This is a genomic window from Bacteroides eggerthii, assembly GCF_025146565.1.
Taxonomy (GTDB): Bacteria; Bacteroidota; Bacteroidia; order Bacteroidales; family Bacteroidaceae; genus Bacteroides; species Bacteroides eggerthii.
Genome location: NZ_CP102258.1, coordinates 922,743 through 980,413, shown reverse-complemented (window position 1 = coordinate 980,413; position 57,671 = coordinate 922,743). Strand labels below are relative to the sequence as shown.

34 protein-coding genes and 1 pseudogene (2 of these 35 cut by a window edge) are annotated in these 57,671 nt (G+C 44.9%); 24 read left to right on the top strand and 11 right to left on the bottom strand.

The genetic code is table 11. The features are described from left to right. Both NQ546_RS03995 and NQ546_RS03990 read right to left on the bottom strand, forming a co-directional pair. A protein-coding gene (locus NQ546_RS03995) for a tRNA threonylcarbamoyladenosine dehydratase (RefSeq protein ID WP_004292139.1) crosses the window boundary here: on the bottom strand, window positions 1–387 show its 5' portion. It extends 324 nt beyond the left edge of the window; only the first 387 of its 711 coding nucleotides appear in the window; its start codon is at window positions 385–387; the stop codon falls past the left edge of the window. A gap of 55 nt (window positions 388–442) precedes the next feature. Next, entirely contained in the window at window positions 443–2,566 is a 2,124-nt protein-coding gene (locus NQ546_RS03990; protein ID WP_004292138.1) for a cation:proton antiporter, read from the bottom strand. 152 nt (window positions 2,567–2,718) lie between these two features. On the opposite strand from NQ546_RS03990, the gene NQ546_RS03985 reads away from it, so the two are divergent. After that, a complete protein-coding gene (locus NQ546_RS03985) occupies window positions 2,719–3,732 on the top strand; it encodes an aspartate-semialdehyde dehydrogenase (protein WP_004292137.1) in 1,014 nt (337 codons plus the stop codon). Window positions 3,733–3,851: 119 nt separating this feature from the next. Here the strand turns inward: NQ546_RS03985 and NQ546_RS03980 are convergent, their stop codons facing one another. The 4 genes from NQ546_RS03980 to NQ546_RS03965 form a co-directional block, all read right to left on the bottom strand. After that, window positions 3,852–5,321: a glycoside hydrolase family 10 protein gene (locus tag NQ546_RS03980; RefSeq protein WP_004292136.1), complete on the bottom strand. Its 1,470-nt coding sequence runs from the start codon at window positions 5,319–5,321 to the stop codon at window positions 3,852–3,854. A 98-nt stretch (window positions 5,322–5,419) separates the two neighbouring features. Continuing rightward, entirely contained in the window at window positions 5,420–6,844 is a 1,425-nt protein-coding gene (locus NQ546_RS03975) for a DUF4623 domain-containing protein (RefSeq protein WP_004292135.1), read from the bottom strand. A gap of 52 nt (window positions 6,845–6,896) precedes the next feature. Then, a complete protein-coding gene (locus NQ546_RS03970) occupies window positions 6,897–8,759 on the bottom strand; it encodes a RagB/SusD family nutrient uptake outer membrane protein (protein ID WP_004292134.1) in 1,863 nt (620 codons plus the stop codon). Window positions 8,760–8,771: 12 nt separating this feature from the next. Beyond that, entirely contained in the window at window positions 8,772–12,257 is a 3,486-nt protein-coding gene (locus tag NQ546_RS03965; RefSeq protein WP_004292133.1) for a SusC/RagA family TonB-linked outer membrane protein, read from the bottom strand. 423 nt (window positions 12,258–12,680) lie between these two features. Between NQ546_RS03965 and NQ546_RS03960 the strand changes: the two genes are divergently transcribed. From NQ546_RS03960 to NQ546_RS03880, 17 genes and pseudogenes are all read left to right on the top strand, one after another. After that, window positions 12,681–13,529: a hypothetical protein gene (locus tag NQ546_RS03960; RefSeq protein ID WP_004292394.1), complete on the top strand. Its 849-nt coding sequence runs from the start codon at window positions 12,681–12,683 to the stop codon at window positions 13,527–13,529. A 405-nt stretch (window positions 13,530–13,934) separates the two neighbouring features. Next, a complete protein-coding gene (locus NQ546_RS03955; RefSeq protein ID WP_004292132.1) occupies window positions 13,935–17,345 on the top strand; it encodes a SusC/RagA family TonB-linked outer membrane protein in 3,411 nt (1,136 codons plus the stop codon). A 22-nt stretch (window positions 17,346–17,367) separates the two neighbouring features. Continuing rightward, window positions 17,368–19,059, top strand: coding sequence for a RagB/SusD family nutrient uptake outer membrane protein (locus NQ546_RS03950; RefSeq protein WP_004292131.1), 1,692 nt, complete (start codon window positions 17,368–17,370; stop codon window positions 19,057–19,059). Window positions 19,060–19,295: 236 nt separating this feature from the next. After that, entirely contained in the window at window positions 19,296–20,462 is a 1,167-nt protein-coding gene (locus NQ546_RS03945) for an exo-beta-N-acetylmuramidase NamZ family protein (protein ID WP_004292129.1), read from the top strand. Between the two features lie 57 nt (window positions 20,463–20,519). Beyond that, complete coding sequence (locus tag NQ546_RS03940; protein WP_004292128.1) at window positions 20,520–21,974, top strand: sodium:solute symporter; 1,455 nt, start codon at window positions 20,520–20,522, stop codon at window positions 21,972–21,974. A 17-nt stretch (window positions 21,975–21,991) separates the two neighbouring features. Beyond that, window positions 21,992–25,081, top strand: coding sequence for a golvesin C-terminal-like domain-containing protein (locus tag NQ546_RS03935; RefSeq protein ID WP_039953495.1), 3,090 nt, complete (start codon window positions 21,992–21,994; stop codon window positions 25,079–25,081). Window positions 25,082–25,111: 30 nt separating this feature from the next. Continuing rightward, the gene (locus NQ546_RS03930; RefSeq protein WP_004292126.1) at window positions 25,112–26,992 is read left to right on the top strand and encodes an outer membrane protein assembly factor BamB family protein; all 1,881 of its coding nucleotides are present in this window, start codon (window positions 25,112–25,114) and stop codon (window positions 26,990–26,992) included. A gap of 32 nt (window positions 26,993–27,024) precedes the next feature. Beyond that, on the top strand, window positions 27,025–28,485 hold the full coding sequence (locus tag NQ546_RS03925; protein WP_004292125.1) for a glycosyltransferase family 2 protein: 1,461 nt from the start codon (window positions 27,025–27,027) through the stop codon (window positions 28,483–28,485). 9 nt (window positions 28,486–28,494) lie between these two features. Then, on the top strand, window positions 28,495–29,427 hold the full coding sequence (locus NQ546_RS03920; protein ID WP_004292124.1) for a DUF4922 domain-containing protein: 933 nt from the start codon (window positions 28,495–28,497) through the stop codon (window positions 29,425–29,427). Between the two features lie 28 nt (window positions 29,428–29,455). Then, window positions 29,456–30,787 carry a SpoIID/LytB domain-containing protein gene (locus NQ546_RS03915; RefSeq protein ID WP_004292123.1) on the top strand — a complete coding sequence of 444 codons (1,332 nt, stop codon included), beginning with the start codon at window positions 29,456–29,458 and terminating at the stop codon, window positions 30,785–30,787. A gap of 27 nt (window positions 30,788–30,814) precedes the next feature. After that, on the top strand, window positions 30,815–32,137 hold the full coding sequence (locus tag NQ546_RS03910; protein WP_004292122.1) for an MFS transporter: 1,323 nt from the start codon (window positions 30,815–30,817) through the stop codon (window positions 32,135–32,137). 51 nt (window positions 32,138–32,188) lie between these two features. Continuing rightward, window positions 32,189–33,430 carry an exo-beta-N-acetylmuramidase NamZ family protein gene (locus NQ546_RS03905; protein ID WP_039953554.1) on the top strand — a complete coding sequence of 414 codons (1,242 nt, stop codon included), beginning with the start codon at window positions 32,189–32,191 and terminating at the stop codon, window positions 33,428–33,430. 145 nt (window positions 33,431–33,575) lie between these two features. After that, entirely contained in the window at window positions 33,576–36,482 is a 2,907-nt protein-coding gene (locus NQ546_RS03900; protein ID WP_039953494.1) for an FAD-binding and (Fe-S)-binding domain-containing protein, read from the top strand. Between the two features lie 18 nt (window positions 36,483–36,500). Continuing rightward, window positions 36,501–37,691 (top strand): acyltransferase family protein, encoded by a 1,191-nt coding sequence (locus NQ546_RS03895; protein ID WP_004292119.1) that lies wholly within the window; start codon window positions 36,501–36,503, stop codon window positions 37,689–37,691. 91 nt (window positions 37,692–37,782) lie between these two features. Further along, entirely contained in the window at window positions 37,783–38,628 is an 846-nt protein-coding gene (locus NQ546_RS03890; RefSeq protein WP_004292118.1) for an ATPase, read from the top strand. Between the two features lie 52 nt (window positions 38,629–38,680). Beyond that, entirely contained in the window at window positions 38,681–39,496 is an 816-nt protein-coding gene (gene murQ, locus NQ546_RS03885) for an N-acetylmuramic acid 6-phosphate etherase (protein WP_004292117.1), read from the top strand. A 130-nt stretch (window positions 39,497–39,626) separates the two neighbouring features. After that, window positions 39,627–40,235: pseudogene (locus tag NQ546_RS03880) on the top strand (GDSL-type esterase/lipase family protein); the annotation flags it as partial. A gap of 92 nt (window positions 40,236–40,327) precedes the next feature. On the opposite strand, the gene NQ546_RS03875 reads toward NQ546_RS03880, so the two are convergent. Together NQ546_RS03875 and NQ546_RS03870 are read right to left on the bottom strand one after the other, a co-directional pair. Further along, a complete protein-coding gene (locus NQ546_RS03875) occupies window positions 40,328–40,999 on the bottom strand; it encodes an FKBP-type peptidyl-prolyl cis-trans isomerase (protein WP_004292115.1) in 672 nt (223 codons plus the stop codon). 91 nt (window positions 41,000–41,090) lie between these two features. Beyond that, window positions 41,091–42,632 (bottom strand): glycine--tRNA ligase, encoded by a 1,542-nt coding sequence (locus tag NQ546_RS03870; RefSeq protein ID WP_004292113.1) that lies wholly within the window; start codon window positions 42,630–42,632, stop codon window positions 41,091–41,093. Between the two features lie 324 nt (window positions 42,633–42,956). Between NQ546_RS03870 and NQ546_RS03865 the strand changes: the two genes are divergently transcribed. The 4 genes from NQ546_RS03865 to NQ546_RS17375 all read left to right on the top strand — a co-directional run bounded on the left by NQ546_RS03865 (window position 42,957) and on the right by NQ546_RS17375 (window position 46,937). Continuing rightward, window positions 42,957–43,493: a flavodoxin family protein gene (locus tag NQ546_RS03865; protein WP_004292111.1), complete on the top strand. Its 537-nt coding sequence runs from the start codon at window positions 42,957–42,959 to the stop codon at window positions 43,491–43,493. A gap of 203 nt (window positions 43,494–43,696) precedes the next feature. Further along, a complete protein-coding gene (locus NQ546_RS03860; protein WP_004292109.1) occupies window positions 43,697–45,025 on the top strand; it encodes a family 43 glycosylhydrolase in 1,329 nt (442 codons plus the stop codon). Window positions 45,026–45,269: 244 nt separating this feature from the next. Beyond that, window positions 45,270–46,274 carry a glycoside hydrolase family 43 protein gene (locus tag NQ546_RS03855; RefSeq protein WP_004292107.1) on the top strand — a complete coding sequence of 335 codons (1,005 nt, stop codon included), beginning with the start codon at window positions 45,270–45,272 and terminating at the stop codon, window positions 46,272–46,274. A 477-nt stretch (window positions 46,275–46,751) separates the two neighbouring features. Beyond that, window positions 46,752–46,937, top strand: a complete 186-nt coding sequence (locus NQ546_RS17375; protein WP_081446776.1) for an IS3 family transposase — start codon at window positions 46,752–46,754, stop codon at window positions 46,935–46,937. 131 nt (window positions 46,938–47,068) lie between these two features. Here the strand turns inward: NQ546_RS17375 and NQ546_RS03850 are convergent, their stop codons facing one another. Together NQ546_RS03850 and NQ546_RS03845 are read right to left on the bottom strand one after the other, a co-directional pair. Beyond that, window positions 47,069–48,799, bottom strand: coding sequence for a RagB/SusD family nutrient uptake outer membrane protein (locus NQ546_RS03850; protein WP_004292104.1), 1,731 nt, complete (start codon window positions 48,797–48,799; stop codon window positions 47,069–47,071). A 21-nt stretch (window positions 48,800–48,820) separates the two neighbouring features. Further along, on the bottom strand, window positions 48,821–51,925 hold the full coding sequence (locus tag NQ546_RS03845; RefSeq protein WP_039953553.1) for a SusC/RagA family TonB-linked outer membrane protein: 3,105 nt from the start codon (window positions 51,923–51,925) through the stop codon (window positions 48,821–48,823). A gap of 766 nt (window positions 51,926–52,691) precedes the next feature. On the opposite strand from NQ546_RS03845, the gene NQ546_RS03835 reads away from it, so the two are divergent. Together NQ546_RS03835 and NQ546_RS03830 are read left to right on the top strand one after the other, a co-directional pair. Further along, window positions 52,692–53,876, top strand: a complete 1,185-nt coding sequence (locus tag NQ546_RS03835; protein ID WP_004292101.1) for an iron-containing alcohol dehydrogenase — start codon at window positions 52,692–52,694, stop codon at window positions 53,874–53,876. Window positions 53,877–53,891: 15 nt separating this feature from the next. Next, complete coding sequence (locus tag NQ546_RS03830; RefSeq protein ID WP_004292100.1) at window positions 53,892–54,887, top strand: Gfo/Idh/MocA family protein; 996 nt, start codon at window positions 53,892–53,894, stop codon at window positions 54,885–54,887. A gap of 60 nt (window positions 54,888–54,947) precedes the next feature. Here NQ546_RS03830 and NQ546_RS03825 read toward each other — a convergent pair whose 3' ends face one another. Continuing rightward, window positions 54,948–57,671, bottom strand: partial view of a hybrid sensor histidine kinase/response regulator transcription factor gene (locus tag NQ546_RS03825; RefSeq protein ID WP_004292098.1) — the 3' portion only. 996 nt of this gene lie beyond the right edge of the window; only the last 2,724 of its 3,720 coding nucleotides appear in the window; the start codon falls outside the window, past its right edge; the stop codon is at window positions 54,948–54,950.

The window sequence follows — 57,671 nt, the reverse complement described above, 5'->3', positions numbered from 1 at the left end:
GCATTTAGGAGCAAGCGTATCAATGGCATCTACCACAAAATCATATTGCGCGGCATCAAGCAGTTCGGGTATATTCCCGTCTTTCAGGAATACCGGCAATACCCTCAGTTGTATATCCGGATTGATATCCTTGAAACGTGCAGCCAAAACTGCAGACTTCTCTTTTCCGATCGTGGAATGTAAAGCGGGGAGCTGCCTATTTATATTAGTAGCCTGCACAGTATCTGCATCCACAATCGTCATCCGTCCTACCCCCGCACGACATATCATTTCAGCTGCGTAGGCACCTACACCGCCGAGACCTACCACCAACACATGCGCTTGTTGCAGCCGTTTCATTTTATCCTCTCCCAGCAAAATCCGGGTTCTTTGTTGCCAATCTTCCACAATGATAATTATAAAATTACTAATTATAAATTATGAAACCTCAGTCACTAAGGGTTCAGCTCTCCTTAAACCACTTATATACCCACTTGCCCACTTTCTCGTAATGCTGCGCCTCATTACGCGGATTAGAAAAAGAAACAGCATCTTGGGGCTCGCCCAGCTGGTCAGGATAGAGCACAATCAAACTATTATTGGAGAAATATTTGCCCAACTGAGCCGGTAGCCTTTCAAAAGAACTATCGTAAGAGATAGAGCCTCTACGCGCACTTATCACCACCAGTAAATGGTCATAATTTACCTGGCCTGTCAGGATCAACAAATCTCCCCAATCATCCAAACGGGAAAAGTCCGTTAAGGTCTGCCCGTATTTCTTCTTCACCAATGCCTGCAACCGGACGGTTGTCTCTTCATTTGCAAAGAAATGCACCCGGCAACCCAATGTACCTCCCATCCGGCAAAAATGTTCCACCCATTTTTGGAATCCAGCTTCATACTCTGCTTTGGGAGGAACGGCTATGATAATTCGCCTTATTGTATTAATCGGAATCAGGAATTTAGCAATCATCACTTCACGATGCAAACCCTTCAACAAGTTCTCGGCAAGCATACCAAAGAAAGAGTCCACAATATTAACCTTGCGGTGCAAACCAATAATCACATCGGTTACCTCATATTCTTTCGCCGTATGGATAATGCCCGAAGCAATATTCAAATCATACCGGGTAATCTGTCGTAAAGGTACGTCGGCGGAAGCAGTAATCATAGCTGCCTTTTCTAAATACCTCTTACCGCGAAGTTCCAAGCCTTCGGAAGTATTATTGTCATTGATCACATTCAATGCCAGCAAGTTATCTTTCTGTTTGGTATCGCGTATCAACAAAGACAAATTCATCAGATATTCAATCGTATCCGGATTTGCTATCGGAATAAGTATCCTTTCCGCCTCAACCGTACGTTCTTCTTCCAAATGCGCTTCACACATGGCTATCTTACGAGCCGCCCTTTCAGTGATAAAAGAACTTACTACGCAAGTAACAAGAATCAATAATACCGTACCGTTCAGCACGTCTTCATTCAGCAAACGTTCGCCGCCGGGCAAGATAATGTTATATCCTACCAGCACTGCCGCCAGCGTAGCTGCAGCCTGCGCATTACTCAGACCAAACATCAACTCACGTTCTATGGGAGCCATTTTATAGATTTTCTGTGTCAGCCAGGAAGCAATCCATTTACCCACCAGTGCCACAGTAATCATAACGGCAGCCACTTTCAAAGCGTCACCCTGTCCAAATATTACATGTATGTCAATCAGCATGCCCACTCCTATCAGAAAATAGGGTATGAAGAGAGCATTGCCCACAAACTCCAAATGATTCATCAACGGAGAGACATGCGGTATCAGACGATTCAAGACCAGTCCGGCCAAGAATGCTCCCAAAATGCCTTCCATTCCCACAAACTCCATTAAGCCGGCGCCCAGAAAGACCATGGCAAGTACAAAAATAAACTGCATCACATTGTCATCGTAACGACGGAAGAACCAGCGTCCGATACGTGGAAACGAATACATGATCAAAGCCCCAAGAAACACCACCTTTATCACCAGCCATAACCAGAATAATCCTCCGGACTCTCCTTTGAACAGACCGCCCACCACAGCCAGTACCAACAAGGTAAGCGTATCTGTCACCGCTGTCCCCCCCACAGCAATGCTCACGCTGCGATGACGAGACACACCGTAACGGATAACAATCGGATAAGCCACTAAAGTGTGCGAGGCATACATACTTGCCAGCAAGACAGACGTCACAAGACTATATTTCAACAGCATCATGTTGGTAACCAGACCTATGCCAATCGGGATAATAAAAGCCAGCAGCCCCAGCATCACAGCCTTACCGCGGTTTTTCTTAAAGTCCCCCATATTCATCTCCAGCCCCGCCAAAAACATGATATAGTAAAGCCCAACTTTACCAAACAGTTCGAAACTGCTATCACGCACCAAGATATTGAAACCATGTTCACCAATCACCAAACCTGCCAGAATCATACCGATGATATGCGGAATACGCAGTTTATTCAGTAGTATAGGCGCAAACAATATGATAAGGAGTACAAGGAGAAATATCCATGTAGGGTCGGTTACAGGAAGTGTTAAACTGAGATTGAACCAGTCCATACGCAGTGAGTTTTAGGTTTTAGTTGCAAAATAACGAAAAAGTTTTCACTTTATGCGGTGTCATACAGCAATTTGTTATAAATTTGCAACCAATTCTATCATTTATAGATAGATTACAATAAATTTATAAACTAATTTAAAACAAAAGAAAAATGAAAGTAGCTATTGTTGGAGCAAGCGGAGCCGTAGGACAAGAATTCCTGCGAGTGCTCGATGAAAGGAATTTCCCGTTGGACGAGTTAGTGTTGTTCGGTTCTAAACGCAGCGCCGGCACCAAATATACCTTCCGCGGTAAACAGATCGAGGTTAAACTCTTGCAACACAACGATGACTTTAAAGGGGTTGATATCGCTTTCACTTCCGCAGGCGCAGGCACCTCTAAAGAGTTCGCCGAAACCATTACCAAGTACGGAGCTGTAATGATTGACAACTCCAGTGCTTTCCGTATGGATACCGATGTGCCTTTGGTTGTTCCTGAGGTAAATGCTGCCGACTCTAAAGATCGTCCGCGCGGTATTATCGCCAACCCTAACTGTACTACGATCCAAATGGTAGTGGCACTGAAAGCCATCGAACAGCTTTCTCATATAAAGACCGTACACGTATCCACCTATCAGGCTGCCAGCGGTGCAGGCGCCGCTGCGATGGACGAGCTATACGAACAATACCGCCAAGTATTAGCCGGCCATCCGGTTACCGTTGAAAAATTCGCCTACCAATTGGCATTCAACCTGATTCCCCAAATCGACGTGTTCACTGAAAACGGATATACCAAAGAGGAAATGAAGATGTACAACGAAACCCGTAAGATTATGCACTCCGACATTAAAGTCAGTGCAACCTGTGTTCGTGTACCCGCCCTCCGTTCTCACTCGGAAAGCATCTGGGTAGAGACAGAACGTCCTGTTTCCGTAGAAGAAGCCCGCGAAGCCTTTGCTAACGGTGAAGGTCTTGTACTGATGGACAACCCGGCAGAGAAAGAATATCCGATGCCGCTGTTCCTTGCAGGAAAAGACCCTGTATACGTAGGACGCATCCGCAAAGACCTCAGCAATGACTGCGGACTCACTTTCTGGATTGTAGGTGACCAGATCAAGAAAGGTGCTGCACTGAACGCCGTTCAGATAGCGGAATACCTGATCAAGGAGAATGCACTGAAAGATTAGTTCATAAATAAAGTGTAAAAACAAAAATCAGCTATCACCCCGTTCCGAATGACAGGATGATAGCTGATTTTCTTTCGACACCACCCTTCCCTTATAAAAACAGGGTGTTTATTGTCTAATCAATAAGTTACCAGCTCTGAAATCCTGCTTTCTGCATTGGCTTTATCCAGCGCTGTGACACAATAAGTCCCTTTGCCGGGCAGCTTGAAAGAAGTCTCCCTGGTAGTTCCCACGAGAGTAGCCAACTTCCCTTCTCCATTGCTTTTGTATACGGCATAATAAGCGCCGGACACCGCTTCCCAAGACAAGTTTCCGCCATCCGTCCTGACCTTGACGGGAGTAGAGGGCAATTTCGCCTCTGTCCGCCCCAAATAGGGAATTACCGTTTTTTTCTTGTATATCTCCTTAATGGCAGTTCCGATACCTACTTTATTCGCTACCATATCTTTGATGCTGTACAAAACACTGCCGTTCACTTTCGACTTCTTGCTTGCATATTCGAACTGGCTCTTCAGGTCGGCAGAGGAGTGAAAAGCGTTGCCGTAGTCAGGATCGGTACTGCCAAATTTATAAATGCCATAACCTATCAGGCAATGGGTTTGGTTGACATACTGCATCCACTGATCAAGAAACTGGTTGAAGCTGTTTTTCCCTGTCCCCGTAGCGAAGTACAATTGAGGAATGATTACATCCACCCACCCTTCTTTCAGCCATTTCCTGACATCGGCAAACAGCTTGCTGTAATTGTTGTCTATATTTGCCGCAGGGCTTACGGAAAAGATCACGCCGGGTTTGGTATCTATGATAACCTTCTGAATGTTTTGTATCACTACATCCACATTGTTTCGTCTGAATTCCTCAATACTCTTAAACTTGTCTTTGCCATATTTCTCATATTCCGCATTATCATTCATGCTTTCGCCTTCTTCCAGCGAAGGGTAGAAATAATCATCCATATGGATGCCGTCTACATCGTATTTGGTTATGATTTCTTTGACGATATCCATAATACGGGTCTGCACTTCGGGCATGGCGGGGTTGTAGATGCGGATTTTGTTATAGTCCTTAGTCCACGCTACCGGAATTTTGGTGTCAAGTTCAGCAAAAGAACTGTTCTTGCTTGCCCTTGTAGAGATGCGGTAAGGATTCATCCAGGCATGAAACTGGAGTCCCCGTTTGTGGGCCTCCTCTACAAGGAAACCCAAAACATCATAGCCCGGATTTTTTCCGGCAGTACCGGTTATGTTCTTACTCCACGACTCATACTGCGACTCGTAAAAGGCATCCGCCATTCCGCGTATCTGGAAGAATACAGCATTCATGTTATTGGCAACCAACAAATCCAAATAATCCGTATATTTCTTTTGCTGAGTAGCGGCATTGTAATCTTCCATCGGCCAGTCAATGCCCCATACGGTAGTGATCCATGCACCGCGCAATTCTTTTTGGGGTAAGGTTACAGCCTGCGGTTCAGGTTTTTCTACCGGTGGTGTGGGCTCCGGAGGCATATTCTCTCCATCGTCGTCCTTGCTACAAGAGACGGCAAATGCAAGAAGAGCAACCAGAGTTATATATTTTAAGTATTTCATTATTTTGGTTTTAGAAGAAGAAGCCGCCCAATTAAAACAGATCAGACGGCTCCCAAGTAAACATTATAAATTATTTAATCCTACAAAAAGATAAAGCATCAATCCATTTCCTCTTGCTTGATGGGGAATTCACAGATAACAAATCCGGATTGAGTACGCGACGCAAATAGACAAAGCTTTGCATCTTTCCCGTTTTCATCTTTCTCTATGTAATAATCCGTCTGAGCTAAAGCATTTCCGTTTCCACTTCCCCCCAGTTTAAATTGGTAAATAGGGTTATGATTCTCTCCCTCATCAAACTTTTTCAATGCATCTTCGATGGTTTCTCCTTTGGTTAAATCATAAACTTCCAAAGCAATAGAAGCTTTAGAAGCAGCTCCTTGTCCAGCCGTACAAACCAATAAATAGCGTTCCTCATTGAATGTAACAACCTTTGGAGCAACAGCTTCTCCTGCTATTTTTGATTTATATTTTTCCCCAAGCGATTCATCAACCAATGTAACAGGCACTCTGATACCTGACCATAAATACTGATCCGTATCACCGACTCTATATACATTTGTCACCATTGTTGCATCTGATTTTGAAGGTAAAACTTTAATATTACCAATATCAACCGTTTTATGTCCACTTATAGGAACCTTTAAAAATTCAGTAGCAGCATTGTCTCCAAAGAAGATAAAGCCATTACCGTTTTCATCAATATTATAAGAGGCATTATCACCATGTCTGTTCCCTGCTCCGGGAATATTTCCCACGTTAATATTCGCTATTACCTCCGGATTAGAAGTCGGCGTTTCCCAATAATAAATTTTAAAAGGCGAAACCTTACCTCCGGACAGACTTGAAAGATACACATGTCCATTAATCAATGCCCCCATGTTGTAGTCATAAGTTCCCCCTTTTACACCTGTTACATCTAACATGATCGGTTTGATTTCTCCCCTTTTCAAATCTGAAACCTTAAGGAGATGGGGAGTATGGAAATTAGGAGTAGTTGGCCTACTGACCACTAATACATGTTCACCGTCATACGAAGCACATCGGGTATAATTAGTAGCAAAATCACTATAAATATTATCTCCCGAAAAATTATACACCGTCGGCTTTTCAAAATCAGCACCAAATACCGGAACTCTTTTTCTGACTTTCATCAGATAGTCCTTGTATCTGTTATGATTGATAATTCTAAGCACCTGTGTCTTTTCATTCGTCTCCGCATCCATGGAATAATCCATTACTTCGCTCTGCAATGCAGCTCCTTCGGAAAGTTCGGCTTCTATACTTAAAGCCGAGAAGTCGGTTTCCACATCCAGACGGGGGAAATTGATCGTCTTCTTTGCTTCATCAATCGTTCCTTCCACCACTTTGTCACCGTTGGCTCCGGCATTAAGTATTTTGATTGAAAGGAGTTCGGTATCATAAGGCTCTATATGGCTTTTAGGATAGTCCTCATCACAAGAAGCCATGCCAAGCCCCAGTGATACGACTGCAAATCCAATATTTCTTATTAGTTTATACATAATCTCATGTTTTAGTTTGAAATAAATCTCATTGTTTCACTTACTCGCTTCATTATTCCAAGCCGGTAGGCCAGCCTTCGGTCTGCGTCAGCGTATATCCTCTGCTTTGGTAGTCCGCAATCTGGTTAGTACCGATAGGCGAAAGGTACGGATTGACATTAGGAACATTCAAGAACTTCAATCTCCCCAAATTCTCTGCGGGATAGAAGAAACCTTTCATCTTATCCTTGTTCTTACCGTCGAACACGATGAAGTTGCCCTGCTTGTCCATTACCCGGATTTTGCCCTTATTTTCATCTTTCAGCTCATCGCTCACCTCTTCGGCAAAATTCACCCAAGTACCTGCCAACAAGTCCTTATTCTTTTCAGTATCCATGTATTCCAACTTGCCCCAACGTCTCAGATCGATAATACGCGAGAACTCAAATGCAAACTCCATACGACGTTCACGCCTGATCTCCCAAAGCAGTTTTGATACAGAAGGATCTCTGCGGGGATCGTCCGGAAGGTCGGCGAGGTCCATATCAGCAGTGCGGGTAACTCCCAGCTTCTTCGCTTCGGGCGCTATCGGTCTCTCGCGAATCTTATTGATAGAAACATCAATGTCATCCTGAATAACCGCCGTTCCGCCCAATGTTGCAAGTTCCGCCTTTGCTTCAATCCAGTTCAAGAGCACTTCGGCATAACGGATAACCGGATAACCGGTCACGTTGCTGCTGCCCGAGAACTCAGGAGCTATGGTGCCGCCCTCTATTTTCAAAAAATCCAAAGCGCTTCGCGGTATAAACTTGGTTACAAACAAATAACAACTCTTTGCCGTAGGCACCGGCTTTTCATAGAAACTCGCTTCAAAGCGCGGGTCTCTTGTCTTGATGAGGTTGCTCAACGTAAAGTCATCGGCATCATCCAGTCCGGAAGTCTGATAATCTTTGCCGTCCGTACAGATGAACGACTTTATCAAATCAAGGTTCGGACCTACATCGGTGGAGTTCTGCGGATTGCAATTCAATGCAATGGAGTGCGTCACCTTCTGGCCGGCATCATAAGTACGATATAAGATACATTCTTTTCCGGGGGCCTTCATCGAACCGAACAGCGCACGGAAATCCACGTCGATGGCGTATTTGCCGCTGCCCATTACAATATCCGCTGCCGTAATGGCCTGCTCAAAGAACTTCTTGGCACGTTCATTGTCCTTATAGTAATACTTCTGCCAGCTTGCTTCGAACAATGCCCAACGCGAAACGAAAGCGGCCACCACATAGCGGTCTACATTTTGCGCACCGTCGCTCTTACGGACGTTCTGCATCGCAAAGTCAAAATCATCATAAACGGCATCCATTACCTCGTTTCTTGGAGTACGGTCTTTGTACAGGGCATCTTTATCGGTATTCAGCACCTCTGTGTCATAATAGGGCACATCACCGAACACGTTTACAAGACGCGCATATTCCAATGCCCTGAAGAAGCGTCCGATACCCGTCCAATGGTTATACTGTTCTTCGGTCAATATATTCGTCATCTCACTGTCGATACGGGCAAGCATGATATTGGCTTTTCTGACCCAAGCGAAATTCCAGGTCGGGCCTGTAAACTCACTCTCCCATTTAATGTCCAAGGATGTACTTCCCTTGCTGGTAGGAACCGAACGGTTGAAGTTCCTCTGGGTGGATCTAATCACCGCATCATCATTAAAGGTATAATTGGCGTTGGGAGCATAAGTGGTTTCATAACCCACTCCATAGCCCACAAAGAAGTTGGAATAGAAAGCGTTGGCATACAAGCGCACTCTCGACTCGCTGGTCCAATAGGCAGCATCTTCGGCCGATGTCAATGAAGGGCGGTCGAGCACATCATTGCAATTGGAGAACAAGAAGATGATACAGGTTAAAACTGCATATATTTTTAGTTTCATAATAATTCTATTTTAGAAGGTTAGTTGAATACCGCATGATATGCTCTTAAATACCGGTGTACCCGTACCGGTGCGTCCAAGATTATATCTTTCATCAGTTCTGAACATGGAATAGCCCGACACAGCTTCCGGGTCGATAGGCAGTCCGTCCAGATTATCAAATGTGAAGAAATTCTCCAGTGACATATAGATTCTGGCTTTCGTCAGGTATACTTTGGACAACAGATTTCTGGGTACGGAATATCCCAACGTAATGTTCTTGATTCTTAAGTAGGACATGTCAAGCAGATAGCGTGACTGCTTCTGCATGCTGAATCCGGTATCGTTGCCTCCCAAATCCCAAGCTCTGGGATAGAAAGCATCCGTATTCTCTTCCGTCCAATAGTTGGTGGTAAAAGTCTTGGGCATAGCCCCTTCTTTGGCATTGAAACCCGGAATGGCCAATTGTCCGCTACCCCAGATCTGGCGTTTGCCAATGCCCTGGAAGAAGATGGAGAAATCGATACCTTTATAGTCGGCACCCAAACGGAAACTGTATTCATAGCGGGGAGTGGTATTACCGATAACGGTCACATCGCCCGGATCACCGTTTGTACCCGTACCCGGAGTGATGTAGCCATCGCCATCCAAATCTACGAACTTAACATCACCGGGAGCAAAGACAATCTTGTTGCCGTCTTCATAGTGCACCTGATATACAGGATACTTGGAAGACTGTTTGTTCGTTTCGCGAGCCGTTCCATTATAGACAACGGTCACTTTCTCTATCTTTCCATCCTCTCCATAAACGAAGTCCTCTTTTTGGAACAGCCTGTCTGTTACCAAACCGTAAATATCGCCGTATCGGCTTCCGGTAGAGAATTCAGAACCCAGCTTACGGTCTTCCCATGGCGTCAGATAGTCAGCGCCTCTGGTTATGTGGGTAGTTGCATCGGATATAGATGCCATAGCATTGATGCCCAATCCGTTAGAGAAACGATGGTTGAAGTCGGCCGACAATTCCCAGCCTTTGGTCCTCAAGCTACCGTAGTTGCCCACCGGAGCAGTAGTGCCCAGTGTCACCGGTAGGCTTTCACCACCCACAAGCATGTCTTTTGTATCCCGTCTGTACCAATCGAAAGTCACGCCAAACTTATTGTTAAAGAACCGCAAGTCAATACCGAAGTCCAGCGTTTCGATCTGCTGCCAGCTAATGTCACTGTCCACCAGCGTAGGAGTTCCGAACAAAGGCAGTTTATTGCCGTTACCGCCCAGCCAAGTAGACTGTCCTCCTTCCAATACAGACTTATACAATGTATTGGATACCGTCTGGTCACCGATGCTACCCCAAGATGCCCTGAACTTACCGAAGCTCAGGATGTTCTCAATGGGTTTCATGAATTCCTCACTGGTAAATACCCAACCGGCGGAGAAAGAGGGGAACCATTTCCATTTCAGATGATCGGGGAATTTGGATGAGCCATCCCTGCGTATATTGGCTTCGAGGAAGTATTTGTCTTCAAAAGCATAGTTGAGACGTCCGAAGAAGCCCAGTTGAGATTCCCAGTTACGGTCTCCTTCAAAGAACTGGTCGCCTACGGCAAACGGAAATTGCGGGTTCTCCAAGTCTATCAGATCGTTTATGGTGCCCTTTGATGAACTCCATTTATTGGTCACCCTGTTCATACCTGCCATAAACTTGAAAGCATGCTGCTTCTCTGCACCGAGTTGCAGGTTGTAGGTAGTATAAACATTAATGGTGTTGTTGTCCACCGATCTGTTCTTGGTTGCCACCTGACTTGTCTGAGGACCCGAACTGTTGTAATAAGGCCCCACCGGAAAACGATAGGCGGGCATGCCGCCGGTGTCCACTCTCTCTCCAAGTTCGTTGACATATACCTGGCTGCCGTTTTCAATCCATGGTGTTGGCGAGTACCACATCTCACCGGCATTGTATTGCGTTACCGAAGAATTGGTTTCGGTAGACTGCTTGTCATACGTATAGTCGAACTTGACATCCCAGTTCTTGGTGAGATTCAGCGTAAATCCTAAATTGATGTTATAATACTTATTCTGCAAATTATCAGTATTGGAAGCCGCCATTTCATAGGTAGGCTCTTTCAACGGATTGCCATGCTCCGTTACCCCCATCGGCATCAACGGGCTCCAACGGTAAAGATACAACCAAGGGTCAGCAGCCGTATTACCGATGCCCGGATAGCGTTTGTTGCGGTCGGAGTAGATAGAGCTGGCTCTCACCGTAATGTATTTGTTGAGTTCCGAAGAAACGCTGACCGAAGCATTATATCGTTTGAAATCATCCTCCTTCGCCGTTCTTGACATGCCGCTCTGGTCCAGATAGCCCAAACCTATGTTATAGGTAGTCTTTCCACTCTTTCCACTTACAGACAGATTATGCGTCATGGTCGGGGCCCAATTCTTAATCATTGCCTTAGCTCCGTCATAGGTTCGGTATCCATATTTCTGCGATCCATCGAAATACCAGTCACGCCCATATACCACAGGATCGTTCCAATTTACTTTCCCGCCATATAACCGCTGCCATTCTTTAGCTTTCTCCAAACTTTCTTCATTGATACGCCAAAAACCACCGGCAGGCATAGGCTCATTTCTGTTGATCTGCGCATCCAGCGTATATTGCAGTGCCTCTATGCCTCCGATTTCAATTTTCTTGGCGGGGTCCTGCCAAGAGAAGTTATTGGAATAGCTCACTTCGAACTTATCTCCTTGCGCTCCCTTTTTCGTAGTAATCAACACTACACCGAAAGCTGCCTTCGCACCGTAAATAGAGGAGGAAGCCGCATCCTTCAAAATTGAAATGGATTGAATATCATCCGGATTCACCATCTGAATACTCGGAATCTCCACATTGTCCAACAAAATAAGCGGACTGCTACCACCTTTGATAGAACCTACTTGACCACGAATTTTTATCAACGGGTCCGAACCGATTTCACCCGTAGGAATTGTGACATTGACACCTGCCACCGAACCTTGAAGTCCGCGCCCCACATCGGCAATAGGGCGGCTATCCAATGCCTTGTTTACATCGACCGTCGCTACGGCTCCCGTAAGATTGGCCTTCTTTTGTGTACCGTAACCCACGACTACAACTTCGGAAAGCATCTCGCTGTCCTCCTTCAAAACAATTTTCATTGTTCTCGTGGCTTTTACCTCCTCAGTCTGATAACCAACGAACGAAACTTTCAAAACGGCTCCCGGCTTCACATTCAGCGTAAACTTGCCGTCAATATTGGTTATACCGCCATTTGTAGTTCCCTTCTCTACGACACTGGCTCCGATGACAGGTTCACCATTTGCATCTACCACCAGTCCGGTTATAGTTTGCATTTGCAATTGCTCTGTCACTCCTAAAGAGATGTCGGTATCCGTTTGAGCAGCCATCGCATTGCCACTGCCTAAAAACAGGGTGCTGATTGCTACTGCTGTGAGGAAATTGCTGTGCACAAATCCTCGCTTTCTGCGATCTTCATTCATAAATGATTGATGATTTTGTTAATTAAAATAATTTTCTCAAAAATAGGTAAGAGTAAAAATAATTATGAGAGTATAATACGAGCTACCCTCATCTCTGTGTTTCCAATTGCTCCATAGGCGTTTTTTAGTTTAAAGGTTTATATATTTTTTAGTTATAAGTTTCAAGTACACGAGGAACTTAGGCGGTTATAACCTTATGTCCATTAATAATAATTCGTTAGACAATTGTCTAACGAATTAAAAGTACGTAAGCCTTTATTTGTTCATGACAGATGCGCGGTTATTGTCAGCCTACAAACATCTTACCTGATAGAATCAAAAGATAATGACCGATCTAAATCATAAAATAAAGTTTTTGAGAAAATAGTGCAAGAATATTAAAAATAACTATATATTTGTATCCAATTCTAAAACAAGCTATCTATGAAACTAATCGCAGAAAGTGGTTCTACAAGAACTGAATGGGCCCTGGTTGAAGACAATCACTTGATACAGCGTGTTTTCACAGAAGGGTTAAATCCTTTTTTCCAAACAAGAAGGGAGATTAGCCGGAGTGTACGTTTAGGTTTACCTGAGATTTTCTTTAAAAAAAAATTAGAGCAAGTATACTATTATGGAGCCGGATGTACTTCTTATGAAAAGAAGAATATATTGGGTGCATCATTAGTAGCACAATTTAAAACTCCTATCCAAGTAGAAAGCGATCTTCTTGCAGCTGCCCGCGGTTTGTTCAAATGCGAAGCAGGTATTGCCTGTATTTTAGGAACAGGCTCTAACTCATGCTTTTATGACGGAAAAATAGTAGTTAAGAACGTCAGAGCAGGCGGATATATTCTAGGCGATGAGGGCAGTGGAGCGGTGTTGGGCAAAATGTTCTTGTCTGATGTCTTGAAAGGCTTGGCTCCTAAGGATGTAATGGCCGATTTTTTCGAAAAGTTCCGCATCAGTCCTAATGAGGTCATGGAATCAGTGTATAACCGTCCTTTCCCGAACCGTTTTCTTTCTACAATCTCTTATTTTTTAGCTGATTATACGAATGACGATTATGTATTCAATCTGATAACCAGTAATCTAAGAAACTTCTTCACTCGAAATGTATGCCAATATGACTACAAAAACTATCCCATTCGATTTGTCGGTTCATTAGCTAACAGTTACGCCACCATATTAAGAGAAGTAGCAGGTGAATTTGGAATCGAATTAGATGTGATTGAAGAAACCCCTATGAATGGATTGATAGAATTCCATGCTTTAAATATTGAAGAACCTTAAATTAAATATATAATAATGTATATACAAGCATTCTTTGCAAATTAAAAATTATAAAGTTAAAAAAGTGCAAAGAAATGTTCTTGATATTGAATAAAAACATATCTTTGTTACGTGTGAAGTACACAAAATACTTTATCACCTTTGTTAATAACAAGATTTATCTCTTAAGACGGTTAATACAGTTAAGAAATTAACTGGGATTTAATATATACTAAGTTCCTCGTGTACTTGGATTAAGATAAAAAATAGAGAGATAATATAACAGTTATGAACCTTTAAACAAGAAAAACGCCTATGGAATAATCAAAAGCCTACAACAGAGGAGATAACAACCTTAAATCCTCCCCATTTTCCCCTTATCTATTTTGAAAAACATTTTATTAACAACAAAATCATCAATCATTTATGAATGAAGATCGCATAAAACGAGGATTGGCAAATAGCAAATTCCTCACAGCAGTAGCAATCAGCGCACTGTTTTTAAGCAGTGGTAATGCGATGGCTGCTCAAACGAACACCGACAGTTCTTTAGAAGTAACAGAACAACTTCAGGTCCAAACTGTCAGTGGCTTAGTTGTAGACGCAAGCGGTGATCCCGTCATCGGAGCCAGCGTAGTAGAAATAGGAACGACCAACGGTATTATCACCGACATGGACGGTAAATTTACATTGAACGTAAAACCGGGAGCAACTTTAAGGATTTCATTTGTTGGATACCAGACACAAGAGACAAAGGCTTCCAAAACAATGAAAGTCGTTCTGAAAGAAGATAGTGAAATGCTTTCTGAAGTAGTAGTAGTGGGATATGGCGTACAGAAGAAAGCTAACCTGACAGGTGCTGTCTCTACGGTTGATTTATCCAAAACAATGGAAGGTCGTCCACAGCAGGATGTGGCAAAAGCTTTGCAAGGTGCCGTACCAGGGCTTTCCATTCTGAACAACACCGGCGATATCAACAGTGCTGCTTCTATGCGTATTCGCGGATTGGGAACACTGAGCAACAAAGAAGTCAGCAATCCGCTAATTATAGTAGATGGAGTACCAATGGATGATATTTCTTTCTTAAACACTCAAGATATAGAAAGCATCTCTGTTCTGAAAGATGCCGCCTCTACTTCCATATATGGTGCACGTGCCGCCTTTGGTGTAATCTTGATTAATACAAAAGGGGCAAAGCCAAAAGACAAGATTACAATTAATTATAGCAATAACTTTGCATGGGACCAGTCAACCTATATTCCTGACTACCCTGATGTACCCACTCAACTCCGCGCAGGAATTGAAGCCAAAATGAATGCCGGCGAAGGAATGCCCGAACTCTTTGGTATGTACTTTGACCAAATGTTGCCTTACGCTGAAGCTTGGCAAAGACAACATGGCGGCAAAAGCGGTTATCGTGAAATGCAACCTTTCCAAAGCATGGATAATGTAGGCGATTATCTGTTGTTTGAGAATGGCAAGGGATTGCTATATGCAGACTGGGATGTCCAAGGAATCTTTTACAACAATGCTGCTCCCTCACAAAGCCACAACGTATCAATTCAAGGCACCAGCGGCAAGACCCATTATTATCTCTCCTTCGGTTATGACGATAAACAGGGAATTATGAAGATTCACCCAGACGAATTAAAGAAATACAACGCTTCGGTCAACTTGACCACCAATGTATTCGACTGGCTACAAGTGGGAGCACGCTTCAACTATACACGCAAGAGTTACCAACGTCCCGACACATGGCAGAATACTTACCAATATCTGTGGCGTTGGGGTAGCTTCTTCGGACCTTACGGTACAGTAGATGGCTATGATTTCAAGACTATCGCACAGCAGAAACAAGCTGCCGACCGTAAAGAGAATACAGACCTTACCCGCATGAACACGTTCTTGAAAGCCGATATCATCAAAGGATTAACGCTGAATGCAGATTTCACATACACCATTCAAAATATGAATAGCGGCTCTGCCGACTACTCTGTTTTCGGTATGAACAACTGGGGCACATTTGACACTCCTTCCTACATTGTCGGCAAAAGCAGTACCGGCATTTGGCGTGACGCTTCCCGCCAAAATAACTGGACGCTGAATGTTTATGCCAATTACACAAAGACATTTGCAAAAAAACACAATGTAAATGTCATGGTAGGAGCTAATGCTGAAGAAACCGACTACATCTATCTATATGGGGAGCGCAGTGGACTCTTCGACCAGAATTATCCGGAACTGAATCTGGCAAACCAAGACGGGCAAGGTTTGGATTGGAAGCATAATGACCGCGCATCCGCCGGTTACTTCGGACGTATCAATTACGATTACAAGGGTATTTACTTACTGGAACTGAATGGTCGCTACGACGGCTCATCCCGTTTCCCCAGCAATGACCGTTGGGCATTCTTCCCTTCTGCATCTATCGGTTACCGCCTATCCGAGGAAGCCTACTTCCAACCTTTAAAGAGCATTATCAACAATGCCAAATTACGCGCTTCTTTTGGAGAAATCGGTAATGAAGCCGTAGGAGACTACCGATTTGTTGAACTAATCGGACAACGCTTGAACAACTCGTCTACCGGTTATGTAAATTGGGCGGATGGAAACGGTGCCAACGCCAACCGTCTCACAATGTATAATATGCCGGACTTAGTATCCAGCACATTAAGTTGGGAACGCATCCGTACCACAAATCTCGGTATGGATTTGGCTTTCCTGAACAACGACCTAAATGTCAGCTTCGACTGGTTCCAACGCGAAACACGCGACATGTTGGCCCCTTCGGAAGTATTACCCAATACATTGGGTGCTGACGCCCCCTATGCCAATGCCGGTAATCTGCGTACGCGCGGTTGGGAATTGAATCTGAACTGGCGGCATCAATTCAATGAATGGACTGTCTATGCAAACTTCAATATAAGCGATTCCAAAACCAAAGTCACCAAGTGGACTAATGACAGTAAAATGTTGAACACTTATTATAGCGGCAAAACCTATGGAGATATTTGGGGTTTTGAAACCGAACGTTATTTTGAAGAATCCGACTTCACAGGACAAAATGAAGATGGTTCCTGGAATTACAAACAGGGTATAGCAGACCAATCCGGTCTGGAAGGCGACAACTTCCATTACGGACCGGGCGATATCAAGTTTAAAGATCTGAACGGCGATAAAAAAATAGATGGAGGCAAAGGCACAGCTGACGATCATGGAGATTTGAAAGTCATTGGCAACTCTATGCCCCGCTACGAGTATAGTTTCCATATCGGTGGCGCCTGGAAAGGCATCGACCTTGATTTATTCTTCCAAGGAGTAGGCAAACGCGATGAATGGACTATTTCATCCTTCAACTTCCCAATGATGCGTAATGCCGACTTGGCCATCTATGCCAATCAGACCAGCTACAATAAAGTACTCTACAACAATGACTGGACTCAGGTTACGGGCTATGATATCCGGCAGAGTAATGCTTATCCACGTCTCTATCCGGGAAATGAAGCCGGAGGTACAATATCCGGCATTGCCAATGGTTGCCACAACTATTATCCGCAAAGCCGTTATTTAACAGACATGTCATATCTCCGTCTGAAAAATGTAACTTTAGGTTATACATTCCCAAAAGAATGGACCCGTAAGGCTTTCATCGAGAAAGCACGTATTTACTTTAGCGGAAGCAACTTATTCTTGTTGCATAAAGGCAGCGGCGACTTACCGGTTGACCCGGAAATCAATGCGAATCCTTCCTCTAACAGCGATGGGAGCTACGGTACTTGGGGACGTGTCGCACCTATCACCCGCACTTTCTCATTCGGTATTCAAGTAACATTGTAATAATTGCTAAAACTTAAAAACAATGAAAAAACTATTTATATACGGAACCATAGTTTTAATGGCCTTGACAAGTTGCAATGATTTGCTTGACAAAGAGCCGTTAGACACTTTCTCCAATACCCCAGAGTACTGGAGCAACACTGACAATCTGGAAAACCAGTGCAATACTTTCCTCAACAACTACTCCGGCTACGGAAACGGAAGTGGCGGAGGATGGTTCTATTTCAAAACCTTAAGTGATGACCAGGTAGACAATGACTCACATACCTGGACTTACACAAACGTGGTTGCCAAATCTAGTAACTGGTCCGATCCATTTGTTGAAATCCGTCGTGCCGCTTACATCATAGAGGGTGTACGCTCGTCTTTCCTGGATAATGCCGTAAAGGCTAACTATGAAGGAATCGCCCGTTTGAATCGTGCATGGGAGTACTTTCAGCTTGTGCGCATGTACGGCGATGTACAATGGATAGACAAAGTGATAGATTCGAACGATAAGGAAACCCTTCTTGCAGAACGTACCGACCGCGACATTGTTATGGACAATGTCCTGGATGACTTAAAATATGCCTGTGAGAACATGACCGGTACCAACAAGCAACGTTTCAATAAAGACATGGCGCTTGCTATGACAGCCGACATTTGTTTATGGGAAGGCACATTCTGTAAATACCGCACCCAAAACGAAAACGGAAAAGCTGCAGACAACACCCGGGCACAGAAGTTTTTGCAAGAGTGTGTAATAGCCTGTGAAGCTCTGATGGCCAAGAACTATAAATTAAGAGAAGATTATCAATCCATCTATAACTCGGTCGACCTCTCCAAGGATACGGAAATCATTTTCTACAAACCTTACTCCAAAGATGCCTTCATGCATTCCACTATCGATTATACAGTAAACACGAGTGGCACACATGGCATGTCAAAGGATGCATTTGACAGCTACCTGTTTTTGGACGGAAAGCCGCTGGCTACAACGGAAGAGAACACAAACGATGCGGCTACACTTGTTAACGGCGAATATTCACTGGCAAACGTACTTGCAGTCCGCGACAAACGCCTGGCAGCTACTATCGATCCGGTATTGGCATTCAGAGGGCATGCTTACAGCCGTGCCGGCGTAGCTCCTTTCACAGCATCGACAGGCTATGGAGTAGCCAAATTCGACAATACGTCTCTGGATCTCTACAATCGTAACCAAATTGGTACTGCCTATACAGATGCCCCCATCTACTGGCTTTCCATTATCTATCTGAACTATGCAGAAGCAAAAGCAGAATTGGGTACATTGACACAGCTCGATCTAAATAACACAATCAATAAATTACAAGCCCGCGCCGGTCTGCCTGATATGACAACCACCCCGGCAGACGATCCTGCCAATAATATGGGAGTTAGCAATTTGATATGGGAAATCCGCCGTTGTCGCCGTTGCGAACTTATGTTTGACAACTGGTACCGTTATTGGGATCTCATCCGTTGGCATCAATTGGAATTATTGGATAGCAAGAAGCATCCTAATGTCTTTTTGGGTGCCAATCTGGAAAATGTGGCCAATCCTGAAGAAACTTTGAAAGGCAAATACCTCGATGCTTCCGACGGCCAGAACCGTATTTACGAAAGAAAACACTATCTCTATCCGATACCAACCGGACAATTGACTCTAAACAAAAATATGAAACAGAATTTAGACTGGGAAATATCGAATAAATGAATGAAATCGACAATCCTATACGGTGTCTCATCAAAGTTTAACTAAGAAAAAAGTACCTGACAAGAAAAAACGAGTCAGGTACTTTTTTTTAAATATAGCATCTCGAGTATCAGATAGAACCGCTGTTTTTTAATTGCAAATTAATAATTATAATATCAAATATTTGCAAATAAGTGTTTTTGATATTAAAATAAAGAGTATCTTTGTCCATATGAACTTTCCTTAATACTATATATATGAAGAAACTACTACTATTAACCATTCTGCTGTGTAGTTCACTGTTGTGTCAGGCACAAAAGGAACGCCCGATTCTGGGCGATGAGCAGACCGCAGAATATTTTCCAATTCTAAAAGGTAAACGGATTGCCATCTTTTCCAATCATACCGGCATGGTGGGAGACAAGCACTTACTGGATATCCTATTGGAAAATGAATTCAATGTAGTAGCCATATTCTCACCCGAACATGGTTTTCGCGGAAATGCAGATGCAGGAGAACACGTATCCAGCTCTGTCGATAAGAAAACAGGCGTGCCTATCCTTTCCCTTTATGACGGAAAAGACAAGAAACCGAGTGAGGCATCCATGAGGAAGTTCGACATACTGGTAATCGATATACAGGATGTAGGCTTACGATTTTATACCTATTATATAACAATGTGCCGGTTGATGGACGCTTGTGCCGAATATAACCGCAAGGTATTGCTGTTGGACCGGCCCAATCCGAACGGACATTACGTGGACGGGCCCATATTGGATATGAAATATAAATCCGGAGTAGGCTGGCTGCCCATCCCCATTGTGCATGGCATGACTCTGGGCGAACTGGCACTAATGGTAAACGGAGAACGTTGGCTACCGGCTTCACGCGTATGCGACCTCATCGTCATACCTTGCAAGAACTACACGCATCAGACAAAATACACATTGCCGGTTCCACCATCTCCCAACCTTCCGAACATGAAATCGGTCTATTTATATCCGGCTACTTGTTACTTCGAAGCAACTCCCGTCAGTTTGGGAAGAGGCACCTCCTTCCCCTTCCAAATATACGGCCACCCTAATATGACAGGTTACACTTACAGCTTCACGCCCAAAAGCGTTCCCGGAGCTAAGAATCCGCCCCAGCTGAACAAGCTATGCCATGGCGTAAATCTCAGCAATATGAGCGATGAGGAAATCTGGAAACGAGGAGTAGACCTGAGCTATATAATTGATGCTTATAAAAACTTGAATATGGGCGATCATTTCTTCCGCCCTTTCTTCGAACTGCTGGTAGGCACAGACTATGTCCGGAAGATGATAAAAGACGGAAAGAGCGCGGAAGAAATTAAAAGCTGTTGGAAAGGCGATGTGGAAAGGTTCAAAGAGCAAAGGAAGCCCTATTTGCTCTACAAAGAATAGCCATCCATAGAAAATAATTACTGATTAACCTGTAAATACTAATACCCAAGCTCCATAATGAATCCACTATCCGTTATCATTACTATTGCCGCCTATTTTATAATACTGTTCACAGTATCCTACATTGCCGGCAGAAAAGCAGACAATGCGGGTTTCTTTGTAGGCAACCGCAAGTCATCCTGGTATGTGGTAGCCTTTGCAATGATTGGTTCCAGCATATCGGGAGTGACATACGTGTCTGTACCCGGCATGGTTGCTTCCAGTAGTTTCGGATATCTACAAATGGTATTGGGCTTCGTAGCCGGGCAGTTAATCATTGCTTTTATTTTGACACCATTGTTCTACCGGATGAATTTGGTTTCCATTTATGAATACTTGGAGAACCGCTTCGGAATGTCTTCATACCACACCGGAGCGTGGTTCTTTTTTATCTCTAAAATGCTGGGAGCAGCAGTACGCTTATTCCTGGTTTGCCTGACCTTGCAACTACTGGTTTTTGAACCGTTTGGCCTGCCGTTTATTCTAAATGTGGCTATCACCGTAGCATTGGTATGGTTGTACACATTCCGCGGTGGAGTGAAATCACTTATCTGGACAGATTCCTTGAAAACTTTTTGCCTTGTTGTCTCTGTGGTGTTATGCATCTGTTACATAGCTTCCGACCTGAACCTGTCTTTTACAAGCATGATAAGCACGATTGCCGACAGTGACATGTCCCGCATTTTCTTTTTCGATGACATCAACAGCAAACAATATTTCTTCAAGCAGTTTTTCGCCGGAGCGTTCACCATGGTAGCCATGACTGGATTAGACCAAGATATGATGCAACGCAATCTCAGTTGTAAAAACTTCAAAGACTCGCAAAAGAATATGATCACCAGCATCATTTCACAGTGCTTCGTTATTCTGCTGTTCCTGATGCTAGGTGTGTTGCTTTACACATTTGCCGACAGCCAAGGCATACAAGTGGATAAAAGCGATAAACTCTTCCCCGTAATCGCCACCGGGAATTACTTCCCTGTCATTGTAGGTATTCTGTTTATCATCGGACTGATTTCCTCCGCCTATTCGGCAGCCGGCTCTGCATTGACTGCACTCACAACGTCTTTCACCGTAGATATTCTAGGCACGAAAGGCAAGACGGAAGAAGAGGTTGTGAAAATCCGGAAACGGGTGCACGTGGGAATGGCCGTAATAATGGGGGTCACTATCTTTGTGTTCAATCTGTTGAACAATACCAGCGTAATCGATGCCGTATATATTCTGGCAAGCTACACATACGGTCCTATCCTGGGTCTGTTTGCCTTCGGCATCTTTATGAAGCAGCAAGTGCATGATAAATATATACCGGCAGTAGCTGTCGCTTCCCCGTTTCTCTGTTTTATCCTGCAAAAGAATTCGGAGGCATGGTTCAACGGTTATCAGTTCAGCTATGAGTTACTCATATTCAACGCATTGTTCACATTCATCGGACTCTGCATATTGATAAGAAAAAACAAGAAAAACATTTAACTTAATACGTCATCATCATGAGTGTAAGACTTCACTTTTTATTCAGTATGCTTGTCGCCGTCCTTATCCCCCATACGGGCGGCGCGCAAGAACTCTCTCCAGAAATCCGCCAAGAAATAGGAAAATTTCTGGATGCTACCGCGCGAAAAGAGGTATCCATAGGACACATCACGATTGACTCCGTTGCCATAAAGGGTAACGCTCTGCAACTGTTTGCCAACATGAACTGTTCCTACATTCCTTTCCGGGAAAATAACGTGGCAGAGATTTATCAAGGAATCAGCGCCTTGTTACCGGCCGAACTTACAAAATACAGATTGCAGTTACATACCAATAAACACTGTATTGAAGAACTGATACCTCAGGCGCTTCGTTCAAAAAGAGATAAAAAAGCCCTGGTATTCAGCCAAGAAGTGAAAAAGCCTTTGGTGACCAAAGTATCCAGACCCTATACGCCCACTAACGGATTGCAGAATCGCCACATAGCCTTATGGCAAAGCCATGGTTTCTACTATGAGCCGAAACTAGACCGTTGGGAGTGGCAACGCGCCCGCTGTCTTCAGACTGTGGAGGACCTGTATACACAAAGTTTTGTTCTCCCCTACCTCGTCCCGATGCTGGAAAATGCCGGAGCCAATGTGCTGATTCCACGTGAGCGTGACTGCCAGACTGCCGAAATCATTATTGATAACGACGGTTGCCTCAATACACGCTCCATTTATACGGAAAAGGTAACCGACAAGCCTTGGATGCAAGGTGTCGGAAAAGGTTTTGCACATCTACGCCCGTTATACACCGATTTTGAGAATCCATTTAAAGAAGGAACATTCCGCACCATAGAGACTATTAAGAAAGGAAAAGAAAGCGTTGCCGAATGGATACCCGAAATTCCCCGGGACGGACAATACGCAGTCTATGTATCCTATCATACCGTCCCGAACAGCAGTGATGACGCCCTCTACACCGTCCACCATAAAGGCGGAGCATCCCGGTTCAAAGTCAACCAGCAGATGGGCGGTGGTACCTGGATTTATTTAGGCACTTTCGGTTTCGACGCAGGACAGGATAATGCATACAAAGTAACCTTGAGCAATCGTTCCGCCAAAGCCGGACAAACAGTGACAGCCGATGCGATCAAAATAGGCGGCGGCATGGGTAACATTGCCCGTCGCATTTCGGAAGAAGGTGCTACGGATAATCTGAAAAGCTCCGATAAAACCGCCAATTCATCGGATGAAACCAAACAGACTAAAACCACACATCAGTCACCCTATACAGCCATATATCAGGAAAGCGGCTATCCGCGTTTCTGCGAAGCCGCCCGTTATTGGATGCAATGGGCAGGCATCCCGGACAGTGTGTATTCGGAAAGTCAGGGTAAGAATGATTACACAGATGATTATAAAAGCCGCGCTATATGGGTGAATTATCTCGCCGGTGGTTCTGCTGCCAATCCCACAGAAAGAGGTCTGAACATTCCGGTAGATATGGCATTCGCCTTCCATTCGGATGCCGGAACCACACTCAACGACTCCATCATCGGAACACTCGGCATTTACCAAACTGACTCCTACAAGGGGGTGTTCGCCAACGGCGCGTCACGCTATCTCTCACATGATTTGACGGACCTGATTCAGTCCAATATCGTGCGCGATATCCGCACTCTTTACGAACCCCAATGGACACGCCGCGGAAAATGGGATCAATCGTATTACGAAGCGCGTGTACCCCAAGTGCCGACTATGCTGCTTGAGTTACTTTCCCACCAGAATTTCGCAGATATGCGATACGGGCTTGATCCGCGTTTTCGCTTTACGGTAAGCCGCGCCATCTACAAAGGAATGTTGCAGTTCCTCTGCTCACAATACCGCACGAACTATATCGTGCAGCCTTTACCGGTCGACCACATGGCCCTGCGTATGATAAGTGAAAATGAGATTGAACTAACCTGGCAAGCAGTAGCCGATCCATTGGAACCGACAGCCAATGCCGAAAAATACATTGTCTACACCCGTACCGGCAACGGCGACTTTGACAACGGCGTAGTAGTAGATAAAAACAGCTATCGCACCACGCTTCCGGCGGGTGTTGTATGCAGCTACAAAGTAACCGCCCTCAACAAAGGTGGTGAAAGTTTCCCCTCCGAAATACTTTCGGCAGGGCAGGCTTTCAACAGCAAAGGGACCGTATTGGTAGTGAATGGGTTTGACCGCATCAGTGCACCCGCTGATTTTGTCGCTGCCCCTCCGGCAGATACATTGCTTGCCGGCTTTCTGGATGAATTAGACCATGGAGTGCCCTACATCAAAGACATCAGTTATATAGGAAAAATGAAAGAGTACCGTCGCTCCATCCCCTGGATGGATGATGACGCGTCCGGTTTCGGTGACAGTTACAGTAATTATGAGACACAGGTCATCGCCGGAAACACGTTCGATTATCCGGCCCTGCATGGAACTGCCATACTGAAGGCAGGTTACTCCTTTGTGTCATGCAGCGACGAAGCTGTTGAAGATGGGCAAATAACCTTGAACGATTATAAATACACCGATCTTATCCTCGGCAAAGAATGTCAAACCAAGATAGGTAGAGGCGGAGTAAAACCTCTGGAGTTCAAAACATTCAGCAAACCGATGCAAGAATGTATTACGGCCTACTGCAACCAGGGCGGCAACATCTTCATATCTGGAGCATACGTAGGGACAGACCTATGGGATAACCGCCTTATTACTGCCAAAGAAGAAGATAAGAAATTTGCAATGGAAGTCCTGAAATATAAGTGGCGTGCGGGACAAGCAGCCATTATGGGCAAGGTGAAGTGCGTAACTTCCCCGTTCCCCTCCCTTACAGGAAACTATACCTATTACAATGAGCTGAACTCTGATTCTTACGTCGTAGAATCTCCCGATGCTATTGAACCTGCTACGGAAGGAGCATATACAATCATGCGTTACCCGGAAAATAACCTGAGCGCCGGCGTAGCCTATCAAGGCAGTTATAAGACTTGCGTATTAGGTTTTCCTTTCGAGTCACTGCGTACTACGGAAGAAAGAGAATATCTGATGAACGCCATTATGACGTTTTTCGACAGCAATACCAAAAAGTAAAAAGAAAAATTATAAAACCAATCATCATCTATGAACCGAAGACTATTCATCAGTGCCCTGCTTGTGTGCCTGCTGCCGTTTATGGCGCAGGCGCAACAAATAGCGTTCCGCTTCGCACAATTGACGGACATTCATCTAAGTCCAAGCAACCCCAACCCTACCGAAGACCTGTTGCGTTCTATCGCACAGATAAATGCCACAGACAGCATCGACTTTGTATTAGTAACAGGAGACATCACCGAGGAAGGCGATCGTGCCACTATGGAAAAAGTAAAATCATGCCTTGACCTGCTGAAAGTGAAATACTATGTGGCACTGGGCAACCATGAAACCAAATGGAGCGATTCCGGCTGTACCGCCTTCGGAGAAATCTTCGGTGGCGAACGGTTCGATTTCGAACACAAAGGATTCTTATTTTTAGGTTTTAACTCCGGGCCCCTGATGCGTATGGCATACGGGCATGTCGTTCCCCAGGATATCCGTTGGATGACGGAAAGAATGAATCAATACAACACCGGAGATCCTCAACAGAACAAGCCTGTAATACTTGTGACCCACTACCCAATGATAGAAGGCGATGTGGATAACTGGTATGAGGTGACAGATGCCGTACGTCCGTATAACATACGCCTATTCATCGGCGGACACTATCACCGTAACCGCGATTTGCGTTATGACGGTATTCCGGGAGTATTAATGCGCAGCAACCTGCGTGACAAGGATGGGAAACCGGGTTATGGCATCTACGAGATAACCAAGGACTCCATTCGCGTCTATACACAACGTATCGGAGAGCCGAAAAAACAATGGGCAGGTTTCTCCCTGACAGAATCGTATTACGAGCGCAATGGGAAAGCCGAAAAATATCCGGACTTCTCCGTAAACAAAGAATATCCGCAGGTGAAAGAACAATGGATAACAAAAACCGGAGTCGGCATTTATTGCTCGCCAGCTGTAGAAAAGGATAAAGTCTTCATCGGTGACGACATGGGATACCTGACCGCCTATGCTCTTAAAGACGGCAAGGCGCTATGGCGTTTCCAGTCCGGAAAAAGAATCGTCGGAACACCCGCTGTCAGCGAGGGGATTGTTGTTTTCGGTTCCGCAGACTGCAAAATATACGGTCTGAATGCTCAAAACGGAAACTTATTGTGGACAGTGGAAACCTCCGAACCCGTATTGGGGGCAGTAACCATAGACAACGGCACTGCCTATATAGGCGCCAGCGACCATACCTTTCGCGCCATCAACACCTGCAACGGAGAGATAAAGTGGACTTTTACAGGTGTAAAGGGTTACATTGAAACCAAACCTCTGGTGACGGACAGCAAAGTCATCTTCGGTGCATGGGACAACACTTTGTATGCGCTGAATAAGGCAGACGGCAGGGAGTTATGGAAATGGACAGGCGGACTGACCCGCATGCACTTTTCTCCGGCAGCCGTATGGCCGGTAGCCGCAGAGGGGAAAGTATTCATCACCGACCCGCAACGCGCCATGACTGCCATTGAGATAGAAACAGGCAATACCGTATGGCGCACCTTCCAGTCTATGGTACGCGAAACGATAGGATTGTCCGAAGATGGAGAACGCATTTACAGCAAAACGATGAACGACAGTATCGTCTGCTACTCCACCAAAGGCAGCCACCCGCATGAATTATGGGCATCCAATGTCGGATTCGGCTACGAGCACGCACCTTCCATGCAGGTCGAAAAAGATGGGATCGTATTTGGAAGCACAAAAGAAGGTCTTATCTTCGCATTGGAGGCTAAGACCGGAAAAGTATTGTGGAAACACAAAATAGGTAACTCCCTTATAAGCACCGTAGTGCCGCTAAGCGGTAACCGGATACTGTTCACCGCCACCGGAGGAGAGGCAGGGTTACTTAAATTCAAAATAAAAAAATAAGAACCAAAAATAAAAAATAACACCTTACAGATATGAAGAAGATTGATTGCTTTATTCCCTACGCAGGAAAAGAACAAGCTGAAAAGACAGTACAAGGATTACAGATTACCGGTCTCGTTGGAAATATCCACTTGGTAACAACAGACTCTACCCTTGAACCGCTGCCCGGTTGCGAACTTTTAGTTGTAGACATGCCTCATAGCAGCGCTACCATGAAAGCCATAGCACAAAAAGCGAATACGGAATATACATTGCTCTATACCAAAGAGACCACTCTTGAACTGGGAATGTTTGCACTGGAGCGCATGATGCACATCGCCGAAGATTCGGATGCGGGAATGGTATATGCCGACCATTATCAGATAGCCGGTGGCAAACAAACCAATGCCCCTGTCATAGACTACCAGTTCGGCTCGCTAAGGGATGATTTCAACTTCGGTTCAGTACTGCTCTTCAATACATCCAGACTAAAAGAGGCAGCCGGACGCATAACATCCGAGTATAACTTTGCCGGTCTCTACGACTTACGCCTGAAGTTGAGCCAAAATGCAGATCTTGTGCACATCAACGAATACCTGTACAGCGAGGTGGAAAATGATACGCGCAAAAGCGGCGAAAAGATTTTTGACTATGTCGATCCGAAGAACCGTAACCGTCAGATTGAAATGGAAGAAGCATGTACGGAACACCTGAAAGAAATAGGCGGTTATCTGGAACCGGAATTCAAGCAAATAGAATTTTCTGCCGGCAACTTCGAGTACGAGGCATCTGTCATCATCCCCGTACGCAACCGCATCCGCACCATTCGCGATGCTATCCGTTCCGTTCTAAGTCAGAAGACAGACTTCAAGTTCAACCTCATCATTATTGACAACCACTCCACAGACGGAACCACAGAAGCCATCGACGAGTTCAAAAACGATGAACGCCTCATCCATATAATCCCCGAACGCAACGATCTCGGTATCGGTGGTTGCTGGAACATGGGCGTACACCATCCCAAATGCGGAAAGTTTGCCATACAGTTGGACAGCGACGACGTATACGCCAATGAAAATACGTTGGCTATAATGGTACGCGCTTTCTACGAACAGAACTGTGCTATGGTAGTGGGTACCTACATGATGACGGACTTCAATATGAATATGATTGCACCGGGCATTATCGACCACAAGGAATGGACACCGCACAACGGGCGGAACAATGCCCTGCGCATCAACGGGCTAGGTGCACCGCGTGCATTCTATACTCCGGTGTTGCGTGAAGTTAAAGTGCCCAATACAAGCTATGGTGAAGACTATGCTTTGGGGTTGAACTTCTCCCGCCGATACCAGATAGGTCGTGTCTACGAAGTCGTTTACCTCTGCCGCCGCTGGGATGACAACTCAGACGCTTCATTGGATGTCGTTAAAATGAACGGACACAACTTGTATAAAGACCGCATCCGCACTTGGGAATTGCAGGCGCGTGTAGCAATGAACAAGAAAAACTAGAAATAATCTATGAACCAGACCATACACAATCTTCTGACCGAGCAACTTGTTTCCTGGGAAACGGCGCGTAACAACTACGCCGCCCTTTCCGGGGTACAGGTGAAAGAACTGAATGTAAACGGGATTCTCTACAAGGTTCAGTTCAATCCGGCACGTATCGTGTCTTCCGGAGCCAAAGTAGATGCCAAGTCCATAAAGGAGCGGAAATGCTTTCTCTGCCCCGCCAATTTGCCGGCAGAGCAAAAAGGTATTCCATTTGAAGGGCACTATAATATATTAGTCAATCCGTTTCCTATATTTCCCCGTCATTTGACGATACCGGAAACGGCGCATGTGAATCAACGCATATCCCCCCGTTTCGGCGATATGCTGGATCTGGCACAACAGTTGACTGATTATACAATCTTTTACAACGGCCCCAAATGCGGCGCTTCCGCTCCCGACCATGCACATTTCCAAGCTGGCAACAAAGGCTTCATGCCCATTGAGCAAAGCTGGCGAGAGCTGGTGGCAGGCAAAGTAGCGGATTACGGTCAAGCCACCCTTTGGCACCTGAACGACACCCCACGCACTACGCTTGTTATTGAGTCTGCCGACCGGAAAACTGCAATTAAATTGTTCGACATCGTCTATCACTCTTTGGACATACAACCTGGTGAGGACGAACCGATGATGAACGTTCTCGGAATGTACGAAACCGGCAAATGGATTGTTTTCATCTTTCCCCGCGCCAAACACCGTCCGGCCTGTTACACAGCCGAAGGAGACGCAAATCTGCTAAGCAGTCCTGCATCCGTTGATTTAGGCGGTGTATTCATCACTCCCGTCGAAAAAGATTTCATCAAAATAACGGCAGAGGACATCGCACAAATATTAGGTGAAGTATGCCTTTCGCCCACAGATTTCCAAAAGGTACGGCAACGTATCAAAGAACAAATATAACATCGTTATTCTTTATAAACAGACGAATATGAAAGAACCTAAAGTAGAAGTCGGTATATTATTCGAGCCGCAGATAGAGTTCATCCTACTGACCCCCTACCACACATCCGGTAAGGAAGTCTGTGGCAAACAAGTCGTCACCTATAACGAAGGAAGAATCCTTTGGAACGGCCGGCAATATGATGAATTGTTGTTTGAACCTCTGGAAGAAACTGCCGCCTTTGAATTGCTGGACGTGACTATCGGCATAAACTTCCACTGGGAGCGCAAAGAAGACCAACGCTTTTCTGGTTCTTTGAAAATTATTGTGGAAAACGGCAAATTAACAGGCATCAATGTCATCCATATCGAAGACTATCTGACGAGTGTCATTTCCAGCGAAATGAGTGCAACAGCTTCCTTAGAACTGCTGAAAGCACACGCTGTCATTTCACGCAGTTGGCTATTGGCGCAGATACGGAAGAACAAGGAAATCACAGAAGCACACACCGGTTATTCCGCTTTCACCCAAACCGACGAGGAATTAATCCGCTGGTACGACCGCGAAGACCATACCCATTTCGATGTATGTGCAGACGATCACTGCCAACGCTATCAGGGAATTACCCGCGCCTCTACCGACATAGTCAGGCAGGCGATAGCCGCTACCCGCGGACAGGTGCTTACTTCGGAAGGCAACATCTGCGACGCCCGTTTCTCCAAATGCTGCGGCGGTATCTTCGAAGAATTTCAATATTGCTGGGAAGACACCAGACGCCCTTACCTCGCCAAACAACGTGATTATTTGGCAAGAAGCGGAAAACTCGTTTCCAAGTTGCCCGACCTGACACAGGAAGCCGAAGCCGACCGCTGGATACGCACCTCTCCCGAATCATTTTGCAACACTACGGACAAGAAAATCCTGTCGCAGGTTCTCAACAATTACGACCAGGAAACCACAGATTTCTACCGCTGGAAAGTGGAATATACTCAGGACGAACTCTCCGCCCTCATCCTGAAACGTTCCGGAGTAGACTACGGGCGGATAATCGATCTTATTCCTGTGGCCCGCGGCACTTCCGGACGCCTTTGGAAGCTGAAAATCGTCGGGACCAAAAAGGCACGTACTATCGGCAAAGAGTTAGAGATCCGACGCACCCTGTCTCCTTCACACCTTTACAGTTCCGCCTTTGTCATAGACCGGGCAGAACTGTCGGCGGAAGGCATACCCGGACGTTTTATCCTCACAGGAGCCGGTTGGGGGCATGGCGTGGGCCTCTGCCAGATAGGCGCTGCCGTAATGGGAGAGCAGGGATATCAATATGACGCGATACTGCTGCACTACTATACCGGTGCCACTATTGACAAACTATATGACTAATCTAATAACCGAAAAACAACCAACAGAATGAATAATATCAAGAAAATATCCCCTTGGGCATGGGTGCCCACCCTGTACTTTGCACAAGGCATCCCTTATTTTATCGTGAATAACATCTCAGTACTGATGTTTGCCAAAATGGGTGTTCCCAACGGAGACATGGCGCTGTTTACCAGCTTGCTGTATCTACCCTGGACTATCAAACCCTTCTGGAGCCCGTTTGTGGACATCATCAAGACCAAAAGATGGTGGGTTGTTTCCATGCAGATACTGATGTCGATAGCCTTTATCTTGCTGACCCTGACCATTCCACGTCCGGACGAAGCGACCATGGCAGCCGGAACGACTCCTATCAGTATGTTCACCATTACCCTGATACTATTCATCATTACGGCATTTGCCTCCGCCACACACGACATTGCAGCGGACGGATTCTATATGCTGGCGTTAAAGTCGGGCGAACAGGCAGAATTCGTCGGTATCCGCAGTACGTTCTATCGTCTCGCGTCCATTTTCGGACAAGGAGTGCTCGTAGCCATTGCCGGCGCCATCGAATTGAAATACGACAATATCCCACTGTCATGGACCATCACGATGCTGGTTACAGCCGTCATGTTCAGTGCAGTAAGTTTCTATCACCTCTTTGCAATCCCAAAACCGGCTTCCGACAAATCGGTACTGGCACCGGGAACAGCCAGTGCAAAGGCCATCTTCAAAGAATTCGGCCGTACATTCGCCACTTATTTCACCAAACCGGGCGTGTTGCTTGCCATCGTATTCATGCTGCTCTACCGTCTGCCCGAGGCATTCCTCATCAAGATGTGCATGCCTTTCCTTGTTGCCGCCAAAGGAGCGGGAGGCTTAGGGCTATCTACGGCAGAAGTAGGCATCGTATATGGCACTATCGGAGTAATTTTTCTCACTCTGGGCGGCATCCTTGGAGGACTGTTCGCATCGCGCATAGGATTAAAGAAGTCCATTTGGTGGATGGCGGCATGTATGACGCTCCCCTGCCTGACTTTCGTTTACCTGGCTGTTTGCCAGCCCGAAAACCTGTTTGCCATATCAACGGCTATTGCTATCGAACAATTCGGCTACGGATTCGGATTCACAGCCTACATGCTCTATATGATGTACTTCTCCGAAGGTGAGTTCAAGACATCCCATTATGCCATCTGCACCGCATTCATGGCATTGAGTATGATGATTCCGGGTATGTTTGCAGGGTATATTCAGGAAGCAATCGGCTACATCAACTTCTTCTGGATGGTGATAATCTGCTGTGTCGCCACCGTAATAGTCACAATTTTTGCAGACAGAAGGATTGATCCGGAATACGGAAAAAAATGATTATGAAGAGTGACGGATACAAACAACATAACTAATTCAGAATACATGCTTATGAAAAGAACAATTATAGCCTGCTTGCTCTGCCTCCTTTGCGGCAGTATGGCACAAGCACAGAAGATAAGAATCAAAACCGGCATTGAGGTGCTGAAAGAACAGAACTTCAAGTGCCTGGAGGGGAAACGCGTAGGTTTGATTACCAATCCTACCGGAGTAGACAACAAGTTAAAGTCCACCATAGACATTCTGCATGAAGCACCGAACGTGAACCTCGTAGCCCTTTACGGTCCGGAACATGGCGTGCGCGGCGATGTACATGCAGGCGACCATGTGACCGACATAAAAGACCCCTCCACCGGGCTGCCCGTTTATTCCCTCTACGGCAAGACACGCAAAGCGACCCCGGAAATGCTGAAAGACATCGATGTACTGGTATATGACATACAGGACATCGGTTGCCGTTCGTTCACATATATCAGCACTATGGGACTTGCCATGGAAGCTGCCGCCGAAAACGGAAAAGAATTTATTGTACTGGACCGCCCCAACCCCGTAGGCGGGTTGAAGATTGAAGGCAATCTGACAGAAGATGACTGCATTTCGTTTGTCAGCCAATTCAAAATTCCGTATCTTTACGGGCTCACTTGCGGTGAGTTGGCTTTACTGCTGAATGGAGAGAAGATGCTGAAAGACGGAAAGCAATGCAAACTGCAGGTTGTAAAAATGAAAGGCTGGAAGCGCAAAATGGACTACACACAGACCGGCTTGCAATGGGTTCCTTCATCCCCGCACATCCCACATCCACATTCCGCATTTTTCTATCCTGTCAGCGGAATTTTAGGCGAGTTAGGCTACATGTCTATCGGAGTAGGTTATACGATTCCGTTCCAGATGTTTGCCGCTACATGGGTGGAAGCGGAGAAACTTGCCAAAAGCCTGAACAGCCTGGGCGTACCGGGTGTTATCTTCCGGCCTATGTATCTGAAACCGTTCTACTCCGTAGGCAAAGGCGAACTGTTGCAAGGTGTGCAGGTGCACATCATGGACTTTGGCAAAGCTCCACTCAGTGAAATACAGTTTCTCGTCATGGAGGAAGTAGCCGCCCTCTATCCCGAACGTGCCGTCTTCGACCATGCAGACAAAGGCCGGTTTGCCATGTTCGATAAAGTAAGCGGTTCCAAACAGATACGCGAACGGTTCAGCAAGCGCAACCGGTGGGAGGATATCCGGGAGTATTGGTATAAGGATGTCGAAGACTTCCGCAAACTATCGAAACCATATTATTTATACAAATAGTTTGACAAGCAAAACTGAATACAAGTTGATATGATCCTAAATGCATTTCAGTCGTATACTGAATCCTTCACTCCGCAAATGCGCTTCACAGCACATCCCGACGAGAGTATACGGAAACATGCATGACAGTAACAAATTATACGTTATGAAACAGAGTAACTACATGGCTTTCCTGCAGGAAGCGAAACAGTTCATCCCGCAAGAAAGGATCTACACCGATGAACTCCGCCGACTGGCATGGGGAACGGACGCAGGTTTTTACCGCCTCATCCCGCAAATCGTAATCCGCTCGGAGGGAGAAGAAGAGATTTCCCGATTACTGAAACTAGCCGGTCACCACCACCTGCCCGTAACTTTCCGAGCGGCAGGAACCAGCCTTTCCGGACAAGCCATCAGTGACTCCATACTCATCGTAGCCGGCAAACACTGGGAACAATACAGCCTTTCCGCCGACCATGAGGAAATTACCCTGCAACCCGGCATCATCGGTCAACGGGTCAATGAGCTGTTAGCCCCTTTCGGGAGGAAGTTCGCTCCGGACCCAGCTTCCGTCAAAAGCGCCATGGTGGGCGGTATCGTCATGAACAACGCTTCCGGCATGAACTGCGGCACACACGCCAACAGTGACAAGGTGCTTCTTTCCGCCCGTATTGTTTTGGCAGACGGAACGGTGCTTGACACCGGAGATGCCGTCAGCCGCGCCGCATTCGAAGTGACACACCGCGATTTCTTGCGCCGGATTTGTACGCTTCGCGATGAAGTACGCGCCGATGAGAAACTATCCGAGCGTATTCATTACAAATATTCCATCAAGAACGTAACAGGACTGAACCTCCTTCCTTTCATCCGCTTTGACGATCCGTTCGATATCATAGCTCACCTTATGGTTGGTTCGGAAGGAACATTGGCATTCCTTTCGCAGGTCACCATGAAAACAGAGTACGACTATCCCTGCAAGGCAAGCGCCATGCTCTACTTCAAGACTATAAAAGACGCTTGTCGTGCCGTAGTGGCCATGAAGAAGCTGACGGACAACAACGGCGGGTGGATTGTAAAAGGAGCAGAACTACTGGATTGGAAGTCCCTGGCATCGGTCAGCGACCCCATATTCCTGAAATACAGAGGAGAAATATGTTCATCTCCCCTGCCCGGCATAGAACCGGGAGACGAAACCGGACTGACTGCCGTACTGACCGAAACCAAAGCCCGCACAGACGAAGAACTGAAACGGAATATCGGTGCAATAGAACATTGTCTCTCTCACTTCCGAACCTATACGCCTATACGCTTCACAGACAAACCCGAGGAATATTCACAATACTGGGCTATCCGTTCCGGTATCTTCCCTTCCGTAGGCGGAACGCGAAAACCGGGAACAACCTGTCTCATCGAAGATGTGGCTTTCCACATCGAAGATTTGCCCGAGGCAACCGCCGAGTTACAGCAACTCATCGCCCGGCATGGTTACGAAGACGCCTGTATATATGGACATGCGTTGGAAGGTAACTATCACTTCATCCTCAACCAGTCCTTTGGCAGTGACGCCGAAGTAAAGCGTTACGAGGAGCTGATGAACGATGTCAAAACATTGGTGGTGGACAAATACGATGGTTCTCTGAAGGCGGAACATGGTACAGGACGCAACATGGCTCCCTTTGTTCGTTACGAATGGGGAGACTCCGCCTACGAAGTAATGAAAGCCGTTAAAAAGCTATTTGACCCACAGGGCTTGTTGAATCCGGGCGTTATCTTCAATGATGACCCGAAATGCCATATAAAGAACTTCAAACCGCTTCCTCTCATACCCTTAGATGCGAAAAGCCCTGCTGCCAAAGTGAACCGCTGCATTGAATGTGGCTTTTGTGAAGTGAACTGCCTTTCCTGCGGTTTCACCCTTTCCTCGCGACAACGCATCGTACTGCAAAGAGAGATTGCCCGTCTCCGGCAGAATGGCGATGCTCCTGAACGTCTGGCCTTGTTGGAAAAGCAATATCTCTACCCCGGAAACCGGACTTGTGCCGGAGACGGACTGTGCTCCATGTCTTGCCCTATGGGAATCAATACAGGTGACCTTACGCACATCATCCGCCAGGAAGAATTACCGCAAGGCAGTTTAGGCTATAAAGCCGGAAATTTTGCCGCCAACCATTTTGCAGGTATCAAAAGCGCACTGCGACCTATATTAGGACTGGCAGACCTCGGCCATTCCATTTTGGGAACAAAAGCGATGAGCAGTATCACCAAAGGCATGCACAATGCCCTCGGCATCCCCCTATGGACTCCGGCAATGCCAAAGCCCTACAAATTCAAACCTAAAGAATTAAAAGCCGGAAATAAAGTAGTCTACTTCCCCAGTTGCATCAACCAAACGATGGGGCTGCCCAAGAAATCTCCTATGGAACAGCCGCTGGTCAACAAAATGATCGCCCTGCTCCAAAAAGGCGGTTACGAAGTCATCTTCCCTAAAAACATGGAAAAGCTCTGTTGCGGCACAATCTGGGAGAGCAAAGGCATGCTCGACATAGCCAACCGCAAAACAACCGAACTGGAAGCAGCGCTTTGGGAAGCCAGCGAAGAAGGGAAATACCCTGTCCTGTGCGACCAAAGCCCATGTCTGCACCGCATGCGCAGCACCATTCAAAAAATGAAACTTTATGAACCGGCAGAGTTCATATACACATTCCTGCGCGACAAGCTGTCATTCACTCCCATTGACCGACCCATAGCAGTCCACATAACCTGCTCCATGCGTAAAATGGGACTGGCCGATACAATCATAGCCCTGGCACAGCTCTGCTCCACAAAGGTCATCGTGCCGGAAGAGGTAGGTTGCTGCGGCTTTGCCGGCGACCGAGGCTTCACGTATCCCGAACTGAATACCTACGCCCTACGTAAGCTCCGTCCACAGATAGAGGCTGCCGGCATCGGCATCGGTTACTCCAACAGCCGCACCTGTGAAATCGGACTGACAACCAACTCCGGTATCCCATATGTGTCCATTGCCTACCTCGTAGATCAATGCACACAACCTTTGACAACAACCCAAGACTAACTTAACACACCTGAAATTATGAGTAATGCAGTAAAAACAAACAAACGTATTCTTGCCCTTGACATCCTCCGGGGAGTCACCATTGCGGGAATGATCATGGTCAACAATCCGGGCACATGGGCACATATTTACGCCCCCTTGCGCCATGCGGAATGGAACGGCCTTACCCCCACCGACCTTGTGTTCCCTTTCTTTATGTTCATCATGGGGATTTCCACGTACATTTCTTTGAAGAAATATAATTTTGAATTCAGTCATGCCGCCGGCATAAAAATCTTAAAACGCACCATACTTATCTTCCTCATAGGTATGGCTATCGGCTGGTTCTCGAAGTTCTGTTATTATTGGACCTCTCCCACCGAAGGCATCAGTTTCGGCACGCAACTATGGGAATCCGTATGGACGTTCGACCGTATCCGTATTCTGGGTGTCATGCAACGTCTGGCTCTCTGCTATGGCGCTACCGCTATCATTGCCCTGACCATGAAGCACAAGAACATCCCGTATCTTATCGCCACTCTTCTGACAGGATATTTCATCCTATTGCTATGTGGCAATGGATTTGCCTATAACGATACGAACATACTTTCTATCGTAGACCGCACTATCCTGACCCCAGCACACATGTACAAGGACAACGGCATCGATCCGGAAGGCCTCTTAAGTACCATTCCCGCCATAGCCCATGTACTGCTGGGCTTCTGTGTGGGACGCATGATGCTCGAAGGGGGCAAAGCCAATGAAGATCGTGAAAGCATGCTCAACTCACATCTCATCAAATTGCTTTTAGTAGGCACTATCCTTACATTCTCCGGTTTCTTGTTGAGTTACGGATGCCCAATCAACAAAAAGATTTGGTCGCCTACCTTCGTTCTCACAACATGCGGGTTGGCTTCCAGCTTCCTGGCACTGCTCATCTGGATTATCGATGTAAAAGGCTATAAGAAATGGAGCCTGTTCTTCGAATCATTCGGCGTCAACCCCCTGTTCATGTATGTATTGGGAGGCGTGCTTAGTATTCTCTTCGGCAGCATCTGCTTCCCATGGGGAGAAAGCAGCATCAGTATACACACATTCCTATATAAGATATTGCTGATGCCGATATTCGGTGAAACCGGCGGTTCACTGGCCTATGCGCTGTTGTTCGTCGGCATAAACTGGTGCATCGGCTACCAGCTCTACAAACGGAAGATTTATATAAAAATATAACAATTGGTGATGTGTGATCAGCAATTGGCTATCAGCCACTAACCACCCATCATTAATCATCAATCACTAATAACCAAACAACTATAAAGATATGATTCTAATAGCAGACAGTGGCTCTACAAAAACCGATTGGTGTGTTGTAGAAAACGGACAACCCATCCAACAGATATCCACGAAAGGAATTAACCCTTTCTTTCAGTCGGAAGAGGAAATCAGCAATGAGATCGCAACATCATTGTTGCCTCAGTTAAAAACAAATGCATTGGATGCCGTATATTTCTATGGTGCAGGATGCGGATTTCCCGATAAAATAGCTATGGTCCACCGCGCCATTACCAAGCATCTCCAAATAAAGAGAGAGGTAGAAGTCAATACAGATATGCTTGCTGTTGCTCATGGACTCTGCCAACACGAGGCCGGCATTGCCTGTATTATGGGTACAGGCTCCAATTCTTGCTATTATGATGGAAAGCAGATTGTTTCCAATGTGTCCCCGTTGGGATTCATACTTGGAGACGAAGGCAGCGGTGCCGTACTGGGCAAGTTATTGGTAGGTGATATACTGAAAAACCAGATGACTCCCGAATTGAAGGAGAAATTTCTCAAACAGTTCGGCCTGACACCTGCCGACATTATAGACCGCGTTTATCGCAAACCATTTCCTAACCGTTTTCTTGCGAGCCTTTCGCCTTTCCTCGCACAGAACATAGATGAACCTTGCATACATGCGTTGGTACTGGGAAGTTTCAAATCATTCCTCAAACGCAATGTCATGCAATATGAGAACTTCCGTAATAGCAAAGTACACTTTATCGGTTCGGTAGCTTTCTATTATAAAACAATATTAGCAGAAGCTGCACAGGAAATGAATATCCAGTTGGGCACTATCATTAAGAGTCCAATGGAAGGACTGATTAAATATCATAGCGGAAAGTAACCTATAAGGTGATAAAATAGTAAACAACAACCCCCATAAAGTAAATAGACCTATGTTTATAAAAATTTCAGAGCAACCCTCGCTCTACAACGACCTGGAAAAAAAGTCCGTCCATGAAATACTGGTAGACATCAACAGAGAAGATCAAAAAGTGGCGCTTGCCATACAAAAAACAATACCTCAAATAGAGAAGTTAGTGACGCAGATAGTTCCCCGCATGAAACAGGGCGGACGTATTTTCTACATGGGTGCCGGTACAAGCGGACGCCTTGGCGTGCTCGACGCTTCCGAAATTCCACCGACATTCGGCATGCCGCCAACATTGGTTATCGGCCTGATAGCCGGTGGTGACACAGCCCTACGCAACCCGGTGGAGAATGCGGAAGATGACATGCAACGTGGTTGGGAGGAACTCGTAGAACGCAATATTACGGATAAAGATACGGTCATCGGCATAGCTGCATCCGGTACTACCCCCTACGTAATCGGCGCACTGCATGAAGCACGCGAACATGGGATTCTGACAGCCTGCATCACCAGTAACCCCGACTCTCCAATGGCAGCGGAATCAGACGTAGCCATTGAAATGATTGTAGGCCCGGAATATGTTACGGGAAGCTCCCGAATGAAATCGGGTACAGGGCAGAAGATGATTCTCAATATGATTACCACTTCCGTAATGATACAATTGGGGCGTGTAAAAGGTAACAAAATGGTAAACATGCAACTTAGCAACAAGAAACTGGTAGATCGCGGAACACGTATGTTGGTCGAAGAATTAGGACTTGATTATGGAAAAGCCAAAGCTCTCTTACTCATGCATGGCTCTGTGAAAAAAGCCGCAGATGCTTATCGAATTAAGGAGTGACGATCTATAATCTTTTACCTCTAATCCTGCTACCATTATGAGAACATATCTAAGTTTTCTTTTCCTTTTCTGCGGACTACAAATAACCATTGCGCAACCATTGCAACATGTAGTCCCCGAACAAGCGCACCCTACTCTGCGTATATATACAGAACATTACTACAAACGGTTCATTCAGTTCATGGACGAAGCTCCTATCAGCAACAAGGACATCGTAATGTTAGGTAACAGCCTGACAGAAAACGGTGGTAATTGGGCTGCCCGCCTCGGTAACAAGCATGTACGCAACCGCGGCATCATCGGCGATGAAGTGATGGGTGTATACGACCGTCTCCACCAAATATTGCCGGGACATCCTGCCAAATTATTCCTCCTTATCGGTGTGAACGACATCTCCCATGGCCTGACAAGTGACAGTATTGTCAGCATGATTCGCACAACGGTAGAACGCATTCGGAAGGAATCTCCCGACACCAGACTCTACCTGCAAAGCCTGCTTCCCATCAACGAGAGTTTCGGCCGCTATAAAAGGCTGACGGGAAAAACAAGTATGATACCCGAAATCAATAAACAGTTAGAAGCTCTTGCCAAAGAAAAAGGCCTGACATACATCAATCTCTTTCCTCTGTTCACAGAAAAAGGAAGCAATGTGTTACGAGCAGATCTGACAACCGACGGACTGCATCTAAAGGAAGAAGGCTATAAAATCTGGGTAAAAGCCATTAAGAAGAAGATATAACAAAAGGCATCTGATAAGTCCCTGATTATAAACAGAAAAGGTGATAAAGTTTGCTCTTTATCACCTTTCTCATTCATATCAATTCGTTTTTCCTACACAATTCCTTTCAAATATACATCAAATGTCAATGATGAATAACCGGGAATGGATGAATTACCACTCGAACCATATCCGCTTTGCCAAGGGATATACAGTAGCCAACGTTCGCCTACCTGCATATACTGCAAAGGCCATGTCCATCCGGAAATTACTTTCGAAACAAAAAATTCAGAAGGAGAATTAAAATCCGTAGGCCACTTGGATTCGGCAAGTAATTCGGATGACTCGGACGAGGGCGACGACAAAGGCAATGGTAGCTTACTGTCTGTTGCTCCAAAGCCATCAAAATTACCGTCAAATTCCTCCCCTGTGATGAAAGTACCGTAATAGTAAGTGCTTACCTCGTCTGTAAATAGCGGGTATGCTCCTCCATCTTCTTTCCATAGCTTCTTGCAATAGACATATTGGGGCTTGGAATTACCATCAACACTGACACCCCCAGTTTCGACTTTTATAGCATACAGCTTTCCAATTTCCATATTCTTTGCATCTTCCAACGAAGCTACAATGCTATTACCGGTCTCGGCTTTTATAGAATCAATAAAAGCTTCATTACGTGGCACCCAGTTATCATATTTTCCAGCCTCCTCCACTTCTTCGCAAGCTACGAATGCACCTGCCACGAAGAGCAAGAAAGGCAAAAACAAAAAGAACGGTCTCTTCATCTAATTAAAAAATTATAGAATTACTATTATTTTATATTCACTATCCGCCGTTCTTTGTAACACCCCGAATGGCGGACAGCTAAATATTTTCTTATTGCAGCGTTTTCAGCAAAGACGTGATGCTTACGCGATCTGCAATGATATTGTTCAGTTCAGAGATAGCTACACGTTCCTGTTGCATTGTATCGCGATTACGTAACGTTACGCAATTGTCTTCCAGCGTCTGGTGATCCACAGTTACACAGTACGGAGTACCGATGGCATCCTGACGGCGATAACGCTTACCGATGCTGTCTTTCTCGTCATACTGGCAATGGAAATGGAACTTCAAGTTATCAATAATCTCACGAGCTTTCTCAGGAAGGCCGTCTTTCTTCACCAGCGGCATAACAGCCAGTTTCACCGGAGCCAATGCAGCAGGTAACTTCAGGACAACACGAGTCTCGCCATTCTCCAACTGCTCCTCACAGTAAGAAGCCGACATAATGCTAAGAAACATACGGTCTACGCCAATAGAGGTCTCGATAACATACGGAGTATAACTTTCGTTGGTTTCCGGATCAAAGTATTTAATGTTCTTACCGGAGAATTTCTCATGTTGAGACAAGTCGAAGTTCGTACGACTGTGAATACCTTCCACTTCCTTGAAGCCGAAAGGCATCAGGAATTCGATATCCGTAGCAGCATTGGCATAGTGAGCCAACTTGTCATGGTCGTGATAGCGATAATGATCATCGCCGAAGCCCAATGCCTTATGCCATTTCAAACGGGTTTCTTTCCAAGTCTTGAACCAGTCGAGTTCAGTACCCGGTTTTACAAAGAACTGCATCTCCATTTGCTCAAACTCACGCATACGGAAGATGAACTGGCGTGCAACGATTTCGTTACGGAAAGCCTTACCGATCTGTGCGATACCGAAAGGAATCTTCATACGACCGGTCTTCTGTACATTCAGATAGTTCACGAAGATACCTTGAGCTGTTTCCGGACGAAGGTAAATCTTCATTGCACCTTCAGAAGTAGAACCCATTTCAGTGGTAAACATCAGATTGAACTGGCGAACTTCCGTCCAGTTCTTCGTACCGCTGATAGGGCAAACAATTTCCTCATCCAATATAATCTGGCGCAATTCATCAAGGTTATTATCATTCAATGCTTTGGCAAAACGTTCGTGCAAAGCGTCACGTTTAGCCTGATGCTCCAGCACGCGGGTATTTGTACTGCGAAACTGTGCTTCATCAAAAGCTTCACCGAAACGTTTGGCAGCTTTGGCAACTTCTTTGTTTATTTTGTCGTCATATTTGGCGAGTTGATCTTCAATCAACACATCGGCACGATAACGTTTCTTGGAATCGCGGTTATCAATCAAAGGATCATTGAACGCATCTACGTGTCCGCTTGCCTTCCAGATTGTGGGATGCATAAAGATAGCCGAGTCAATGCCTACTATATTCTCGTGCAGCAGCACCATACTTTGCCACCAGTACTGTTTGATGTTATTTTTCAGTTCCACACCCATCTGACCATAATCATATACGGCTCCCAAACCGTCATAGATGTCGCTGGAAGGGAACACAAATCCGTATTCCTTGCAGTGTGATACGAGTTTCTTAAAAACGTCTTCTTGTGCCATTTTTTGTTGTATCTTAATTAATTTGAAATCTTTGTTTAGATAAAAAGCGCCACAAAGATAGGGATTTATCTTATATGTAGGGTAACGGGGGATATTAATTTATCTTATTCTTCCTCCGTCCTTTGATTCCTCCTCCTCCCATCGCATGACAGGAGTTATTCGATATTTAGGAAAATACAAGTTGAAAGGTATCCTGAACAGTCAACTTTCTTCAAGCATACATATGCAAAAACCGTAATAAAGATACAACTTCCGAAGATTCAGATACAAACCGTTTGATAAAATCTTTCTACTTTTGCAGTAAACAAAAACATTGAAACAAACATGAAAAAAGTACTGATTCTCTCATCAAGTCCGCGTCGCGGCGGTAACTCCGATACACTCTGCGATGAATTCCTGCGCGGAGCGATCAAGGCTGGCAATAATGCAGAAAAAATTTTCCTTCGTGATAAAGCCATTCACTACTGCACAGGATGCAGCATGTGTAGTCTGTATGGCAAGCCCTGTCCTCAAAAAGACGATGCAACCGAAGTAATCGGAAAGATGCTTGCCGCAGATGTAATCGTCATGAGTACACCCGTTTACTTCTACACCATGTCGGCACAGATGAAAACCTTAATAGACCGTTGTTGCAGCCAATACACAAAGATGGCAGACAAAGAGTTTTACTTTATCGTAACCGCGGCCGAAGACGACCGGAAAAAGATGTTACGCACAATCGATACTTTCCAAGGATTCCTCGACTGTCTGGAGAATCCTACGGTTAAGGGAATAGTGTATGGACTGGGAGTATGGCACACTGGAGAAATCAAAGGAACTCCTGCCATGCAAGAGGCCTACGAAATGGGTAAAAGTATATAAACAGGACTTCTCCCCTCTTATCAAGTAGATAAGGGGGATTTATAATTTCCACAAATACCCCTGTATTCTATTCATTACAAGTCTTTTTATGTTATAGGGCACTTTTTACTTAAAAACACAAGAGGTGTATTTAAAAGTATAAGGAAAAAAGGAAAGAACTTGTTACATTTGTAACATCATAACATGTAACACATTATAATATCATGAGAAAACTTTTCCTTTTATTCTCTGCGGCAATTACTATTGCAAGTACCCTTCAGGCGCAGAACCCGGTCATCAGAGACCAATTTACCGCCGACCCTACGGCGCGAGTGTTCAACGGCAAGGTATATATTTACCCTTCGCATGACATACCCAGTCCTATTGACCGTTTGAAAGAATGGTTCTGCATGGCAGACTACCATGTATTTTCCTCGACCAACCTGACCGACTGGACAGACCATGGTGTAATCCTTACTCAGAACAAAGTACCCTGGGTACAGCCCGACTCCTACTCCATGTGGGCGCCCGACTGTGTGTACAAAGACGGAAAATATTATTTCTATTTTCCCAGTACTCCCCAAGGTGAAGGCAGACGCGGATTCAGCATCGGTGTAGCCATCGCTGACAGTCCGGAAGGACCTTTCACTCCGGAAGCCGAACCTATAAAAGGAGTAGGCGGCATTGACCCCTGCGTCCTCATCGATACAGATGGAGAAGCATATATTTACTGGTCCGGACGCGGAATTTCAGTTGCCAAATTGAAACCGAACATGAAAGAACTCGCTTCAGAACCCATGCAGATTCAAGGATTGCCTGACGGATTTAAGGAAGGGCCGTATGCCTTCAAGCACAATAATAAATATTACCTCACTTTCCCCTGGGTGCAAGACAAGACTGAAACTCTGGCGTATGCCATGGCAGACAGCCCAATGGGTCCGTTCACCTTTACGGGAATAATTATGGATGAATCACCTTCCGGCTGCTGGACAAACCACCACTCCATTACAGAGTACAATGGGCAGTGGTATCTCTTCTATCACCATAATGACTATTCTCCCAATTTCGACAAGAACCGTTCGGCGCGTATCGACTCGCTATTCTTCAATACAGACGGCACTATCAAAAAAGTCAAACCGACACTGCGCGGTGTAGGAATAACCGATGCACGAAGCAAAATACAGATTGACCGCTATTCTACCATAAGCCCCTACGGAGTGACTATTGATTATCTGGAGCCTTCCAATACATTTGAAGGCTGGCAGACCTTATTCAACAGAGCTGGTACATGGGTGACATATAATAAAGTAGATTTCGGCACCACTCCCGTAAAGCGGCTCAAAGCACGTGTGCGCTCGGAAAAAGGCGGAGCAATAACCCTGCGGACTCCCGGTGAAAAAGGAATGACAATTGCCGAATTGCCCATAAAACCAACCGGGAAATGGACCGAAATCAGTACAAATGTATCCAATGCACCTACAAGCATGCAAGACCTGATTATAACTCAGACCGGAGAAAACCCGGTAGCAGTAGACTGGATCAGCTTTGAATAATTCTTTCAAAACCGAATATAACAAACTTAAACAGACACAAATCATCAGTTATACATAAGTTAGTCATACTTAGAAACGGGTCCTACTACTTTGGGAAAAGTATGTAGGACTTATTTTTATCTAAAAATATAAACTGAATATCTAAAAGCACAAGCCTACAAATGCATTACAGGCCTATTTTTGTATTGAGGTTCATGCCTTACTCAACCTTGATTAATTAATGCTATCTAATAACATATTACGTATGAAAAAGAATTTGCTTTTTATTTTTTGTGCCATTGTCCTGCTGGCAGGATGTGTACAACGCCCACAATTACCCACTTTTCAAAACACAGGCAACCCCTTAGTTAAAGACAAATTTACAGCAGATCCGGCTCCGCTTGTATACGACGGAACTCTCTATCTTTACGTAGGGCACGACGAGTTCTATGAAGGTCAGGACACTGCTCATGGCGGCAAAGAATTCAACATTACCGAATGGTTATGTTACTCTACACAGGACATGCAAACATGGACTGATCATGGTGTTGTATTGAAGCCCACAGACTTCAAATGGGGGATTGGTGAAGCATGGGCCTCACAAGTTATAGAGCACAATGGCAAATTCTATTACTATACTACTGTACAAGCCGGTGAACCCTACAATAGCAAAGCAATCGGTGTAGCCGTCGGAGATACTCCCACCGGACCTTTTACTGACGCAATCGGCCAGCCTCTTGTAACCGATGATATGACCTCCAACGGTCCACGTGGCTGGTGGAATGACATAGATCCTACTGCCTTAATCGATGACAATGGACAAGCATGGCTTTGTTGGGGAAATGGGACTTGTTTCCTTGCCAAATTAAAGCCCAATCTCACCGAAATTGACGGGGATATCCAAGTAGTAGACCTGCCCCGTTATGTAGAAGGTCCATGGTTACATAAACATGGCAATTTGTATTACCTCACATATGCATCATTCGGACAAGGGCGTGAAACCATATCTTATGCCACCGCTCCTGGCATGGAAGGTCCATGGACACCACAAGGGGAGTTGACCGGCATGGCAGAAAACAGTTTTACAATCCATCCGGGAATTGCCGAATTCCAAGGCAAGTGGTATCTGTTCTACCACAATGCAACGTTAACACTTGATGGTCATGCCGGAGCAATAGGACGACGCAGCGTATGTGTGGATGAATTAAAGTATAATCCAGACGGTACCATGCAGACTGTAATACAGACCAAGCAAGGAGTAGCGAAATAGTTTTTCAATAGCCCTAGAGGAGGTTGCGTCAAAATAAAGTGAACCCCAAAAGTTAGACAAAAAACTTTTGGGGTTTATTTATGTCAATGCATCACACATTAGAAGAAAAGCAAGAGATTCTCCGACTTCATGAAGCCGGAGTTAGCGTGGTTGAGTTGATAACTCATTTTCATGTTATCGGTCATATAAAGGAACTGTCGGTAAGATTGCCCTTATCTTAAGCTTGCCACAGATGTGTCGCAAATCTCAATCGGTCAGCAGAAAAGTTTCTTATCACCTGTAATAGATATATTTAACGGAGAAATACTAAATTATAATATAGCCGACAGAGCGGATTTGGAGCAAATAAACAAAATGTTGAATGATCTGTTTGCCATTACCGACAAATTAGCAAAAGAGAATCAAATCATATTGCATTCTGATCAAGGATGACAATATCAACATAAAAATTATCAAGAAGCCTCGAACGAACATGGTATAGTACAAAGCGTGTCACGAAAGGGAAATTGCCGGGATAACTCTGTTATGGAAAACTTCTTTGGGCTTATGAAGTCAGAACTATTATACAACAAAGAATTTAAATCCATGAAAGAGTTCAAGAAGGAACTAGAGGCATATATTGATTGGTATAATAATGATAGAATTAGAGGCTTAAGGGAATGAGCCCGGTAAAATACCGAGCTCATTATTTAGAGAATTTATAACGTTATTTTTTTAACGTCTAACTTTTTTTTTGGGGGGGGGCAGTGCAATTTTGACACAGCCCCTTCAGCGTTCTGATTAAATTATGAATATTATTTTGCCCAACCGCGTACTTGATGTATTTGGTCGTTGATTTCGATTATATTTTGTGGGAGTGGCCAGTATTCGTGCTTACCCTCAACAAATTTAAGTGTAATACCAGCCTCGGCAAATGGGTGACGTACGTCATACACAAGTTTGTGAGGCTTTCTGGCATTTGCAGGGGAAGTCCAATATTCGTCAGTTTGATAAGGGATGTTATCAAGCACCTTGTCGTAGCATTCCTTAGCAATACCCCAACGAACGATATCGAACCAACGGCAGCCTTCGAACCAAAGTTCATATTGCTTTTCGTCTTGAAGCACTTTGAGGTCAACAGTTTCAGATACAGTCTTTGAACCTGCACGATTTTGAATCTTGTTGATATATTTCTTAGCTTCACCAAGTTGATTTGATGCGATACAAGCTTCTGCATAAATCAGATAAGCTTCACCCAAACGAGCAATACAGAGGTTCGTATTGTTACAGTTGTCACCTACAGATAAGTCAGCATCGTTAGGATGCATCATCATCTTCACTTCCATCACGTCACTACGAGAGAATGAGCCATAAGTATTGGTAATACCACGTTCCGGGTCTTTTTCTTTTTGTGCGCGAGTAGTGCAAGTAGCATCGCTTTTCCAACCGCAAAGTTCTTCATCGTAAAAGAATTCATCGGAAGTCAAGAAAGTAGCTTTACGACGATAGCTGTCACCATCGTTTGCCAGCATTTTGTGAGCAAACTCATGATTGATAGAGCCACCACCCCAACCACCGGTTGAACAAATAAGCGGACTCTTACCACCACCTTGAATATCATCACCACGCCAGTTAAGTACGTTAGCTACCATCCAACGGCCACGATTATTACCGACTCTCCAAGCATCTGCACCACCTGCAGCCGCTGTATTAGTAATATAGTTGAATTCGAAAATCTTTTCTTCACAACCATCACCTTCTACGTGGAACAAGTCGCGGAAACGTTCACCCGGAACGAGGTCGTAGTTTTCAGACTCTACAAGGGGCTTCATTACGCTAATCACCTTAGCATTGTCACCTGCAAAAAGAGCAGACTTACCGGCTACGAATTGAGCGAAACCTTTAGTTACAACCCAAGCACCTTCTTTATCATTCTTACCATTACGATCGGGCAAGTCAAAAAGAGCGTCTTCACATTCTTTCACGCACCAGTCAAAGATAGCCTTTTGTGACTCAGCATTAACCGGTTTTTCATCGGTGATGAGGTGGTCAATCAAAGGAGGTTGATAATACACCTGTGCAGCCAACATGTGTGCCCATGCACGCATAACCTTAGCTTCGGCAACAGCTCGTTTCTTAATAGGAGTATCTGCTGTTTCACCAAAATAGTGAATTATCAAGTTGGCAGAATAGATTGCCTTATAAATGTGATTATAAAGATTACCGATAGGGAGAGAGCTGGCATCATAACGGAACTCATTAAGGATACGGAAATCTGCGTGGTCGTTAATGTCACCACCGGCTGCAAACACATCGTCGGCAGAGTAGTTAAGCCCCATGATATAGGCATTCCAAATACCTTCAGTACCACCGATTTCATTGATATAAGTAGCGTACATGGCTGTCAGCGCGGATTCGGCATCCGCATCAGTCTTGTAGAAGTTAGCTGTATTGCTGGTTGCTTTCTGTTCCACATCAAGCATGTCTTCACACGCGGTGAACATCATACTTGAAAGCAAAGCGATTGATAAAAATATTTTTTTCATATCTCTTTCGATTAATTAAAATTAAAATGTAACACTTACGCCAAATACCATCTTGCGCATGTTAGGATATGCACCCTTGTCCAAACCCGGACAGTTGTATTCATTTGTACAAGTTTCAGGATCGAGACCCGGATACTTGGTGAATGTGAAGAAGTCGTCCAATGATACGTAAACACGTGCGTTTTCGATGAATGCTTTATTAGTGATTCTCTTAGGCAATGTGTAACCAAGTTGAATTTGCTTGATCTTGAAGAACGAGCCATTGTAAACCATGGCAGATGAACGCCAGAATGTACCACTACCTGCTACGGAAGAGGCATTAGGAAGTTTGCCAGACTTGAAGTCTTTATAAACATCTTCTGCTATGTTGTTGTAGCCTGTATGATAGAGACCGTAGTAAATATCGTTACCGGCAGCACCAGTACCGAACAAAGTGAAGTCGAATCCCTTGTATTCAGCATTCAAGGTAATACCGTAAGTCAAAGTAGGAAGACCAGAACCTATGTTAGTCATGTCCTCAGTTTGTGGGTCGTTGGTCAATTGACCATCTTTGGTGTAGTATTGTGCAGTACCGTCAGCAGCAACGCCTGCATACTTATAACCGCGCATGTACCATACGGGTTCGCCTTCTTCGAAGTAACAACGAACAGCTTCAGGAGATGCACCTTCAACAGTTGCGCCAGCGATACGTTCGATAGATGGATCGAGGTAAGTCACTTCGTTGTGAAGTGTTGCCATGTTAGCAGATATTCCATATTTGAAGTCACCGATATGGTCTTTCCAACTAAGTTCTACTTCGAAACCGCTGTTTTCAACTTCACCAGCGTTTACAGTCATAGTAGAAACACCTGATTCAGGCATAGTGGGAGCATCTACAAGCAAGTCCTTAGTAATTTTCTTGTACCAATCGAAACCAACGGTCAATCTGTTGTTTAAGAAACGGAAGTCAGCACCCAAGTCGATTTGTTCTGAAGTTTCCCAAGTCAAGTTAGGGTTGGCAATACCGTTAGGCATTGAACCTAAAGTAACGGCACTTGTTGAACCATAGTTATAGAATTGTCCATTTGTATTAATACCAGCTATATATGCATAGTTCTTCAATACGTTCACGTTACCATTCTGTCCCCAAGATGCACGTATCTTACCATATGACATGATGCTTGGATTAACTCTATCTTTGAAGAAGCTTTCGTTTGAGAATGTCCAGCCTGCAGATGCGGAGAAGAACTTACCCCAACGGTTGTCTTTCGAAAGTTTGGAAGAGTCGAAGGCATCGGCACGGAAGTTAGCCTGAACGCTATAGCGGTTGTCATAGCTATAAGTTACACGACCGAAGTAAGAGAGTGCGCGAGAAGTACCCGGTATGCCGCCGATGTTCTTTACTGTTTTATCATTAGCATTTACGCAATCGAGGTAGATGAAGTTGGGAGAATAAGCTTTAAGGATATCCGGACCCGAAGCATTGGCGCTGACATAATTTGAATCGCTTTGGCGATATGACATACCGGCCATGGCACCTACAGCGTGTTTGCCGGCGAAGATATCGTTATAGTTGACGAAGTTTTCCCATTGATACCAAGTAGAGTTTCTACTGGCGCCTGAGATAGTGTAGTTATCACCTTTGGTTTGACCATTGAGGTAGTAGGGGTATTGCCAGTCAGATTCGTTGTTGAAGGAGATACGATAACCCAAACGGGAAGTGAAAGTCACTTGCTTGATAGGAGTAACGTTCATGTAAGCAGTACCATTAACGTTTACACCACTGTTGCGCGATTCAGAACGGTCGCGTTGTGAGAAGGGGTTACCACCAGCAAGACGTTGATTGAAGTAGGAAGTGGCATAGTAGCCATTTTCATCACCAAAGAGAGTGTAGTTAGAGTTACCTGCTTGAATTTGGTCGTAGTAGTTACGATATTCACCCAACATCTGTTCTCGTTTTGTCCAATAGAGCGGAGTTAACGGGTCAATCAAAAGAAGCATTTCGAATGAAGAACCATAACCTTGTTCAGATATGCCACGAGAACTCCATTTTTCAATGGAGGTGTTGGTACCTACTTTCAACCAATCCTTAATCATATAATCGGCATTCAGTTGAGCGGTAAGACGTTCGTACTTATCTTTGCTACCCTTAACGATACCGTCTTGGTTCACATGGTTCACACTCAGGAAGTATGAGCCGCGGTCGTTACCACCTTGGAAAGTAAGGGTGTGCTGTTGAGCCCAAGTATCTTCGAAATAAGCATCTAACCAGTCTGTATCGGTATTAGGATCCCATCCGTATTGAGTCTGAGCATCAGCCAAAGTAGCATTCACAGATTCAGCACCAAGCTGCATAGTCATCCAGTCCTTGAATTGAGTAGCGTTAAGCAAATTGGGCACGCTTCCGAGTGATTGTTTAGTCCACTTACCACTATAAGTGATAGATCCTCGTCCTTTCGCACCTGATTTAGTAGTGATAAGAACAACACCATTACCTGCTTCAGCACCATAGATGGCAGCCGAAGCAGCATCCTTCAATACTTCCATTGATTCAATCATAGAAGGGTCGAGGTATTGGATAGAGCTAACTTGCAAACCATCAACAATCAGCAAAGGACCGATGTTGTTGGAGTTTGAGGAATAACCACGAACGCGGATTGATGCGCCTTGACCTGGTTTACCAGAACCATTCAAAATCTGTACACCTGCTGCCTTACCTTGCAAAGCAGCAGCAGCATCGGTAGTTGACAAACCTTTCAGTTCATCAGCCTTTACAGAAGCTACCGAACCGGTAAGGTCACTCTTGCGTTGCACACCATAACCCACAACGACCACTTCATCCAACACTTTCGTGTCTTCAACCAGTCGCACATTTAGGTTAGTGCGCCCCTGCAGTTTGATTATCTGCTTTTTATATCCCACAAACGACACTTCCAGTTGGCTGTTTTCGTTCTTTACCTGAATATTGAAATTCCCATCCAAATCTGTAATGACTCCGTTCGAAGTTCCTACCTCTAGAATCGCAACTCCAATCATCGGCTCGGAATCGTTTTCCGAGACGACAGTCCCTTTAATTTGAATCTGAGCCCATGCTGAAGAGCAGCACAGTACCACCAATGCAAAAAATAGTAAAACTTTGTTTTTCATAAGTATAAAGTTGATAATTTTAATAAAAAATGTGTTTTCAATAGTATCGTCAAACAATCTATGTCTAAATAGATTATAGTACGTAAATCTTAGTATGTTTTTGTGTGTGTTTAATATTTTTCCATAGGCATTTTTTTTACGGTTTAACAAATTTGATAATTAATAAAAATATATTTTTGTTGCAAAGAACTACAATATTTTAATTTTCATGTTATATTTTTAAATATAATACTTATACTTTTAGATATTAGTCACAAATAATTAAAAACTTTCTATCATTAATGTTCCGTTAAAATCGGAACGAATTAAATATTAATCAAACAACCCCATGAAAAGGGTACTAAATTGCTCTTTGAAATCATTGAAATTAGTCTTATTGAACAACTCTGGTAAAGGCGTTTTATCCGTTAATGAGATATTTAAAATCTGTAGAACCTTATAGGTTGAACGGTTTAGATACAAATTGCGTTGGATAATAGCCATCAGACAATGAGGTCTGCTATAAGTTCAACAGAGGCTATCTCAATGAAAACTTTTTGATAGACCGACGCTCACTGCTATCAATTATAACATCGACTTTGGTCGAAAACTTATAGACGGACATCATGCGGATAATCTAAAGATAAATACAGAAAATTCGTGTAAAGCCTAAAAAAACGATGATGCATTTGAATAATCCACAGGAAATACATATTTTCGTATTCTCGATTTAGTAAGTAAGATAAACGCAAACACATATTAATATTTATAACCGTTCTAAAGCAACATGAAAGATTTCAACTATTACGCCCCTACCGAAGTCGTATTCGGGCGTGAAGCAGAAGCCCGAACAGGACAGCTTGTCCATAAATATCAAGGTACAAAAGTTTTGGTGCACTATGGCGGACAGAGTGCGAAACGTTCCGGATTACTTGATGCGGTCTGCCGTTCGCTTCAAGAAGCAGGCATTGCCTATGTCACACTGGGTGGCGTGGTGCCCAATCCGCGTGTAGCGAAAGTACGCGAAGGCGTGGAACTCTGCCGGAAAGAAGGTGTGGATTTTATCCTTGCTGTGGGTGGCGGCAGTGTCATCGATTCTGCTAAAGCCATCTCTATCGGAGTACCTTATGAAGGTGACGTATGGGACTTTTATCTCCGTAAAGCCGTAGCTGAAACCTGCCTGCCCGTAGCCACAGTACTTACCATTCCGGCTGCTGGCAGCGAAATGAGTAATGGCAGTGTCATCACCAACGACGAAGGTAAATTGAAGAAAGACTACTGCACCGACATATTCCGCTGCAAATTCGCCGTAATGAATCCTGAACGTACTTTCACTTTGCCTGCTTATCAAACAGCCTGCGGCGTGACGGATATCATGATGCACACTATGGAACGTTACTTCTCACACGAAGATGATATGGAAATAACGGACAGTGTGGCGGAAAGTATCCTCTGCACAGTGAAAGAAACAGTTTTCAAGGTACTGCATACACCGGACGATTACGTCAGTCGTGCACAAATCATGTGGGCAGGTAGCCTGGCGCACAACGATCTGACTGGATGTGGCACCGTAGGAGACTGGTCTACTCATTGTCTGGAACATGAGCTCAGCGGTATGTTCGACGTAGCGCATGGAGCCGGATTAGCCTCCATTTGGGGGAGCTGGGCACGTACGGTCTATCTGCTACGCCCCACCCGCTTCGCCCGTTTTGCCGTAAATGTAATGGGAGTGCCCAATGATTTCACCTCTCCCGAACACACCGCCCTCGCTGGTATCGAAGCCATGGAACGTTTCTACCATGCGATCGGCATGCCTACCTCTATTCCCGAGCTGATAGGACGTCTGGCAACGGAAGAGGAAATCCAAACAATGGCACGCATCTGCAGTGACAACGACGCACACACCATCGGTACTTTCAAACCTCTCAATATGCAGGACATGATAGATATTTATTGGAAAGCAAACCGGTAAAAAGACAGAATAAACATGAATGTAAAGAATCATACCATAGGTATCCTTGGATCCGGTTGGGTTGCTGAGAAAATGGCAATCACCCTGGCTGGAATGAAAGGTTACGAATGTCTTGCCATAGCCTCGCGCACACAAGCGCACGCTGATGATTTTGCCACCAAGCATGGCATTGCCCGTAGTTACGGCTCATACGAAGAACTGGTTAAGGATGATGATGTAGAACTGGTGTACATAGCCACTCCTCATGCTTTACACTATGAACATGCACGCCTCTGCATTGAGCACAATAAACCCATACTCTGTGAAAAAGCATTCACTGCCAATGCCTACGAGGCCGAAGTTTTACTGAATCTTGCCGAAAACCGCAAAGTATTCATTACCGAAGCAATTTGGACCCGTTATATGCCGTTATCGCTCAAAATCATCGAGTTGGTAAGACAGGGCGTTATCGGACATCCTTATATACTGACCGCTAATCTCTGTTACCCAGTTTCGGAAAAGGAACGAATGCAGCGTCCCGAATTGGCAGGAGGTACTTTGCTTGATCTCGGCGTATATGCGCTGAACTTTGCTGCCATGATTTATGGAGACGAGATAGAACGCATTGTATCCGCCTGCACCAAAACCGATACGGGAATGGATGACCAAGAAAGTATCACGCAGTTCTTTAGTAACCGGAGAATGGCAGTGCTCAACAGTTCCATGTATCCGCGAAGTGACCGTAAGGGCATAATTTCAGGCGATAAAGGGTATATCATCGTAGAAAATATCAACAATCCGGAAGTGGCGCGTGTTTATGATCTGGATTACCGCCTGACTGCCGAATACCCCGCACCTCCTCAAATTACAGGCTACGAGTATCAGGTTATTGCCTGCTTCGAAGCCATGAAGCAGGGATTATTGGAGTCACCCTATATGCCCCATCGTGAAACCTTACGCATCATGCGTATAATGGATGAACTGAGACGGGAATGGGGAGTGACGTTTCCAAATGATAAACTCGCGTTTTGATAGAAAAAAATAAAGTATATTTCCCATAAAACCTAATTTCAGGAAATCTACTAAATATCCTTACATAACTTCCGTCGGTGTCTTTCCAAAATATTCCTTAAAGACCTTACTAAAATACGCAGGTGTACTGAACCCGCACATCTCACTCACTTCTGTCACGTTATATTCTCCCGAACGAAGTTTTTCCATCGCATAGTTCAATCGAATTGAACGGATAAATTCCACCACAGACAAATTAGTAAGCGCCTTGATTTTCTTATAAAGCAATGACTGGCTCAAGGCAAGAGCAGATGCAAAATCCTCTTTACCGAAATTCTCATTGGCAATATTTGCACGCACACATTCAACCGCTTTCTTGATGAACTCATCATTCATTCGATTTGCCACAATAGAATGGGCATCATCACGTTTCACCTCAATGGCCTTCTGAAGTACAGTGCGTCTATTGCGGATAATAGACGTGATACGGCTTGCCAACAACGCCATATCAAATGGTTTGGTCAGATAGTTATCCGCTCCCAATTCCAATCCATGCAATTGGTTGGTTTTATCAGAAAGGGCAGTAAGCAGAATTACAGGAATGTGGGATGTTTCATAAGTAGACTTGATCCTTCTGCAAAGCTCGAAACCATCCATACGTGGCATAACAACGTCGGAGACCACAAGATCAGGCTGCAATTCGTTCATCATTTCCCAAGCCTGCTGCCCGTCATCGGCAGTAGTCACACGAAAATGCTCACGCAACGGATGTACCATAAACTCGCGTAAAGCATGATTATCTTCTACGATAAGAATATGCATATCATGTGCTTCCACATCATCCATTACCGGCTCATCAACTTTATTACTAATAGCTGGAATATCAGCGGCTTTTGTCTTAGAAGCAGGTCTCAAAGGCACAGTTACATCAAAAGTCGTCCCCACACCAAGTTCACTGGTTACGGCAATTTTCCCATTATGGATAGAGACATACTTTTTGGTCATCAACAAGCCAATCCCCGAACCAACTATTTGTGTGTTTACAACATTGTCACTTCGGTAAAACTCACGAAACAGTTTACGCTGCGCCGCTTTACTGATCCCCATACCATAATCCTTGACACGCAGTATCCACTCATCCGTTTTTCCTATAAAAGATACCTCAACACGTCCACCGGAGGACGAATACTTCACCGCATTGGAAAGCAGATTATCAACTACCCTTTCAAGCATGCGTGCATCGGCTTGTATCCAATAATCTTCCGGCGTCAAATCAGCTAAAAGATCTATTTGCTGTCCGGCCGCATACGATGCATATATTCCGGTACGCCGTCTTATCAAATCAGTAAGGCTGATATCTGTAAACTGAGGTTGTTCACATCCGATATCAAGCTTTTCAAAATCGAGCAGTTGTGTGGCCGTATCAGATAATCTTGCAGTTTGTTCAGAAGCTAAAGTCAAACACTTAGCTCCCCACGATGAGAGTTCCTTTTCTTTATGCAATTCCTCTATGGGCGCTTTAATAAGCATCAGTGAGGTACGTATATCATGTGCCATACGTGTAAAGAAACGTATTTTCTCATCTGAATAACGGCGGCGCAAGTATTGCATATAATAGCGAACTGCAAGAAATAACACTCCGATTATTACAACTGTCAGCAACAATCGAAACCATATCGTTTTCCAAAAAGGAGGATCTACAACAATAGACATCTGCCGCTCCGACAAAAGACTGCCATCGGATAACCGGATACATAATGTATATTTTCCCGCCGGCAAATTGGTATAGTTGATATACCGGCTGGTCGTATAAGTACTCCACACATGATCCTGCCCCATCAATTTCCATGAAAAAGCAACGGACTTACCGACACATCCCAACGGAAGCACCGACAAGGTGAAAGAAGTTTGCGGATAACTCAAATGTAACACAGAAAGGCTGTCAATTGGTACAGACAAATTAAAATCAGCTATTTCCCGAATGGAACGGCCCGATACGCGTATATCCGAAAAATAAATACGCCCCAAAGCAGAAACTGTATCAATCCTATCGGGATAAAACAACACAGCACCGCTGTTGCTACCGAAAGCTAATCTCCCATCCGGCAGTTGGCAGGCTGCATTGACACTGAACGACACATTTGCCAAATTCTGCTGGGTGCCGAAAGTTCGTATTTGCTTATTGGTAAGATTATAACAGCATATTCCATTATCTGTACCTATCCACAAATTATTATCGGCCAACAATACGCTTTTGATATAATTACTGGGTAATCCCTGCTGTGTAGTAATATGTGTTTGTCTGGCTGTACGCATATCCAGTCCTATCATACCATTGCCTGAAGTACAAACCCATATCGTATGTCCGTCTACAGCAATATCATGTATCGTATTACCGGATAAAAGGACATCAAACTTTCCGGTTTCTTTATCCATTAGCAACAAGCCATAAGCGCATCCCAACAAAATCTGTCCGGGTGAAAGTTCCGCAAAACAATAAACGGGTTGCGTGTCATAAGCGCGAAGTTTTCCACTGGCAGAATTGCAACAATACACACTGCCTCTTACGCCACCCAGCCACACATCTCCTTGACTGTCGGTATAAGCAGCGAATACAAAGCCACCTGCCCCGAATATGTTACCATCATCGCTTGTATAATGACGCAACTCACGTCCCGTAACCTCATCCAGCACGTAAACACCTTCACCATAAGTACCGGCATAAATATGTCCTTTCTTATCGGCAGCCAGTGATAAAAAGGCCCTCTGCCGTCCACTATACAGCTGATGCCATTGAAGAGTATT

Bases quoted from the DNA above. Each gene is read 5' to 3' on its own strand.
- NQ546_RS03990 (WP_004292138.1), bottom strand. From the start codon at position 2,566: ATGGACTGGTTCAATCTCAGTTTAACACTTCCTGTAACCGACCCTACA.
- NQ546_RS03985 (WP_004292137.1), top strand. From the start codon at position 2,719: ATGAAAGTAGCTATTGTTGGAGCAAGCGGAGCCGTAGGACAAGAATTC.
- NQ546_RS03980 (WP_004292136.1), bottom strand. From the start codon at position 5,321: ATGAAATACTTAAAATATATAACTCTGGTTGCTCTTCTTGCATTTGCC.
- NQ546_RS03975 (WP_004292135.1), bottom strand. From the start codon at position 6,844: ATGTATAAACTAATAAGAAATATTGGATTTGCAGTCGTATCACTGGGG.
- NQ546_RS03970 (WP_004292134.1), bottom strand. From the start codon at position 8,759: ATGAAACTAAAAATATATGCAGTTTTAACCTGTATCATCTTCTTGTTC.
- NQ546_RS03965 (WP_004292133.1), bottom strand. From the start codon at position 12,257: ATGAATGAAGATCGCAGAAAGCGAGGATTTGTGCACAGCAATTTCCTC.
- NQ546_RS03960 (WP_004292394.1), top strand. From the start codon at position 12,681: ATGAAACTAATCGCAGAAAGTGGTTCTACAAGAACTGAATGGGCCCTG.
- NQ546_RS03955 (WP_004292132.1), top strand. From the start codon at position 13,935: ATGAATGAAGATCGCATAAAACGAGGATTGGCAAATAGCAAATTCCTC.
- NQ546_RS03950 (WP_004292131.1), top strand. From the start codon at position 17,368: ATGAAAAAACTATTTATATACGGAACCATAGTTTTAATGGCCTTGACA.
- NQ546_RS03945 (WP_004292129.1), top strand. From the start codon at position 19,296: ATGAAGAAACTACTACTATTAACCATTCTGCTGTGTAGTTCACTGTTG.
- NQ546_RS03940 (WP_004292128.1), top strand. From the start codon at position 20,520: ATGAATCCACTATCCGTTATCATTACTATTGCCGCCTATTTTATAATA.
- NQ546_RS03935 (WP_039953495.1), top strand. From the start codon at position 21,992: ATGAGTGTAAGACTTCACTTTTTATTCAGTATGCTTGTCGCCGTCCTT.
- NQ546_RS03930 (WP_004292126.1), top strand. From the start codon at position 25,112: ATGAACCGAAGACTATTCATCAGTGCCCTGCTTGTGTGCCTGCTGCCG.
- NQ546_RS03925 (WP_004292125.1), top strand. From the start codon at position 27,025: ATGAAGAAGATTGATTGCTTTATTCCCTACGCAGGAAAAGAACAAGCT.
- NQ546_RS03920 (WP_004292124.1), top strand. From the start codon at position 28,495: ATGAACCAGACCATACACAATCTTCTGACCGAGCAACTTGTTTCCTGG.
- NQ546_RS03915 (WP_004292123.1), top strand. From the start codon at position 29,456: ATGAAAGAACCTAAAGTAGAAGTCGGTATATTATTCGAGCCGCAGATA.
- NQ546_RS03910 (WP_004292122.1), top strand. From the start codon at position 30,815: ATGAATAATATCAAGAAAATATCCCCTTGGGCATGGGTGCCCACCCTG.
- NQ546_RS03905 (WP_039953554.1), top strand. From the start codon at position 32,189: ATGAAAAGAACAATTATAGCCTGCTTGCTCTGCCTCCTTTGCGGCAGT.
- NQ546_RS03900 (WP_039953494.1), top strand. From the start codon at position 33,576: ATGAAACAGAGTAACTACATGGCTTTCCTGCAGGAAGCGAAACAGTTC.
- NQ546_RS03895 (WP_004292119.1), top strand. From the start codon at position 36,501: ATGAGTAATGCAGTAAAAACAAACAAACGTATTCTTGCCCTTGACATC.
- NQ546_RS03890 (WP_004292118.1), top strand. From the start codon at position 37,783: ATGATTCTAATAGCAGACAGTGGCTCTACAAAAACCGATTGGTGTGTT.
- murQ (WP_004292117.1), top strand. From the start codon at position 38,681: ATGTTTATAAAAATTTCAGAGCAACCCTCGCTCTACAACGACCTGGAA.
- NQ546_RS03875 (WP_004292115.1), bottom strand. From the start codon at position 40,999: ATGAAGAGACCGTTCTTTTTGTTTTTGCCTTTCTTGCTCTTCGTGGCA.
- NQ546_RS03870 (WP_004292113.1), bottom strand. From the start codon at position 42,632: ATGGCACAAGAAGACGTTTTTAAGAAACTCGTATCACACTGCAAGGAA.
- NQ546_RS03865 (WP_004292111.1), top strand. From the start codon at position 42,957: ATGAAAAAAGTACTGATTCTCTCATCAAGTCCGCGTCGCGGCGGTAAC.
- NQ546_RS03860 (WP_004292109.1), top strand. From the start codon at position 43,697: ATGAGAAAACTTTTCCTTTTATTCTCTGCGGCAATTACTATTGCAAGT.
- NQ546_RS03855 (WP_004292107.1), top strand. From the start codon at position 45,270: ATGAAAAAGAATTTGCTTTTTATTTTTTGTGCCATTGTCCTGCTGGCA.
- NQ546_RS03850 (WP_004292104.1), bottom strand. From the start codon at position 48,799: ATGAAAAAAATATTTTTATCAATCGCTTTGCTTTCAAGTATGATGTTC.
- NQ546_RS03845 (WP_039953553.1), bottom strand. From the start codon at position 51,925: ATGAAAAACAAAGTTTTACTATTTTTTGCATTGGTGGTACTGTGCTGC.
- NQ546_RS03835 (WP_004292101.1), top strand. From the start codon at position 52,692: ATGAAAGATTTCAACTATTACGCCCCTACCGAAGTCGTATTCGGGCGT.
- NQ546_RS03830 (WP_004292100.1), top strand. From the start codon at position 53,892: ATGAATGTAAAGAATCATACCATAGGTATCCTTGGATCCGGTTGGGTT.